We start from the raw sequence: 41,783 nt of genomic DNA on the forward strand, positions 1-41,783 counted from the left end.
CTTTAATTTCGTAATCCTTATATTTTTTAATATAAGAGTCTTTCTTAGAATTTTCTATAAGGAGTTTAGGGCTTGGAAAAAATTTTTCTTCATTAATTAGCCAGGCTTTCTTATCATTTAATTCTTCAAATAATATATCATCTTTTTTCTTTCCATACTTACGTTTTGCCTTTGCCTTTATTGGATATCTTTTTATCTTGTAAGATTCATTTTCTAAGGAGAAATTTTCACTGGCGAGCCCTAGCTTGCCATTAGCCGGCTCTCTTACATATTCTATGATTACATTATCTCCTATGGCATAAGACAGACTTGATTTCAAAAATAAATTTTCATTATCACTTATTTGTACGAAATATGAAGAGAGGCTATCAATTTTATTTACAACTTTTCCCCTATAGATATTATTAAGAAGAGAGTCATAGAAAATGACTTCCATAACTCTCTTATCTTCTTGTCTGATTATTATTTTTTCTTTTGGGTCTATATAAATATATTTCATTTTGCAAATATCATTTTTAGTTTTTCAAAAAATCCAAGACTTGGTATTTCTTCTTCTTTGTCTGCTATGAGATTATCTATAACAGTTTTGAAAAATTCATTTTCCTTTACAACTCCAAGAAATTTAGAATTCTTGCTATCAATTTTATTCTTATAATTTCTTATATCAAAGTCTTTTGAGGCCTTGTTTATAAAGAAATAATTAGAATTTAAGTCCTTATCTATATCTTTTTCTGATATTATGTCTATTTTTACTGCTCCTTTAATATCTAGGTCTAGATTATCGATAATTACTATATCACTATCTAATATATCTATTAAAGTATAAACATCTTCTACCTTAAAATCATATTTATCTTCTAAGAGTGGCGGGATTATAAAGCCTAGGTTAGAATTTTCATTTACTATGACCCTATCAAGACCGGCAAAGCCTAAGAAATAATCAGCTATATCATAGCTTATCATCCCATCTTTGCCAAAAAAGTCTTCCAAATTTTGCTTTTCATCTCTAAAAAATGATGTGAGTAGGACTTTTTCATTTTGGGCTAGTCTTTCAGAAAGATTTACAGCAAAATCTGTCTTTCCTATATTATTTTCCCCATTTATTAAATATATTTTCATAAAAACATCCTTTGTTAATTTTGACCATTTGCAGATTCACCGAGATTTCTAATATCATTTTCAGTTGGTTCTGCATTTATCATTTCTACGTTTAGGTCAAAGTACCTTGCTATTATATCTCTCATTATTGGTGATGCATTATAAGAAGTGTCACCTTGGGTTAGAACTATAGATATAGCTATCTCTGGATTATCATATGGAGCAAAGCCTACCATCCATGCATAGGTATCATAGTCTGTACCATCTGGGTTTTGACCTTCTACTTCTGCTGTACCTGTTTTTATACCAATATCTACCGGTAATTGGTTTAAAACAGCATTATTCTGACTTACTAGAAGTGTTCCGTATTTGATATCTTCTAAATATTTTGGATCTTTGATATCTATTTTATCACTATGAGGAACATTTTCAAAAAGCACTTCGCCTGAATCGTGGTTTTTAATCTTGTTAATTAGGGTAAGTTTATTTAGATAGCCCCCGTTTGTTATAGTTGCTATAGCCCTATTCATCTGGATTGGTGTGTAGGAGTTTTGTCCCTGGCCTATTACTATATTTAACATATCTGTTATATCCCAAACTGCTTGGTTTAAATAGGTATATTTTATAGTATCAGCAAGACCTGCTCTTTGGCCTTCTGGCATGATAAGCGGATCGTAGCCTCTTTCGTCGAAGAAATCTATTATGGCTTTTCTTGACCATTCTTTAGGATTGTCAGTAAATTTAACTATATCCTTTATATCTTGTTCATACTCATCTTTAGTCTTTTTAACTCCTTCTTTTATGAAAAGAGTTAGATTTTTATCAAGATAATCTTTAAGCATTAGCTTAGTTACTTCTACTTTTTTACCAATTGAAGGAACATTGCCCTTAGCTTCCTTAGGTATATTGATTTCAATACCTGTTTCCTTATCAAGTCCAAGCATTTCTGCAGCAAGTCTTATATCATTTAGCTCAAGTTTGGTTCCTAAGGAGTCTCCATCTTCTGGGTTTTCTCCTAAGGCTAGGGTGTAGAAATAGTAGTTACAAGAATCTCTTATAGCACCATAGAGATTTTCTTCTCCATGAGTTGTACCACTTTCTGTGTAGATTAGGCATGAAAATCTCCTATTTCCTATTTCCATGAAGCCGTGACAGTTATTAACTGCAAGTGGATCTAGACCCTTTTCTAGGGCTGCTAGGGCTGTTACTAGCTTAAAGGTTGAACCTGGCATCACTGCTGTTTGGGTTGCTATATTTAGCATTGGTCTTGGAGCAAGCGGCCCATCACTTTCTTCTACTTGGAGCCCTTCCCAGTCTGATTGAGATATACCTGTTGAAAATAGGTTTGGGTCATAGTTTGGATATGAAGCCATTGCTAAAACTTCACCAGTTTTAACATCAGATACTACTACAGCACCACTTTCTGCATGAGGAGCCATCTTAAACGGTCTAAATGAACCATATTCTGACTCATAAAATCCTGTTTCTCTCAATGCTTCTAGGACCCCTTTTAGAGAATCTTCGGCTTGTTTCTGAAGCTTGGCATCTATTGATAGGTAAACATCATCGCCTGGTTCAGACTTTGTTTGAGATATTAATTTGCGCCTGTTACCAGCTGAATCGACTGTTACAAGTGACCTACCGTTTTTACCCTTAAGGTTGTCTTGGTAAGATTCTTCAATACCAGTCTTACCAATTATCTCATCTCTAAGATAATTTCTCTCTTTTACATACTTATCTACTTCCTCAGGTGTGGCTATTGGTCCCATGTAACCTAGTATATGGCTTGCAAGATTCCTATTTGGGTAGGACCTTATTGGCATGGTTTCTACAACTATCCCTGAAGCAGAATCTATTTTTTCTTCTATTTTTAGAACTGTTGATTCATCTAGGTTGTAGACTATATTTATAGGTCTATAACCAAAGTTCCCTTGGCGGTTTAAGGTGTTATCAATTGTAAGTATTCCAACAGCCTCAACATCATTATAAGCTTCAAGATTTGTAACCTTTTTAAGGTATTTTAAGATTTGTTGGCCATTTTTTTCCTTCATAAGGATATCTACTGTTTCTTTAGTAGAATTAGTCTTATCCTTATTTGCATAGTAGGTATAGAAATCTTTTTTATCTGTAGTAAAGGTATAGGACCAATCTTCTGGATCATCTTCTGTGATATCTATGTTTGGATAAATATTATTTTTAGTATTGGCATTTTGTGCCATGTATTTCACATATTCTGACAATAGAAGCGGCTTTAACAAACCATTTTCATCAGCAAGTCTTGCAAGTTCGTCTACTGCAGAACCCGCTTGAGGATTCCTAAATCTCACGTCTACTGAATATTGGTTCTTATCATCTTTTGATTCAGTGATAACTTCTGTCTCAAAGTTCGCATATATCCCCTTATTTTCTAGCTGTTCAATTAGCATATTGGCTGGGATTACATAAGCTCCCTTATCATCTACCATGGCTGATGTTAAAACATCACTTATTGTAGCATTTTTAACTATTTCATAAAAGTCATTAGCTGGCGTTGACTTAAGATTTATCTTATCAAAGACCTTGTGCAATCTCGCTTTTTTCTCTATCAAGTCCTGATCAGCTTTTATGGCGTATTCATCCATGGTAAGCTTTCCTAATAAATTATTATCTTCTAGAAGCTTATATGCTAATAGCCTTGCATGAGAGTTTTGTAGTATTGATAAAAGAACTGATCTATCATTTCCTACTGATTCTAAGATTACATCTGTAGGCTCATCATCTTTTGTAAATCCTATAGAAGCAAGCTTTTTCTCATAATTTTTCTTATATTCTAGCTTAAGATTGCCATTTACCTGATTTGCATGGGCCGGTATATCTATCCCCCTCTTTTTAAGAGCAAGGATGGCTGTATTTGCTGTTTCATACTTCATTCCATCTTTTTCATAAAAGGAAAATAGAAAGTCAGATACTAAGTCATTATCTATAATTGTATCGACTACTTTTTCTATTGGCATTTCTTTTTGGCTAAAGTAATCTTTAAAGTCTTTATATTTGGAAGTATTTAATTTTATGTTGAAATCTTCTGTATAATTGACTCCATCTTCTTCAAGTATATCTACTAAATCTGATATGAGACTTTGCCTCTTATCAGCATCTACGGCCATTAGCTCATCTTTATATAGTTTTATGGTAAAAGATGGGATTGAGCTTGCTAGAAGCTTTCCATTTCTATCATAGATATTTCCCCTACTTGCTAATTCATCGACTTCCTTTACCTTCCTATTATCAGATAGGTCCCTATAATAGTCCCCCTTTGAGACCATTACATTAAAAAGCCTAACTCCAATTATTAACATTAGGAGAACAACTATTACTTGAATAAAAATAAGTCTATTCTCTTTTTTATCGCGCATATTATCCTCTAAATCCTATAAGTTGGTATATACATTATTTTCTTTATCAAATAATAATAAATCAGATACACTAAGGAGTTTAGGATTGCTTCTACAAGTATCTCAATTCCTAAATAATCTGTTATTGATAAGATTGACTTGCCAAAGATATAATATATACCATTTACAAGTAAGAAATTAAATAATGTTGCTATTAAGCAAATAATAAAGCCTTTAGTCTTATCCTTTGATACCTTTACTATATGTCCTCCTGCAAAAAGACCTATTAGGTAATAAGATAAGGCTCTTACACCTACTAACTGGGTAAATAGAAAATCTTCTATTATACCAACTACTAATCCTCCTGCTCGACCAGTCTTACCTGGCAAGACTTGGGATAGGGCTATTACTGCTGGGATTATAATATTTACATTTGCTCCTAATATATCAATTTTGGCAAATATAGATGTTTGCAAAATGAAGGTTATAAATAAAATCATAAAGCTTTTAAATTTATTCATGAATTTCTCCTTCCTTTTGCTTAGGTTGTTCACTTTTTGGCTTTTCATCTAAATTATAATTGTTTGAACTTTTTAGGACCAAAACCCTATAAAGATGTGAAAAATCAACTGGTGAATTTATTGTAATATTTTTTCTCAAAGAATCTTGTGTCATGGTAACTGTCGCTACCCTTCCTACATAGATTCCATAAGGATATATTCCACCTAAACCACTTGTTAGGAGTATATCTTTTTCTTCTATCTTGCTTTCTATATCTAACATATAGCCTTGAATGGTATTTTTATCAAACCTATCAATTACACCATAATCTCCCGAATTTGCATTTACAAAAGATACGTCATTTTGACTTGAGTTTATTGTTTCTACCCTGGCTGTTGTTTGATAAACTTCTGTTACCTTGCCTACAAGGCCTGTATAAAACTTGCTATCTCCTACAGCTTGGAGAATGATGTCATTTTTCTCAATCCCATCAACCTTGCCCTTATCTATAGTAAAGTGAGTGGTCATGGAATTTACATCTGTATTAATTAGCTTTGCTTTAATATACTTATTGTCTGTTCCCCTTGTGGCCGCTGCTTCATCTTTTAGGAATTCACTTCTATTTATGGCTGTTGCATATCTTGCATTTTCCATAACTAAAGCCCTATTTTCGGCTTCTAATCTTAGGACTTCTGCTCTAGTTTCTTTTGATCCAATTGTTCTTTCAAGCTGATCTATTATAGCAGATGAAATAGAATAAGTCACACTTTCTATTGGTTTTAGGAGAGTGTTAGCTATGTTTGAACCTGTTTTAGATAGCCCATCCACTTGACTTGAAATTAAAATCACTATTAATAAACTAACTATAGTTATTATAAAGGGTGTTTTTTCTTTTTTTACTCTTTTATATGCCATAAAAACCTACTTACGATATTTCAAATATTTTTCTGGATTTTCCAAAATCATACCTGCCCCTAGGATAGCATCTGTGCTTGGGTCTTCTGAGTGGTAAGATTTAAGTCCAATTTTCTTTTCAATGTATTCTGCCATACCTGATAGTTGTGATAGGGAACCTGATAAAGCAAAACCGTTTTTCTTTATGTCTGCCGAAATTTCTGGTGGTGTTTTTTCTAAAACTTCAAATACCATATCACATATCTCATCTGCAAATGGCAATATTGTTGAAACTAGCTCATTTGATTTAATAATCTCAGTTTTAGGCTTAGAATCTGTAAAATCTCTACCATCAACCGACATTTCCATATTGGCATCTTTTACCTTTAGGCTTGCTAGGGCTATTTTTACTTTTTCAGCTGTATTTTTACCTATTTCAAGATTTTTATTATCTCTAAAATATGAAACTATCTTTTCATCTAGGTAGTCTCCACCTTTATTTATGGTTTTTGATGTAACTATTCCATTTAGGGAAATTACAGCTACCTGGCTTGTACCAGCTCCCATATTTATCAGTAGAATCCCCTTAGATTCTTCAGGTGATAGGTTCATACCATACGCACAAGCTAAGGACTCATCTACAAGTATTATATCCCTACTACCTGCATGGAGAGCTGCATCTTCCACCGCTCTTTTTTGTATATCTGTAATGCCAGAAGGTACCACTATTACAACCTTTGGCTGTATAAAGCTAAAACCTTCATTTACTTTTCCAAAAAAGTAATTGAGCATAGCTTCTGTAAGGTTAAAATCTGTTATAACTCCATTTTTAATTGGCTTTACTACCTGTATATTTTTGTGGGTCTTGCCTAGCATATCCTTTGCTTCTTGGCCTACAGCTTCGACTTTTTGGTAGTTTTCGTCAAGCACTAAGCTTGATGGTTCGTTTATTATTAAACCCTCGCCTTTTTTATAAACTAAAATATTGCTAGTACCAAGGTCTATGGCAAAATCTGTAGCAATCAACTTTAATTTCATAATATTCTCCTATATATAATTATCTCTTTTTAAAGATACATAATCAGTATGACCAATTATAATGTGGTCAAGTACATTTATATCAAGTATTTCTCCAGCATCTATGAGTCTTCTAGTAACCATTATATCAGCCTTAGACGGGTCTGGATTACCTGATGGGTGGTTGTGAACTAATATTATTGACTTAGCACTCTTTTTGATTGCCTTCTTAAAAACTTCTCTAGGATTTACTATTGATGAATTTAAGTCACCTATAGATATTAATTCATTTGCTATAACCATATTTTTATTATTCAATAAAACTATGTAAAAATGTTCCCTATCTTCCATGGCAAGTTTATTTCTAAACATCTGGTAGACATCTTCATTAGATGTGATTTTGTCATATTTCTTGTTTAGATATTCTTCCTTAAGCCTCTTACCAAGCTGAAGGCTTGCTATTACCTTTGTAGCCTTAGCATCCTTTATCCCCTTAATCTTTCTAAGATCAGATACTCCTATTTCTAGAAGGTCTTCTGTTGAGAAGGAATCAAGGATTTCTCCAGCAAGTTCTATTGCGTTTTTCTCACTTGTTCCTGTTTGTAAAATTATGGCCAAAAGCTCTGTATTTGTCAGAGCTCCATAGCCATAGTTTATCAACTTCTCCCTGGGCCTATCAGATTCTTTCATCTGCTTTATAGTTTGTTTCACTTAAGCTTTTCTCCAATATCTAGTTTTTTCATATGCTTTATTACAAAATTGGATGAAAGGCCTACAAAAAATCCGGTAAAGGTACCAACAAATACAAGGAGTGGTAAATAATAAAACATCTTTATATTCTCCATAACTACAACAGATACTATTATCTGTCCAAGATTGTGGGCAAAGGCACCAATTTCACTTACACCAATAAAAGAAAATAGTTTATCATGAAATTTAAGGGCAAGAACCATGGCAATTGATGCTAGAATGGCCCCGGCAGCTGAATAAAAGAAAGCAGAAACTGCTCCTGTTATTAAAACCAGCATAAAGGATTTTAGTAAGGATATTGTAAGACTAGCCTTAAATCCATAAAAGTAAAGACTTACTAGTATTATTATATTAGAAAGTCCAAGTTTTGCACCCGGAATAGGAACTGGCATTGGGATTTGTAATTCAACAACTGATATCACTAGGGCAAGTGCTAAGAGAAGGGCCATATTTGTTAATTTTTTGGTATTCATTATCTTACCACCTTATCTATTTTTTCTTCCTTTTGGCTTTTTTTATCGCTTTCTTCTACCTCAAGAAAGAGCCTGTTAGGTAGACAAATTATTGTCTCGCCTTCTTTTGAGATTGCATGCATATGGGTACAAATTTGATCAAGACAATCAGCCTCAACAACCTTAGCCTTGCCATCTTTTATCTCAATCTTATTATAATGGCCACCATATCTGGCTACATACTCCCCATCCTTTTCTAAAGGAAGTCTTTCTATTATCTTTCCATCTTGTTCTACTACTAACATATCACCGTCATACTTTTGGCTTTCTTTATATATCAAAAAATTAAATCCTAAAGACAGGCACAGAAGTCCAACTATTACGATTATATCACCTTTTTTTATCTTCATCTATATATTCCCTCTATAAAAATTTTAATTGTACTCAATTATAATATTATATACTTTTTAGCCTATAAAACTAGGAATTTATATGTAAAATTTAAGATAAAAAAAGAAGCCCAGGGCTTCCGATCTTGATAAAGTATAAGAATGCTTTGTAGTTATATAAATTAATATTTTCCTATGTAGGAATTAACTTTATCAAAATAGTTGCCGCAGGCTTCGTTTTTATTCATTTATTGTTATACATTTATTTGGACATTTTTCACATGCTGTCTTTAATAGTTCCATATCAAAGTCATTACCGTGAACTTCTTTTGATAGGAAGTTATCCATTGCAAATGCTTCAGGGTAGGTTTTTGCACAAATTGTACAACCTATACATGAATTAGAGCAGTTTGCTCTTGCATCTTTGCCCTTGTCATGAGATGAACATAGGACTACTTGTTTTTGTGAAAATGGTATAAGCTCGATTATATTTTTTGGACATACGTCTACGCACTTGCCACAAGCTACACATTTTTCTCTATTAACTAAGGCTACTCCATCTACTATATGTATTGCATCAAATGGGCAGGTTTTTTCACAAGTGCCACATCCTATACATCCATAGTTACAAGCTTTTTTACCGCCAAATAAAGCAATTTGCGCCCTACAGTCCTCTAGACCTTGGTAAGCAAATTTATCCTTAGCAGCTTCTATAGTACCATTACATTTTACTATAGCTACCTTTCTATCGTCTGATGCTGTAGCTTCTACACCCATTGCAGCTGCTACTGCTGCTGTAGTGTTTGGTCCGCCTATAGCACAGGCATTTACTTCTGCTTCGCCTTTTGCTATGGCTGCTGCAAGTCCATCACAGCCAGGATAACCGCATGCACCACAGTTAGCACCTGGTAGGGCATCCCTAACTGCTGCTTCTTTGACTGATTTTTCTACGTGGAATTTATCTGAGATAAATCCTAAAGCTATCGCAAATACAAAGCCCATTACGGCTAGTATTGCCATTGGTAATAATAAATTCATCGCTTCCTCCTATGCTAAACCTGCAAAGCCCATGAAGGCTATAGCCATTAGACCTAGGGTTATTAAAGAGAGTGGGGCTCCCTTAAATGACTCAGGAACGTTGTTATATTCTGTCTTTTCTCTTAGGTAAGCTAGGATCATGATTGCTAGCATAAATCCTATTGATGATGCAAAGGCATATACTGTTGCTTCTACTAAGTTATAAGATAAGTCTATTGTTTTGATTGCTACACCAAGAACCACACAGTTGGTTGTGATTAGTGGTAGATAAACACCCAAAGCTCCATAAAGGGCAGGCATTGATTTTTTCATTACTGTTTCTACTGATTGAACTAGAGTTGCTATAACCAAGATAAATACTACTGTTTGTAGGTATTGTACATTAAAGGCCTCTAATATGTAATATTGGATAAACCAAGTTATAATTGTTGCAAGTACTATTACAAATATTACCGCAAAACCCATTCCTCTAGCAGTCTCAACCTTACTTGTAACACCTAGGGTTGGACAAATACCTAAGAATTGTCCAAGTACGTAGTTTGATACAAATATAGTTGCTATTATGATTTTAAATAATTCTACTAGCATGATAACTCCTATTTAGCTTTCTTTCTATTTGTAATCGCATGGAAGGCTGCGTAAATCATTCCAAGTACTATAAATGATGATGCTGGTTGAAGCATAAATCCTATAGTGTATTCTTCTGGTATGATTCCTATTCCAAAAAGTGTGCCTGCTCCTAGTAATTCTCTGAAGAAGGCAAGTATTGATATAGCTATAGTATAGCCTATACCTTGGCTGATACCATCTACTATTGATGCGATTGGGCCATTTTGTGATGCAAATCCTTCTGCACGAGCAAGGATGATACAGTTTACTACTATTAGTGGTATAAAGATACCCAAAGACTGATCAAGGGCTGGTGCATAGGCCTTTATTAGCATTTGAACAATAGTTACAAAGCCTGCTATAACTACGATGAAAGAAGGTATCCTTATTTCATCTGATATGAAGTTACGTAATAAGGATATAACTAAGTTACTCATTACAAGTACGAAGGTTACTGACACTCCCATACCTACAGCATTAGTTAAGGTTGAAGATATGGCTAGTACAGAACACATACCAACCATCTGTACAAGGACAGGGTTGTTTTTTATGATTCCATCGGTAAATATTTTACCAAAATTTACCTTTTCTTTTTTATTTTCTTTTGCCATGATAGCTCCTATTCTAATTTAGAGAGAACTTCTCTTGCATCGTTGATACCTCTTAGGATGGTGTTTGTTGAAATTGTAGCACCTGACATGCCAACTATTTCATTTTCCCCACCTGAGGCTGATGCCTTAACTTCACTGTCCATATTTACTCCAACCATTCCTTCTTTGAAGAAATCTTCTTCCATTTGTTTACCAAAGCCTGCTGACTCTGAATGGCTTAATGGAGCAAATCCTGTTATGTTGTGGTCACTATCAACACCTATTAAGAATTGTATATCGCCGCCGTATCCGCCTGGAGATTGGATTTGGAATACATATCCATCACCATCGGCTCCTTTTGCCTTGTATACTTCTTGGATTGTATCTGGCTTATCTGCAACTTCTACTGGCTCATAAGAATCTGCTTTATAAACTATAGCAAGGGATTCTTTTAGCTCTTCTTGTTTACGTGCTTCTATGATAGGAGCAGTCATATTATTTGTAAAAGCAAGGGCTAGGGCAGTTACTGATGTTATTAATAGTAATTTTATACCTAATTTAAAACTCTTATTCATTTTCCCCTCCTTTTTTTGCTTTAGCTTTACCAAAGATCCTATCTCTTGTGTGTTTTTCTATAACTGGTACTAAGAGGTTCATTAATAGGATTGAGTAAGATACACCTTCTGGATATCCACCCCATAGCCTTATAACAGCTGTTAAGAAACCACAACCAAAGGCAAATACTATTTGTCCCTTAGGAGTGATTGGGGCTGTAGTATAATCTGTTGCCATAAAGAAGGCACCAAGGATTAGACCACCTGATAAGATTTGACTTAGTAAATAATTAAGATCAAAACCCCTGCCAAATATTGCAAGTAGGACTGTTGTAGTCACTATATATGTAAGTGGGATTCTTATATGGATTACTTTTCTAAATAGTAAGTATCCTGCGCCAATTAATAAGGCTATAGCACTAATCTCACCAATACATCCTGGAATGTGTCCGATAAATAAATCCATTAGGCTGTAAGCTTTTGGATCTGATAATGGTGTTGCTTGAGAAACCATTGATACATCGCTTATAGTTTTTAGAGTTGCAACTCTTTCTGTTGGCACGAAGTTTGTCATTGTATCTGACCAAGAAGCCATTAGGAAGGCTCTTGCAGCAAGTGCTGGGTTTACAATGTTTTGACCAATTCCGCCGTAGAACATCTTTGCAACGATTATAGCAAACATTGAACCTATCACTATTTGCCAAACTGGTAAGGTAAATGGCACATTGTAGGCTAATAAAATACCTGTTACAACTGCTGATAAATCTTTGATTGTATTTTTTCTTTTTGTTAATTTATTAAAGGCTGCTTCTGATAGAACACAGGCTATTACTGATGCTAGTATTAAAACTAGGGCCCTGTAACCAAAGTAGTAAATTCCGACAGCTCCTGCAGGAATAAGTGCAATAATAACATCAAGCATGTCATTTGCTACTGTCCTTTTACTTCTAAGGTGTGGAGAAGCAGTTACTAATAATTGTTTATTATTTTCCATAATCCCCCCTATTTTCCTGCCTGTCTTATTTGTCTCTTAGCAAATTTGATAGCTTCTACTAAAGGTCTTCTTGCAGGACACACAAATGAGCATGAACCGCATTCTATACAATCAAGAGCGCCCTCTTGGTCTGCCTTTTCAAATCTACCGTCTAGAGCGTGTTTGTGGATGTAGTTTGGTAGCAAGAATACTGGACATACGCTTACACATCTTCCACATCTTATACAAGGATCTGCTTCTTCGATGAAGGCTTCCTTGCTATCTAAAACTAGGATACAGTTAGTAGCTTTTTCCACTGGTTTTGTGAGGTCTGGTTGAGCTATACCACACATTGGTCCACCATTTATAACCTTAGCTACATCATCTGAACCGCCAGCTTCTTCTAGAAGCTCACCAAAGCTTACACCAAGTCTTACCTTCATGTTTGTTGGGTTTTTGACTGATGAGCCTGTAACAGTTAGGATTCTTTCATATAGAGGTTTACCCATGAAAAGCGCTTCATAAATTGCATTTACAGTAGAAATATTTGATACAATTGCTCCTACATCCATTGGAAGTCCACCTGATGGTACTTCCCTATCTAGGATTGCATTTATAAGTCTTTTTTCATCACCTTGTGGATATTTGGTCTTAAGCTTTACTACTTCAATAGTGCCTTCGAATTTGTTAGATTTCGCAAATTCTTCTAGGGCCTTTGTCATTGTTTCGTAAGCCTTTGGTTTATTATCTTCTATGGCTATAAAACCTTTTTTGGCATCCACTGCCTTAAGTAGTTGAATTAAACCCTTTATTATATGTAGGGGATAATTTTTCATTATGTAGTCATCACAGGTGATAAAAGGTTCACACTCTGCACCATTTACAATTACGGTATCTACTGGTTTGTTTGGTGAATATTTAATGTGGGCAGGAAAGGCTGCTCCACCCATACCAACTATTCCAGCTTCCTTAATCTTTGCTACGATCTCTTCCTTGCTTAAGTTTACGTTTTCAGATTCAAGGTAAGTTTTTTCTTGATCGAAGCCTTCAGTGTCAATTATTACTGCCTTGGTATTTTTACCTGAGGCTGATTGTATGTCGACTATGTCTTTTACAATGCCTGCCACTGAGGAATGTATGTTTGCTGAGAAGTTACCAACTGCACTAGCAATCAAATCTCCTACAGCAACTTCATCTTTCTTATTGACAATGCACTTACTAGGTGCGCCTATGTGTTGAGTTAGTGGAATTGTTACAAGCTTTGGAATAGCAGCTGTTTTAAGGCTGCTATTTTCTGTTAGCTCTTTATATTCCGCCATCTGAACACCATGAGCAAATGTCATAGTATTAGTTGCCATCTTTCTCTCCTTTTATTATTTTTTCTCTACACTTCTATTATAGAATAAAATCGAAAATTTCTCAATATTTATCTTACATTTGAGATAATATCTTCTAAAAATGTCATAAAGTTATCAAAGGCTAGCTGTTTTAGATTTGCAAGTCTCTCCTTGCTAGGCAAGCCATTTTTGTAAAACTTCTTGTAGACATCATAGTTTGCATCTATTTTTGTTACATATTGCCTTGTTTCTTCAAATGGAATATCTAAAGGATTTGGATTTGTAGCATCAACAATTCCTTCATTAATCCACTTATCGACATTACCCACACCACCATTGTAGGCTGCTAGGGCTAAGTCTCTGTTGTTGTAATACCTATAAAGATAATCATAGTAGGCAAGACCTAGGTCAAGATTATACTCAACTTCTGAAAGCTTTTCTGGATGAAATTCCTTATTTGTAAGTTCAGCCGCATGGGATGCAGTTTGATCAAGAAGTTGCATCAAGCCCTTAGCATCTTGGTGACTTTGCGCATCCTTGTTAAAGTCTGATTCTACCTTTATGATTGATGCTGTTAGAAGTGGGTCTACATTGTATTTTTCTGAATATTCATAGATTTCATCTTGATAATTAATCCTTGTCCTAGATGTCTGATAGGCTATTATGCCATATATTATGACAAATAGAAGCAAGATTGCAAGTAGGATAAAACCTATAAATTTACCTATAGCTTTGAGTGCTTTCATAAAATATTTTCCGTCCTTAAAATTTCTATTATTTTTGCCCTGAGCTCCTCTATAGAACCATCATTGTCTATGATTATTTTACCATCATTCTTAGCATTGATAGATTTTTCTTGAGTGGCTATTTTGCTTTTGGCATAAAGTTCGTTTATCCCATCACGCTCAGTCAACCTTTTAATCTGGATTTCCTCACTTGCCCTTACAAATAAGATAAGGTCAGGGTCAAATTTAGCTTCCATTTGATAAAAAAGAGGTATTTCTACAAAGACATTTTTTTCATCAAGACTTCCTATCTGCCTTTCAATCTCTGCCATAATATTGGGATGGGTAAGCTTATTTAGTCTTGTCATAAGGTCTGGACTTGCAAAAATCATTTTAGCTAGCTTATTTTTATCAAGGTCCTCATTTTCAAAAGCCTTCCTAAAAAATGGATCTTTTTTGATGGCCTCATAATTTGCTTGACCTTTTTCTAATAGCTTTTTATTTACCTGGTCGCTGTCAATAACCACAAAGCCCAATTCCCTAATTATGGAGCTTAGAGCTGACTTTCCCGATCCAATTGTCCCTGTTATTACAATCTTATTTGGACTCATACATACTATCTCCAAAACCTATGTCTACCACAAGCTTTACCTTAAGCTCTGCCGCATCTTCCATGCACTTTTGTAGGATTTCCTTAGCCCTATCCTTATCTTCTAGAGAAGATTCTATAATTATTTCATCGTGGATTTGTAAAATTATCCTTGCATCGAGGCCTTCATCTAAGAGGGTCTGGTGAGTATTTATCATGGCAATTTTGATTATATCTGCCGCAGTGCCTTGGATTGGGGTATTTAGGGCAATCCTTTCACCAAAGCTTCTGACATTAAAGTTTCTTGACGAAATCTCTGGTATATAGCGTCTTCTGTGGAAGAGGGTTTCTATATAGCCTTGATCCTTGGCAAGTTTTACGACATTATCCATATAGGCCTTAATTTGAGGATATGAAGCCTTATATGAATCTATATAATCTTTGGCTTGTTTTCTAGGTATATTTAGGTTTTGAGATAGGCCATAATCGCTTATGCCATAGATTATTCCAAAATTTACTGCCTTTGCTTCAGACCTTTGAAGCTTGCTTACCTTATCAAGTGGTGTATTAAAGACTTCAGATGCGGTCTGGGTGTGGATGTCTATGTTGTGGTTGAAGGCATCTTGCATATTTTTATCATCTGCTAGGCTTGCCAAAATTCTTAGCTCAATTTGTGAATAGTCGGCATCTATTAGGATATTGCCCTCAGCTGCCTTAAAGGCCTTTCTAATGGCCCTACCTTCGTCAGTTTTTATTGGCAAGTTTTGTAGATTTGGCTCTTGGCTTGATAATCTACCGGTTGAAGCAATATTTTGTCTAAAGGTTGATCTGATTCTTCCATCTTCATCTATAGCATTTTCTAGGCCTTCGATGTAGGTTGAGCGAAGCTTGTAGGTTTCCCTGTATTTTTCAATCTTTTCAATGATTGGATGCTTATCTCTAAGTTTTTCTAGGACTGATTGGTCTGTCGAAAATCCAGTCTTGGTCTTCTTGATAACTGGCAAGTCCAAATCTTTAAAGAGAACTTCTCCAAGCTGCTTGGTGGAGTTTATATTAAACTCGCTTCCTGCGTAGTCATATATATCTTTGGTTAGGTCTTCTATTTGACTATCAAGTCCTTCTTTTAACTCTTCTAAGACTTCTCTATCTGTAGCAAAGCCAACTATTTCCATAGCTGCAAGGACTCCAGCAAGTTTCTTTTCTATATTGTCATATAGATCTAACATCTGGTATTCTTTGAGATTTTCTAAAAGCTTATCTTTAGAATATTCTATTGCATAGATTATAGATGCCAGGTAGGAATTGAGCTTATCAGACTCAATATCTTCATATTTTTTCTTCTTAGCACCCTTGCCCAAAAGAGCCTCTTCGTTATCAACCTCAAAATTCGCATAGGACTGGCTTAGTACCTTTAAATCATAAGAGGACCTTGATGGGTCAATTAGATAGTGCATAAGCATCAAATCATCGTAAGGAGCCTTAAGCTTTATGCCTATCTTATCGAGAAGAACTATTTCTTCCTTGATATCAAAACTAGTCTTTCTAATGGATTCATCTGCAAAAATTTCCTTGAAGTTTTTAGTAAATTCATCATCAGGCTTAATTATAAAGACCTTAGAGTCCTTAGTTTTAATAGCCAGCTTAAATATTTCTGAATGGATATAATTATCTCCATTATATAAGGATTTGAAGAAAAATTCCTTATCTTCCTTTATAGATTCAATTAAGTCCTTAAAATCATCTGTGATTTCATATTTAAATTCAAGTTTAGGGGAATTCTTGCCATCAGAATCAAGCTCATCTAAAAACTTATTGAAATTAAGTTTAGCAAACTTCTCCCTAAGGCTTTCCTTGTCAATCTCTCCAAGGGCTAGGTCATCATAGTCAAATTCTACAGGAGCATCTGTGACAATTGTCCCAATTTTCTTGGACAAGTAGGCCATAGCTTCGCCATTTTCGATATTTTCCTTAGTCTTCTTGCCTGTGATATCGTCAATATTTTCATATAGACCTTCTATAGACCCATATTTTTGTATATATTGGAGGGCACGCTTTTCGCCAATCCCATCCACCCCTGGGATATTATCAGACTTATCACCCATAAGACCTTTAACATCTATAAGCTGCTTAGGGCTAATGCCATATTCTTCCTTGATTTTTTCGACATTATATTCAACAGTATCTGAAACACCCTTCCTGGTCAAATAGACAATTATTCCATCATCTACTAGCTGGAGGTAGTCCCTATCTCCTGTTATAAGGACTGCTTCATCTCCAGCTTCCTTGGCCATTTTTGCATAGGTTCCAACTATATCATCAGCCTCAAAACCATCTAGGTCGGTATATTTGACTCCCATAGATTCAAGGACATCCTTAAGTATTCCAAACTGGTAGGAAAGCTCATTTGGAGTCTTATCCCTATTTGCCTTATAATCTTTAAATTCTTCATTTCTAAAAGTTCCACCCGACCTATCAAAGGCAACCAGGACATAGTCAGGCTTATATTTATCAAAGGCGTTCTTATACATGGTCAAAAATCCATAAACGCCATTTGTCATAACTCCGTCATTGTTGGTCAAATTTGGAAGAGCAAAAAAGGCCCTGTAGATCAAAGATGAACCATCAATTAACATTACAGTTTTTTTCATTATATCTCCTTAACAAAAAATATTTCTATTTTCTGCAACAAATCTTATCTCTACCTTATAGTATAACGTATTTTGGCAAATTTTTAAAGAAAAAAGGAAACATTCTCACAAATGCTTCCCATTTTAATTAAATCTCATTATATTTCTTTTTTAATTTATCCATATAGTCAAGGTCAATCCACTCCTCGCTATAGCCACATCTAGTGCAAATATACCTATCAACAGGAACTGCTGACTTAATTGTAAGACCTGTCATAATATTATTTCCAGTCCCATAAGCCCCAGCAGATCCCGGCACAAATAAAATATCACTTGCTCCACACTTTGGGCACTTTTTCGTATTTTTCATAAATTCTCCTTTTTACATAACAGGGTCAATATAACCAAGCTCCATTGCCTTGTTATAGGCTTCTATAGCATTATTTACTCCTAACTTATCATAAATATTAGCCAGGTGATTGTAAAGAGTTCTCTCGCTGATAAAAAGTTTTTGGGCAATTTTCTTTTTATCAGCACCTTTTACCAGCTCCTTTAAAACTTCTATTTCTCTTTGGGTAAGAGGCTCAATAATCAAAGTCTTCCTAGATGGGCTTTTGCCTTGGTGAACATTTTTAAGTCTTACTAGCATTTCCTCAATTTCGATAGACTTATTTATAAAATCCTTTACTCCCAAGTCAAAAGCCATATCCTTGTAATTGTCTAAGTCATAAGATGTTAAGACTATTATATTTTGTTTGGGATTTTCAGCTAGCAAATCTTTAATTAAATCAAGGCCTGTCTTATCATCTTTTAAATTTATGTCAATTAAGAAAATATCATAGGGATCTTTTTCTGTCATTTTTAAAAACTCTTGGACTTTTGATACATAAGTACATGAAATTTCTTCTTGCTCTTCTAAAAGCATCTTAAGAGACTGACCAAATAATTTATGGTCATCAAGCAAAATAATTTTCATTTCCTTCCACCTCCAAGAAAACTTTAGTTATAAGTATATCTTTATTTAAGCTATAAGAAATATTTCCTGCATTTGAATCTATCAAAAGTTTAAGAAGCAATACCCCTCTTTTGGATTCCTTAATTTTATTAAAATCAGAAAGGTTTGCACCATCACTTTCCATTTCTATATAAAGATAATTTTCTTTTTTATAAAGTTTGTAAGATAAATACTTGGCATCGGAATGCTTGTAAACATTATTTATAAGTTCCTTTGATATTATTGCAATCAACCTAATTAATCTTTTATCTTCTGTTAGATCCCTATCGATATATTTGCTAATTTCAATATTTTTATCTGGATATAGACTTCCTACATTATCAAATATAGCTAATAAAGATGTTTCCAAATTCGCTTTTTCAAATAAAGATGACTGATAGAATTTCATTATATTTCGTGCTTTTTTCTCAAGTTCTCTTAGAATGTTTTTAGTGTATTCTATATCAGGATTTTTTGAAGACAAATAATTTTTACTCGCAAATATATCTTGGATAATATCATCATGGATTATTCTTGCAAATTCATCTCTTTCACTAGCCATATAATCTGAAAGATAATAAAGTTTGAAAGTTTTATCATATGCTAATTCTTCTTCCTTTAAAAATAGAATAAAGAAAAATTCTGTAATAAGGAAAATTATCTGGATAAATATATTTATCATTACCGTTCCTATATCAAATAGGTAAATCACTGCAAAAATAAAAAATACAAGTCCAATAGTAAATATTTGGGTGGATTTTCTTGATATTGGCAAGATATTTATATATTTTATATTCTCCAAGACCAAATATTTTTTAATAAATAGGCTTGTTGAGATTATGCTTATGAGGGCGAATAGAAACTTATAAGGCAAATCATTTATTAAAATCAAACTTAAGGGTAATAATGATGTGAAAATTACCAAAATAGAAAATCTCTGAGGTATTTTTTTATTTGTAATTTCTGTATATATAAGTCCATACAAGGTGAAAAATAAAATAAGTGAAACTGCATTTAAAATCGGGCCCTCTTTTGCTAACAAATTGTTTTTAAAAAGAAGACCCCAAAATAAAATTATCATTAAATGGATGCTTACAATTTTTTCTAATTTCTTATACATATCTCAAAAGTAGCTGACTACAATCCTTTCTTTGTTGGTATTTATACCCAAAAATACGCTTATTGATCCTAAAATCAAAAGCTTAGTTATCAAGTAGCCAGGCAAGGAATTTGTAAAATTATATACTAGGATCGATGCAATCATGACTACTAAGGATAGTCCTATCAAACGAATTTGGAGAGAATTTACTTTATTCATGTTTCTAGTATCAAGTATTATCAAGACGATTATTAGAGTGTAAAGAAAACTTGATACAAGCAAATTTAAAATAATAATTAAGCTAATCTCAAATTTTAGTAAATTTAATATTAAGCTTGGAAGAACTATTATCAAAGTCCCCAAATATATACTAAACAAATATTTGCCTAGGATTTCTTTAATAGAAAGTCCATTTGCAAGTAAAAATTCAAGCTTTTTGCTATTCTTATCTGATACCAAGGTGTTTTCAGAAAGTTCCACTCCAAACATTAGGAAAAGTATTAAAATCCCATCAATTTTAACTATATTCATGACCTTATTTATCTCTTGGCTTCCTCCATCAGCAAAAAATAGAGCCATAAAGGAGCAGATTAGTGCCATAAGAGACATTAATAAGGCATTTTTATCTAAAAGCTTTTTTAAATCGTTAATGACTAAGATCATGACCATGATCCTTCTTTATTAATTACAGATTCATTGTTCATTTTAGACAAATCTTTCATAGAAAAAACCGCAAAGATTAATCCTAAGCTAATATTTATACCTAATATGATATAAATAAGGTTTAGGTTATATTTTTCTATTAATGATAGAATCTTTCCTGAAAATGTGCCTATCATGTAAATTAAAATTGTTGTTCCAAAGAAAACTATATTTTTGAAAAACTTAAAGTTTTTTTGGGATAAAGATATAAGGTTAAAAAATAGGATTTCAAAATAGGTCATTCCAATCATTGTCGCAAATATGCCCACAATCCACTTAAATTCGATTTTAAAGTCTACTAGGACATAAGTTAGGAAAAATAATAAAAATGGAACAATAGAAGATAGTCTCCACATTTCTAGCCCATAGGCTTTAATCACATCTTTTATATCAATTCCTGATGCTAGGATAAATTCAATACGTTTATTTAGTTTATCCTTGACTGTAAGATTTACAACCATAGAATTAGTCATAATCAGTGAAATGCCAAGCATTAGCACGTATAGCATCAATACAATATAATCATTCCCTCTAGAATCAAAGGTCCCCTTATATAGTAAAAAAATAAAGCCAAAGGAAATCAGAGTAAATAATAGTAAATTCAAAATAAAATCTTTATCTTTTCTTAAATAGTAGCGACAAGCTCTATTAATATTCATCTTATAATTCATTTCCTACCTTCCTCTATAAATAAATCTTCTAAGCTTTCTCCTTGAATTTCGTCTATATTCTTCGTAAAAAGCAGCTCTCCTGATTTTATCATAGATACTTTATCGGCTACTTTTTCAATTTCAGAAAGATCATGGCTTGTAAGAACTATAGTCTTGCCTTCATTCTTTAATAATTTTATGAGTTTTCTTATCTCGACCCTTGATATTGGATCAACCCCACTTGTTACCTCATCTAAAAATATTATCTCTCTATTCATCATTACAATAATTAATAAAGATAATTTCCTCTTCATACCCTTAGAATATGTCGAAACATTTCTACCCAGATCATTTGTAATTTCTAACAAGTCAGAATATTTTTGATAAGAATCTAAACCATAGCCGAAATATAAACCGTATAATTTAATGTTTTCAAGTCCTGTCTTATCTTCATATAAGTAGTCATTTTCGAGTAACATTGCATGACTTCCCTTAAGTCTAACTTGACCACCATCTTCTTCATAAAGACCAGTAAGTATCCTAAGTAGAGAAGTCTTACCAGATCCATTAGGACCAACTAGAGCATGGACCGTATTTTCTTCAATTTCTAAAGAAAAATTATTAAAAAGCTTCTTATTTTCGAAGTTCTTACTCATATTCTTCACTTCTATCATATTCATAAAATCACCTCTTTATTATATTCTAAATAATTAGAGTAAATATTACATGAGTAAAAACTGCAAAGTTTTTTTGGTAAAACCTTATTTATAGACAATAAAAAAATCTATTGAAACTTGTTAGTAACAATAGATTCCTAAATTAATATAAAGTTTATTATTTAAACAACTTATAAAACATAATGGTGCCGGTGGTGGGACTCGAACCCACACGCCCGGTTGGACAACAGATTTTGAGTCTATCTCGTCTGCCAGTTCCGACACACCGGCCTAAATGCTTACCAAATTATTATATCACATTTTAGGCCCAATGTAAATTATATTTTTCTTTTATTTGCTTATATTTTTGACTTTCATATATTTTTATGGCTAGGATTCCTATACCCATGCCTATTAGTGCTCCTGCTAGGACGTCTGTTGGGAAGTGGACGTATAGATAGAGTCTTGAGAAGGCTATTAGGACTGCTAGGATATTTGTGTAGGTTTTTAGGAGTCTTGACTTATTTAGAAGGCTTATTATTGTCGCAAAGGTGAAGGCGTAGGATGTGTGACCTGATGGGAAGGAATTGTCTGATAGCTTGTGGACTAAGAGATCACTAAAGCCTGTCACTTCGTAGGGTCTTGGCCTTGCTACGATATTTTTAACTAAGATATTAACTATTAAAAGATTTAGGATAAAGGCAAGGATCATTATCTTGCCTTGTTTTTTTAAATCCCTTGCTGCCAAAAATATTATTATAAAGCTTATCCAAATAAGTGATAAATTTCCCAAAGATGAGACGGTGACCATAAATTTATCTAAGAGACCACTTCTTAACCCTTGGATGGCATTTAATATTCCTATTTCAAAATTTTCCATCATTCTACTCCTGTGTTTGCCGTCTCTAGGGTCATGTCGTAGGCTTGTTTTATCCTTGCTCTTTGGTTCTCATTTACATAATCGTAGTATTTTCCACCATCTAAGAAGTCTTCTGCTAGGTAGGTTTGTACGTTTCTGCCAAAATCATCATAGGTCGTTCCTACCCAAAGTGGGTGGAAGCTTACATCTGAGATTTTTTTATCTCCGCTATTTAGGTCCTTTTGAAGTTCTATCTCTAAAGCTAGGGCTTGTTCTACCCTGATGTCTTTGTTATTTTCCAGGCTTTGGAAGGAAATGAAATTACCTAGGGCGTAGGCTATTAGGCCTTCTCTTCCATCTTCTGCCTTGTAAAGCTCAACTGGCTCTACTACGTGTGGGTGGTTGCCTATTACTAGGTCTGCTCCCCATTCTATCATGTTTCTGCCTAGCTTTATCTGAGTATCTACAGGATATGAATGATATTCCACTCCCCAGTGTGGATAGACTATTACAAAGTCGGCTCCCTGGGCCTTGGCCTTTTTGATATCTTCTTTTACCTGGGTCTCGTCTGTTAGGTAGTTTAAATTTTCTACTTCTTCCCTTGGTACTATAAGATTTTCCCTACCATTACAACCATAGGTGTAGGCAAGGATGGCAATTCTTATACCATTTATCTTCTTAGTTAGGATTTTTTCTGACTCATCCCTCATGCTTCCCACATAAGAAAGACCTGCATCTTCTACAGCATCCATGGTTGAAAATACTCCCTCAAGTTCTGTATCCATGGAATGATTATTGGCAGTTGTAACTACATCAAAGCCAGCATCTTTAATAGCTGTAAGGAAGGATTCTGGTGAATTAAATCTAGGAAAGCCTGCATAAGGCTGGTTCGGATTTGTTGTTGTCTCGTAATTTCCTATTGCTAGGTCTGAATCTTTAATAAAATCAGATACATATTCAAAAGACTTAGAAAAATCATAAGATCCACCACCTCTGTTATAGGCATATTGGATTTGGGCAAGGTGGGCCATTATGTCCCCAACGGCCTTGATTTTTACCTTTTTAATGTCCGACTTTTTTTCCTTTGAACTTGCTTCTTTTTCTTCGACAGATTTTTCAGCTCTTTTAGAAGCTTCTATTTCTTTTGGGGCAAGTTTTTTAGCCTCTTCTTCTATCTTTTGATTTTCTTCTGCCTTGTTCAAATTGTTTATTAGATCAGCCACATCGGTGTTTTTATTTTCATTCGCATCGTTTTTTGATCCACATCCTACAAAAACTACTAGACTTAATAATGTTAAAATAAATGATAAATATTTCTTCTTCATAAACTCTCCTTATATACACTATACTATTTACTAGTATTAATCACTTATTATTTGTTGATGAAAGTTATTCTAATTACAATATAATTATAGGGTAGAATAAAGGAGTTTTTATGAGTTTTAGTGATTATTTTGATATGGAGAAAAAAATTATAGATGAAAGTTGTCTTATTTTAAGAATTCCCTTCAAGGAGGATTACTTAAATAAGATAGGTGCAATCCATGGTGGAGTTATAATGACCCTTGCTGATAATGCATCAGGTGACCTTGCCAATTCTTTTGGAATGGTGGCCCCTACTCTTTCGATGACCACTCACTTTTTAAGGCCAATTATTGAAAGTAAATATATCTATGCTAAGGCAGAAATTCTTAAAAAGGGTAAAAGAATTATAACTGTAGATTGTACAGTTTATGGAGATGACGAGAAAATTGCAGCCACCACTAGGACTGAGTTTGCTGTAACTAAAAAAAGATAAAAAGGCTAGGCCCATGATAAGATTTTTATCAAAAGGCCTGGCCTTTAATTATATACTGCAATTTTTCCTTTTGCTGAATCTAAAACGCTTATGTCTGTATCAAATATTTCTGTTAAAACATCTGCTTTCATTATTTCATCAACGCTTCCAGATAAAACTAGCTTGCCATCTTTCATGGCTAGTATCCTATCTGAATAAGCTGCTGCAAAGTTTATATCGTGGATAACCAATAAAATTGTCCTGTTAAACTCATCGCAGGCTTTTCTTAGGTATTTCATCATCGATACACTTCTTGCAACATCCAGGTTATTTAAGGGTTCATCTAGTAAGACATACTTGGTATCTTGAGCTAAAACCATAGCTACGTAGGCCCTTTGCCTTTGACCGCCTGATAGCTCATCAAGATACCTGTGTTCTAGACCTTTTAGGTCCAGAAAATCTATATATTGATCGATTATCTCCATATCTTTAACGGTAAGCCTACCCTTTGAATATGGATACCTCCCAAAGGAGATTAGCTGACGTACGGTAAGTTTAGCTGTGAAGTGATTTTCTTGCCTTAGGATGGATAAAATCTTGGCAAGCTCGCCGCTATGACAAGTACAAACATCCATGCCACCTATATTTATACTCCCTAGGTCCATATCAAGGAGCCTTCCTATCATAAGCAGGGTTGTAGACTTACCTGCACCATTTGGACCTATTATAGAATTTAGGCCGCCTTCCTTAATCGTAAAATTAATAGGACCTATCTTAGTCTCACTTCCATATATTTTTTCTACATTTTTTACTTCAATCATTCGCTCCTCCTTCTAAAGATTACTAACAAGAAGAATAATCCACCTACTAGCTCTATAAGTATTGATACCACTCCATTTGCATTGAAAATATGATTCATTACAAAATATGCAAGAGTGATTATAAAATAGGCAAAGACCAGGGCCATAACTAACAAATATTTATGGTTATAGGACTTGCAAAACTCATAGGTTAAACTTACCACCAAAAAGCCAAAGAAATTCATTGGCCCAATTAGGGCTGTTGACACACTCATGAGGATTGATACTACTATCAAGGCTAGTATTGTTGACTTTTTATAATCAAGGCCTAAATTAGTTGAAACCGCCTCTCCTAGGCTTAAAACATCAAGCTTCTTAGCATTGGCAAAAATTATAAAAGCTACAATAAATACGATTATAGCTGAAACTAAAAAATATGATGAATCAGCATTATTTACGGAAGCAAAGAGCTTAGCTTGAAGAACATCAAACTCAGATGGACTTAAGAGCCTTCTCATAAAAGCTGAAATAGACCTTAGGCCTTGGCCTAAAATAATTCCTACTAGAAGAAGGAAGTCAATATTTCTATTTGAGCTTAAGATGCTTGAAAATAAAGCCACACTCACTATTACCATTATAAGTATCTGACTTATGTAGTAGGTCATACCTGTCATGGCTGTAAAAGCTGTAACTCCTAAAAAGTACATAGTGGAAGTATTTATTGTTGAGTAAATAGCCTCAAAGCCAAGAAGTGATGGAGTTATGATTTTATTATTGGTAACAGATTGAAAAATCAAGGTTGCTAGGGCTTGGCAAGTTGCTGCTATAAGCATAGCAATTATTGAATTTTGTCTTCTTTTTACAACTGGCAAAAATGATGGGGAATCAATTGGCACCGGGTTATTGTAGGTTAACAGTCCATAAATGTTTAAAAGTGTAAGGCAAATTAAAAAAGCTAAGATAAGGAAATATCTTGTTTTATCCTTGCTTTGTCTAAAAGATATTTGATTCATATTTAACTACCCACTTTCTTTCTAAACAAGAGGATTAAAAATGAAATAGATCCCAAACTTCCCAGAATAAGAGAAACTGGTACTTCAAAAGGCGCGATTATTGTCCTAGATATGAGGTCTGCTATGATTATAACAAGCATGGAAATCAGGGCAATATATGGCAAATTCTCCCTAAGATTATCTCCCCTATAGATTGATACCAAGTTTGGAATTATTATCCCAAGGAAGGGAACATTTCCAACTACACTTGCCACAAGACCTGTAGCTAGGGATATTAAAACATTTCCAACTAGGATTATCCTCTTATAATTAAGGCCTAGATTGGTTGATACTGCCTCTCCAAGGCCTGCTAGGGTTAGCTTGTCAGCATAAATGTAAATAATAACCGATATTATTATAATAAGGTATAAGTATTCATATCTTCCTTTTTGCATTGGTGCAAAAGATCCAGCAAACCATACTTCAAGAGATTGCATCATATCAAATTCTAGGGCTACAAAGGTAGAAATTGCAGATACAACCGCCCCCATCATAATGCCTATTATCGGAACGAACAATGACGATTTGAACTTAATATTTCTTAAAAGGAGAAAGAATACCATCGATCCTATAAAGGCAAATATGATTGAAAAGCTTGTTCTTATAAAAAGACTAGCTGAAGGGACTAAAATATAGGCAAGGATAAGACCAAGCCCAGCCCACTCTATGGTGCCTGTTGTAGTTGGCTCTACAAGCTTGTTTTGACTTATAAGCTGCATCACCACTCCTGCCATACTCATGGCAAGGCCTGTTAGCATGAGGCTAAGGGTCCTTGGTATCCTTGTTATAAATATCATCTTCCATCCTTCAGGGTTTTCCCTAATATTATAGGCCCCTGTAAAAATGGATAATATTGCCAGTCCAAAAACCAAAAGTAAGAGAAAAATTAAATTCTTATCTATTAATTTTTTATGACTAGTTTTTTGACTTTTCATACTTATTTAGAAAATAATTCCTTAAGGCCTTCAAATATTTTTATGAAAGTTTGAGGAGATTCGTTTGTGTAGGTATCAGCAGGTGCATAGTATACCTTAGAATTTTTAATAGCGTCTGTTGATTTTAAGGCTTCGCTTCCTTCTATAACATCCTTAGCAGGGGTTGATTCTTCACCTTCCTTAGTAACAGCAGCATCCCTATCAAGGACTAGGAGGTAAGCTGGATTAGACTGAGCTATGGCCTCTACAGATATGTCATCTCCCTTGTGGTCTGTTGATGAATTTTCTACTTCTATAGCAGGTTTTAGGCCGAGAATTTCATATAGTGGACCCCAAACCCTACCAAAACCTGGAGCAGAGTATCCGATTTCTCCACCACTTACTACTACAGACATTACAGTGCCTTCCTTGTAGGCTTCCTTAGCTTCTGATATAGATTTGTCTAGTTTTTCTATAAGGGCCTTTGCTTCATCTTCCTTATCAAATATTTTGCCAAGAGATTCTAGAGAATCTTTAAAACCATTAACTAAGTTTTCGCCAGGATTTGCCGCCTTATCACTCACATCCCAGTTTAAATCGATAACATCAGCATTTGGGCAAAGCTTTTTAAGCTCTTCTGTATATTTACCAAATCTTTGTCCAACTATAATTAAATCTGGGTCAGCTGCAGCAATTACTTCAAGGTTTGGCTCTTTGTGGTTTCCAATATCTTGGATTTCATCGTTTTTAACAAAGCCGCTTGTAGCTGGCATAATTGGTTTTGGAGCAGCTACTGGTGTAATTCCCCATTCTTCAAGTGTTTCAAATGTTCTATTGTCAAGAGCTACTACCTTTTTAGGGTTTTTCTTTACTTCGACTTCGCCAGTCAAATCTTTTATTTTAACTGTAGCAGAATCTGAAGCTGTATCTTTAGCTTCTTCTTTGTTCTCATCCTTAGCAGCTTCTTCTGGCTGAGCTTGTTGTTCAGTTTGAGCTGCTTCTTCCTTTGGAGCTTCTTTCTCAGCTCCATTTCCACATGCCGAAAGGCTAATTGATGCTAATAACATCGCAATAAGTAATTTGTTCTTCATTATATCTCCTTATGAAATTGATTATTGATATCATAATCTTAGCATAAGAAAATTTTAAAGTCAAATATATTTTGAAAATGATTCTTATTCGCATTATAAAATAGCTTTTATAATCTAAAATTATTAGTATAGTCATCTTAGGATTTATTATGAGAAAGATTTTATTTATTATTAACTCAAAGGCAGGTAAAACTGAATTTGACATAAAAAAAGAAGATATAGAAAATACCTTTAGGAGGGTCAAAAGGCTATCAGAAATTGAGGTTGTTAACACAAGATACAAGAACCACACCAAATATCTGATAGATGCCTTTGATAGCCTGGATTATGACGAGAAAGTTGTCATAATTTGCGGTGGGGATGGGTCTCTTAATGAGCTTGTCAATGTAGCCTATGGCAAGAATATGGCTATCGGCCTTATTCCAATGGGCACAGGCAATGATTTTGCCAAAAATTTTGATTATGATTCCTTTAAGCTTACTGACCTCTTAGATTTTAGGATTAAGCCTATAGATTTGATTAAAGTGAATGACTTTTATTCTATAAATGTAACAAGCATTGGCTTTGATACCCAGGTTTTGGAAAAAGCTTATGAATATTTGGACAAGAAGCCAAAACTAGGAAAGAAAGCCTACCTAAAAGCTACACTTGCAAGTCTTATAGATCTAAACTACGAGAACTTAAGCTTTAAATTAGAATTAAAAGACGGTTCACATTTTGAAATATCTGGTGAGTATTTAATTTCTGCCCTATGCAATGGATCCTATTATGGTTCAGGTTTTAACCCTGCTCCTGAGGCTAAAATAGATGATGGTTACTTAAACCTTATCTTAGCTGATAAAATACCACTTCCAAAGCTTCCTAGCATGATTTTAAAGTATAAAAAAGGTCGCCACCAAGCTAGTAAATATCTCAGGGAAATTGAGGTTACAAAGGGTAAAATCATTTCTCCTAAGGAATTTATTGCCAATGCCGATGGCGAAATTTTTAGGGCCAAGGAAATTGACTTTGAAGTCCTACCAAAGGCCATTAATTGGGTTTATTTTAATTAAAAAAGCTTATCATCTCAAATTGAGATTGATAAGCTTTTTATTATTTAGACTTTTTGCTTCTTAAAATATATATAAGTATAAGAATTATAAAGCCAAGACCTAAAAGCCAATACAAATTAGACTCAAAACTAGATTTTGTTTTGAAATCTTCTGGCAGTCTTGATTCTTTGAAAAGTATTGCCGTTCCCCCATTATCTCTTGAAGGAATTTTTAAGGTCACTTTATTGCCGCTTAGCTTAACTTTTTTCTGATTATACAGGTCATATAAGTCTTCATCAGATTTTAGGTCAAAGCTAATAGTTTTTTCCTCATCACTAGTATTTAGGCCGATAATTAACTCACTATCTCCTAGGCTCCTAGCAAAAACAGATACAGTATCATCCATATATAGGCTTTTCCTATCGCCTCTTGCAAAAATTTCTGGATATGTCTTCCTTATTGCAATTAATTTCTGATAGTGGTCTAGGATTGGGTTATTTTCTATCTTTGACCAGTCAAAGTCATACCTATTTTCGCTAAATACGCCCTTGTCAAAATTATCCTTTTTGCCTGATTGGCCAATTTCTTCACCATAATATATGACAGGTTGGCCCTTGGCTGTAAGTTGTAAGGATGAAGCTACTAAAAATTTGCCTACATCCCCACCTAGTCTTACTTTTAAAAACCCATCTTCATCGTGGGATGATAAGAATTGGCCCATTTGCCTATCTTGGCTTATCTCTGAATTTCTTTTTGCAAGTCTATTTTCTGTTTCAGAAATTTTGCCACGGACAAAATCTTTTGCTAGGTCTTTAAATTCAAAGTCTAAGAGGGAATCCATCATACTTGGGTCTAGATATCCTCCATCCTTTAAAATAGAAGCCCCAAAATTTTCCCCTATCATTTTTATATCTGGCTTAGCTTTACGAGCCTCAGCCTTGAAATCCTTCATAGCCTCGTAGTCTACATGCTTAACTGTATCGACCCTAAAATAGTCGATTCCATTTCCCTTTGCAGTCTTTATATTTTTTAGCCAATCAACTTGCCAGGCAATTATCTTATCTCTAACGCTCTTATCTTCTGTTTTAAAATCTGGCAGACCAGCAAGTTCTGTTTCTATATCACCAGCCCCGCTTTTTTCCCTGTGCATACCGGTAAATGGTCCTTGGTTTTTAGTTCCATAACCTGAATGATTGATTACTACATCTACCATTAGCTTTATGCCATTATCATGGAGGGCATCGATTAAGTTTTTAAAATCATCTTCACTACCCAAATGTGGGTCAAGCTTAGTAAAATCTTCTGCCCAATAGCCGTGGTAAGCAAATTGCTTGCCACCCCTATCTGCCATCATGTTTGAATCGATATTTTTTACAATCGGTGTGATCCACAAGGTCGTAATTCCAAGATCTCTTAGATAGGGAATTTTTTCTATTATTCCTTTAAAATCACCACCATGATAGGCTTCTAAGTGCTCTTTATCAAAGGACCCTTCTACATTAGCTGGATTGTTATTAGATTCATCTCCATCAAAAAACCTATCGGTCATTATCATATAGATAATTTCTTCTTCCCAGTCTGAATTTTTCTTATTTTCTTCTGCAAAAGACTTAGGTGCTAATATTAAAATTAAGGCTAAAAATATACTCGATAGCCTAAAAAATATTTTTTTCACTGCCCCTCCTAGAATGAAATATGATATCTTATTGCAATGAAGCATAGGATAATTGCAAGTGGAACATATAAAAATCTTCCAAGATTGTACCAAATATTTCCATATTTATTTGGATAATTTTTGTTTACTTCTGCCAAAAGTTCATCTTTTTTGATTACCCAAAACCATGTTATGGCCCCAATTATCCCGCTTATTGGCAGAATGTAGATTGTTATGACATCCATCCATGGACCCCATTTGCTTATTGGATGGAGGAAGATTCCTCCTAAGTAGATTATTACTATCAAAGCAATTAGGACTAGGTTTCTCTTTAATTTTGGAAAGGAGAAGACAATCGCCTCTGCCACTGTTTCTATCATTGACTGGATAGAAGAAATTCCTGCAAAGACTATAGCCACAAATAAAATTAAGGCAAAGACTCTGCCAAGAGGCATCTGTCTTAGGGCTTCAGGTAATACTATAAATAAAAGCTTTGGACCTGCTTCTGGTGAAAGTCCATAGGCAAAGGATGCTGGTATCATAACAAAAGCACTTAGCATAGCAGCTAGGGTATCAAAAGCTGATGTAGTTGTTGATGCTTTTACTACATCTTCCCTATCTGGAAGATATGATCCATAAACAACCATTACAGTTCCAACAAGGGATAGGGAAAAGAAAGCTTGACCCATTGCTGCTACCCAGGTTTTAACTTCAAAAAGCTTTGCCTTATCCAAAGTAAAGATAAACTTATAACCATCGCTTGCCCCATCTAGGAAGGCCACCCTAACTACCAAAACTAAAAATAAAACAAAGAATAATGGCATCATCAACTTATTAGTCTTCTCTATTCCCTTTGTCTCATAAGCTAGGGTGAAATAAACCATTATTAATAGAATCAAGTGGACACCTACAAGTCTAAAGTCACTTGTAGATATGCTTTCAAACCAAGCCTGGCTATCCATAGCGAAAAGATTACCGCTAATTGTATCTATAAGGGCCTTTAGGACATAGGTTATTACTACCGCATAACCTACTGCAAGGAGGGTTACACCAATCATAGGTAGCCATCTTATAATTTTGCCAAAGCCTTCCATATTTCTTTCCTTGAAGGCTTCTTTGTAAACAACCATTGGGCCTGACTTATATTTTCTTCCTATAGCATTTTCTGCTGCGAGGCCTACCCTGCCAAATAAAAATATGAATATCAAATAAGGTATTAAAAATGCTAGGCCACCATTTGCTCCAAGTTGATAGGGAAAGGCCCAAACATTGGCAAGGCCTACAGCAGAGCCCACGCAGGCCATGACAAAGCCCCAGGAATTTGTAAATTCGTTTCTTTTTTCCATAATTACTCCATAATTTTTAAAAAAAGTGCCGACAAAGCGGCACCTTTCATATTAATATATTTTTGCTCCAGCTGGTATTGATGGGTCAAGCATTATTAGATTTAATAATTCCTCGCCATCGTATTCACATATAGCTGATAAAAGCATACCACAAGACTCTTCACCCATCATTTTTCTAGGTGGAAGGTTTGTTATAGCAAGTAGGGTCTTGCCTACTAATTCTTCTGCGCTATAGTTATTTTTAATTCCTGATAGGATTACCCTATCTTCTCCTGTACCGTCATTTAGGGTGAATTTTAGAAGTTTTTTAGACTTTGGAACTTCTTCACAAGATTTAACCTTTACAACCCTAAAGTCTGATTTAGAAAATGTTTCAAAATCAACATCTTCTTCAAATAATGGCTCTACCTTTACCTTTGATAGGTCAAGTTTAATCTTAGGAGCTTCTTGGCTTGCTTTATTTTCTGTTTTTTCAAGACCAAGTGGCTTCATTGTTGGGAATAGTAGGACGTCTCTAATTGAGTGTTGGCCTGTTAAGATCATTATTAGTCTGTCGATACCAATTCCAAGTCCACCTGTTGGAGGAAGTCCTACTTCTAGGGCATTTACGAAGTCATAGTCCATCATTTGGGCTTCATCATCGCCAGCTTCTCTTTTTCTAACTTGGTCTAGGAATCTTTCCTTTTGGTCTTCAGCATCATTTAGCTCTGAGAATGCGTTGCCTATTTCTGCTCCAGAAATAAAGGCCTCAAACCTGTAAGTTAGGCTTCTGTCGTCATTTTTTCTCTTAGCTAGTGGTGAGATTTCTACTGGATAGTCGGTTATGAAAGTAGGTTGGATTAGGTTTTCTTCTACATAAGCATCGAAGAATTCTGCTATAATTTCTCCCCTTGTTTCCTTGACTTCTACACCCTTTTCCTTGGCGATAGCTATTGCTTCTTCGTCAGTTTTTATTTCGTTAAAGTCTACACCAGAATATTCTTTGACAGCTTCTATCATAGGAATTCTCTTCCATGGAGCCTTTAGCTCAATTTCGTGGCCATCAAATTCAACAACAGTTGTGCCCTTTACCTTTTTAGCAATGAATTCAACCATATTTTCGGTGATTTCCATCATGTCTTCATAGTCGCCGTAGGCTTGGTATAATTCCATAGCGGTATATTCAGGGTTATGGGTTGCATCCATTCCTTCGTTTCTAAACATCCTGCCTATTTCATATACCCTATCAAAGCCACCAACGATAAGTCTTTTTAGGTAAAGTTCGTTTGCTATTCTTAGGTACATATCTATATCTAGAGTGTTGTGGTGGGTGATAAATGGACGAGCTGTAGCTCCACCTGCAATTGTGTTTAAGATTGGAGTTTCAACCTCTAAGAAGCCCCTATTATCTAAGAATTCTCTGATTGCTGATATGATTTTTGACCTTTGCATGAATACATCCTTTACTTCAGGATTTACTATTAGGTCTACATATCTTTGTCTATATCTTAAATCTGGGTCCTTTAGGCCGTGCCATTTTTCTGGTAGCATTTGTAGGGCCTTGGTTAAAAGGTCGCTTTTTGCTACTTCTATTGATATTTCACCTTGGTTGGTTTTAAATACCTTTCCTTCAACACCGATTATATCACCGATATCGTATTTTTTGACATATTTGAAGTCATCGCCGATAACATTTTTTCTATTTACTACTTGAATTCTGCCAGATTCATCTTGCACATCCATAAAGCTCATGTTTCCGTGGCCTCTTTTGGCAAGAATTCTACCGGCTACTCTTACAGTTTGATCTTCATATTTATCAAAGTTATCCTTGATTTCTTTTGAGTCTGTTCTGTTTTTAAAATTTACTATTCTGTGTGGGTCTTTGCCCTCTTCTTTTAGATCATGGAGCTTTTCTCTTCTGATCTGAAGCATTTCATTTAAATCTTGTGTGTTATCAGCCATTTTCTCTCCTTATTTAATACCTTTAATTACAAAATACATTTTACCATTTGGAGTTTCAACTTCTACCCTATCGCCAACCTTATGGCCAATAATAGCTTCTCCAACTGGTGATTCGTTTGAAATATATCCTTCAAGAGGATTTGATTCAGCTGTTCCTACTATCTTGTATTCTACTTCTTCTTCAAATTCTTCATCAAAAAGCCTTACAGTATTTCCGACTCCAACTATATCAGAGTTTTCTACTACTTCGATAGTTTTGGCATTTCTGATCATATCCTCAATTTTCATTATCCTAGATTCTACTTCACCCTGTTCATTTTTTGCTTCATCGTAGTCAGCATTTTCTGAAAGGTCTCCAAAGCTTCTAGCAATCTTGATTTTTTCTGCCATTTCTGGACGCTTTTTGGTTTTTAAATACTCTAGTTCATCTTCTAATTTTTCTAATTTTTCTTTAGTTAATATTACTTCTTTTTTCTCTGTCATTATATTCACCTAATTTTTCTTTATATTCGTCAAGCAGGTCAAAAATTTCCTTGCTTGTACATATCTTATTTACCCTATCTCTGTATTCGCAAGACTCATATAGGCCTTTTATATACCAGCCAACATGCTTGCGCATTTGATTTATTACAAGTCTTTCATCCTTAAATCTTAGGGCAAGTTCGTAGTGGTCTTTTATCTGATTTATTATATCATCAAAACTTGCTTTTGTGTAAGAACCAGTTTTTATATAGTCTTTTATATAAGAAAATATAAACGGATTACCCATTGCACCTCTGGCAAGCATGACCCCATCAGCCTTTGTTGTATTAATAATTTCTATAAAATCTTCTACGCTGAAGCAGTCACCATTTGCAATTACCGGTATTTTTACAGCTTCTTTAAGCTTTCCAATAGCATGCCAGTCGGCCTTTCCTGAATACATGGCCTTCCTAGTCCTTCCATGAAGGATTAGATAGTCAGCTCCTGCCTCTTCCATGGCCTTACCATTTTCTAGATAATTTATATGGTCATCATCTACGCCAAGCCTATATTTGATATTTATCTTCTTATCAGTTGCTTCTTTAAGTGCCTTTGTAATCTGATAAACTTTTCTAGGATCTTTTAGAAGGGCTGACCCTTCGCCATTATTAAAAATCTTTGGAGCTGGGCAGCCCATATTAAAGGATATTTCCTCAATATTTTTAAGGGGATTTATTTTTTCCTCAACTACTTTTTTTATCTTGTCTATATCAGAACCAAATATTTGGATATTGGCCTTTTTTTCTAAATCTGATATATACATGATATCCTCTGTGGCCTTGTTGTCATAGACTAGGGCATTGACTGATACCATTTCAGTAAAGGTCTTATCTGCCCCATGCCTTTCACATATTATCCTAAAGGCTGTATCTGTGACTCCTGCCAGAGGAGCTAGCATTATTTTTTTATCTGTTAATATTTCTGTCATAGATTATTTTAAGCCCTTCAAGCATCAAATCTGGTTCTATGGTTTCTATATATTTACTTGATTGAGAAATTAATTCTGAAAATCCACCAGTAGCTATGACGTTGATATCTTCTCTTTTAATGCCAAGTCTTTCTATGATTTCATCTTCTATTGTCTCTATTAACTTATCAATCATTCCTATATAACCTATTACAATTCCTGCGTTGATGGCTTCTGATGTTGATTCTGTGATGGCTGTGGTTGGTTGTTTAAGCTCTATTTTGGGTAGCTTAGCTGTTTTTCCAAATAATCCATCTTGGGCAATCCTTATGCCAGGGGCAATTGATCCACCAAGATACTTACCATCACCTGTTATAACATCTAAGGTTATGGCTGTACCCATATCCACTACGATGGATGGACCGCCGTATTTTTCATAGGCTGCTACAGCATCTACTATCCTGTCAGCTCCAACTTCTGTTGGATTTTCGTAGGCTATGCTAATTCCTGTGTAGGTAGTATGATCTACTACCTTAGCTTCCTTATCAAATAGCTTCCTATTTGCAGATTGCCAATTGTAGAGCACATCTGGTACTACACATGATATGATTGTGTCGTTGATATTTTTTATATCAAAGCCATGAATCATAAACATATTAAATAAAGTAGCAACTAATTGATCGCTGGTGCTTTTCAAGTCAGTTGCCACTCTAAATCTAGCCTTTAAATTTTCATCATCATAGACACCTATTACAGTGTTTGTGTTGCCAATATCTATAACCAGTAACATATAATCCCCTTTTTACTTGTTTAACTCTTATATGATACGGTTTTTAGACGTTTTTTCAAGATTATTTGCCTAATTTATGCTTTCTTATTAGGTCGTTTATCTCTTCTATATCTTCTTTTCTTACCTTTGTGGATTCCCTATTTGTATTGCCATCTTTTTTGATAGCCATAACAAGGTCTCCTCTTTCTTGGTCAAAGCCCCATTTTTTAAGTTCTTTAAAGCTTACAAAGCCTGTATTTATGAGCATACCGTTATCTGCTATATAAAGCTTTGTGGTTGAATAAATTGCAAATACTAGAGCAAGAACTATCATTATGGATGCTACCATCATGGAGTTTTTGTTTGAAACCTTATAACCTTGATATAAATTAACAATAGCTGTTACAATTAGAATGGAAAATAAAATTGCTTCCATGCTTGATATTGGTCTTTTGAAGGACTTTATATCACTCCCAAGGTGTTTTTTATCTCTTTGTTGCTTAAAAATCCTATAGATAAAAAATACAGTTATTACCCCGTATAAAATTAGTATCATATTGTCAAAACTTCCCATATATTCTCCTTTCTTTCAAAATAAAATAGGCCAAGCGACCTATTTCATCTCTTCTATGTCTTCGTATACTGATCTTTTAACTACGCCTATATAAGGAAGATTCCTATATAATTGGTTATAGTCAAGACCAAAACCTACTACAAATTCATTTGGTATCTTAAAGCCAAACCAATCTGGTTTTAAATCCACCTCGCGTCTTTCAGGTTTGTCTAAAAGTGTTATAATCTTTAAATCCTTTGGACCTCTTTGAAGTAAGTTCTCCTTGACCTTCTTTAGGGTGTAGCCAGTATCTATTATATCTTCTATAATAAGTACTTCCTTATCCTTTATATCCATGTCTAAATCCATTAAGATTTTAACGTTGCCTGAAGAATAGGTATTGTCAGCATAGGATGAAACTGACATAAATTCCATCTTACATTCTACATTTAGATATTTAGCTAGCTCGCTTACAAACATCACTGATCCTTTGAGGATGCAAACTAAAATCAATTCGTCCTTGTCTGCGTAATGTTCATTTAGAGTATTAGCTAATTTTCTTATCTTTTTGTTCAAACTTTCTTCATCAATAAGTACTTTCTCTATAAGATCATTGCTGTCAATCTTCATCATATACCTCGATTTGTAGTATTTTGCTCGTAAGGTCTGTGACCCTAAATTCTCCGCTCATCCTTAGACCTGTTATCCATATAATCTTATCATCCGATAAAATTATTGGCAGCCTATCTCTTTTAGCCCTATCTATCTTTTGGTCGATAAAAAAGTCCTTAAGCTTCTTATTAGATTTACTTCCTAAGGGGATAAACTTATCGCCATTTCGCCTAGTTCTAACTTTTAGGGGAAATTTAAGCTTATCATAATCAAAGTAAGCCTTTGATCTATCCCTTGTGTAAGTCTTACTATTAATTATACTTGATTTTATGATTTTACCATCAAAGTCAATCTCATCTTCGGCGTATAAATCATAGACGCTTTCATTTTTAAAGTCCTTGGCATCTTCTAAAATATAATAGTCGTAAGACTTTCTAAACCTTAGATCATCCTTTATTATTTCCTTGCCATTGGCAAGAGTAATTAGAGATAAAAATTCATCTATATTATCTTTTGAAATATCCTTGATAGTCCCTTTTAACTTTTCAATCCCAAGTCTTATGAGCCTATTTTGGTAGGGCTTTCTAAAACTTTCAAAATCATTTTTTCTAAATTTTATTGCCCTAACTGACCTATCACATATTTTATCAAAAATCTCTCCTATAGTATCATCTATGATTGTAAGGTCATCCTTGGCAAGGTCACTTAGTCTTGCTGCTTGGTCAATAAATCTAGGATTTATCTCCTCTAGAAGAGGTATTACTTCTAGCCTTATCTTATTTCTAGTGTAGTCAGCTTCAAAATTGGTGTGGTCTATTGCGTAGGGGATGTTATTTTTACCTAAATAAGTTAAGATATCTTTCTTCTTAATATCTAGAATTGGTCTTATAATATTTCCAGACCTATAAGCCATGGCCTTTAAGCCATCTATGCCTGTTCCCCTTACTATCCTCATAAGGACAGTTTCTGCCTGGTCATCCTTATTATGGGCAACTGCAATCTTTGAATGCGGAAATTTTCCTGCTAAGCGGTTAAAAAAATCATATCTCAGCCTGCGACCTGCATCTTCTGATGAAATTTTCTCTTTCTTTGCTAAATCATCCATAGACCTTGCTTCTGAGAAAAATTTAAGGCCAAGATTTTTTGCTGTATTTCTTACAAGGTCTTCATCCTTTGCAGCCTCTTTCCTATGGAGGTGGTTAAGATGGGCAAGGACTATGTCAAAGTCAATTTCTTTTCTAAGTTTATCTAGCATATAGATTAAAAATTGACTATCTGGTCCACCGCTTGCTCCAACAATTATCGTGTCACCTTTTTCTATTAGCTGATGTTTTCTAATAGTTTCTAAAAACCTATCTTCCATTTTCATTTGTTTCTGTATTCTCTTTGGTTTCTGTATTTTCTTGGCTTTCTACTTCATTATTAGGATCTACGCCCTGTCCTTGGTCAGGATTTTCTACTTTTTCGTTATTTTCTTGACCTTCTTTATTATCATTTTGATCAATTTTATTGATTACGCCTGAATTTTCTTCCTTGACTTCAGATTTCTTGACCATACCTAGTTTTTCCTTGGCGACTTTTTCCTTAAATTGGTCAGTATTCCTATTTTCGTAGTCTTTATTTAGGCTATCGATTTCTTTTTTGACATTTTCAAGCTTTTTCTTACTAGAAACTATATCTTGGTCGAGTTTATTCATATCAGCATTTAAATTTGAATTTAAAAAATAAAAGCCAATTACAGAAAAAATCACAAGACCAAAGGCTGTTAGCAAAAACCTCTTATTCTTCTTGCCTCTTTGCTTAAGGTAGGAATTTTTCCTAGCCTTTCTCATATTATTCGCCATCTATTACCTCATACATGCTCTCAGCATTATTTTTCTTAGCCCCTTCTATCAGGCTTAGAACTTTTGCCTTTAAGACAGATTTACCGAAGGTTATTTCAATTATATCGCCTATTTCTACCTCGCTGCCTGGCTTTGCTATTTTATCGTTAATCTTTACTCTCTCGTTTTCACAAGCTTCTTTTGCTACTTGTCTTCTTTTAATTATTCTTGAATTCTTTAAAAATTTATCTACTCTCATAACATAACTGTACTTTTTCTTATATCTTATTCAATAATAGGTATTTAGCCAAAAATTAGTATAGTATAGGTATGAAGTACATATTTCACATCGACTGCGATGCTTTTTACGCATCCTGCGAGGAGCTTAGAAATCCAAAACTTAAAAATATTCCTATGGCTGTGGGTGGCCTTACAAATAAGTCTATTATTACGACTGCCAATTACATGGCAAGGAAATATGGCATCCACTCTGCTATGCCTGTTTTTATTACAAGGGACCTCTGTCCTGACCTTAAGATTGTTCCTGTTGACCATGATTATTACAGGGAAAAGTCCAGAGAAGTCTTTGGCATAATTAGGTCCTATTCTAGAATCTACGAGCAAGTTTCAATAGACGAGGCCTATATACAAATTTATTTGGATGACCCAATTTCCTTTGCCAAGGACTTACAAAAGGAAATCATAGATAAGACTGGCATTCCAATTTCCATCGGTATTTCCTATAATAAGTTTCTTGCCAAGCTCGGTTCTGATTGGAATAAACCTTTTGGAATAAAGTATATTGATAAAGAAGAAGCTGATAGGATTTTACCAGACCTTGCTGTTGGAAAGGTCCACGGCATTGGTAAGAAAGCAGCTTCCAAGCTTAATCAAATTGGGATTTATAAGGTTTGTGACCTTCTAAAACTTGATAGGATCTTTTTAGAAGACCTTTTTGGCAAGGGTGGGGATTATATTTATCATGTAATTAGAGGTATTGATGACAGACCAATTGAAGTTTCAAGACTTAGAAAGTCAATTGGTAAGGAGAGGACCCTAAGTAAGAATACCAATGATAAGGCCCTCCTTAAATCCTATCTAGAAAGGATTGCAAGGCTCATTGAAAAAGAGATGGATGATAAGAAAATCCAAGCAAAGACAGTTTCTATCAAACTTAAGGATGAGTATTTTAAAAATAGAACCAGGTCTTATACACTTCAGGAGCCCATTTATAAGGCAAGTGATATTTACAATGAAGCGATAAGTCTTTTTGATGAGGTTTTTGAAGGTGAATACCTAAGGCTTATCGGTATTTCCCTTTCAAATTTATCGGATAGGGATATTGACCAACTTACCTTTTTATAAAAAAACCAAGTCTAATCCATCTTGTGGATGACTTGGCTTTTTCTTTTATTCTTTATCTTCAAGTAATGATTCTTGTTTATCTTCTTCGGCTTCTTCTGATGAGTCTTCAGCTTTTGCGTCCTTTTTGAATGCCGCTCTTACCTTAGCATCGATTTCTTTGGCAAATTCTGGATCATCTTCTAGCATTTTCTTTACATTTTCCCTACCTTGTCCAAGTTTTTGGTCACCGTAGGAGAACCATGATCCTGCCTTGTCAATTATATCTAAATCTACCGCAGTATCTAGGAGTACTCCTTCTTTGGAGATTCCCTTACCATACATTATATCAAATTCTACTACCTTAAATGGTGGTGCTACCTTGTTTTTAACAATTTTTACCCTTGTACGAGAACCAATTGAATTATCTCCCTCAGTGATTGTTTTTATCCTTCTTATATCAAGTCTTACTGAAGAATAGAATTTAAGGGCACGACCACCTGTTGTTGTCTCAGGACTTCCAAACATTACACCAATTTTTTCTCTTAATTGGTTAATAAAGATAACTGTAGTGTTTGATTTAGCAATAATACCTGTTAGTCTTCTTAGGGCCTGGCTCATAAGTCTAGCTTGTAGACCCATATGGCTATCTCCCATTTCTCCTTCGATTTCTGCCTTTGGTACTAGAGCTGCTACAGAGTCTATTACAATTAGGCCAACCGCCCCACTTCTTACAAGACTTTCAGCTATATCAAGTCCTGCCTCACCTGTATCTGGCTGACTCATGATAAGATTGTCTATATCTACACCAAGATTTGCGGCATATTCCGCATCTAGAGCATGTTCAGCATCGACAAAGGCACAAGTATCACCAAGCTTTTGAGCTTCAGCTATTACGTGAAGGGCTAGGGTTGTCTTACCAGATGATTCTGGTCCATAGATTTCTATTACCCTACCACGTGGAAGACCACCTATGCCAAGACCTATATCAAGGTTGATAGCTCCAGTTGGTATTGCTTCAATTTCAATCTTAGGAGCATCTCCCATCTTCATTACAGAACCTTTTCCGTATTTTTTCTCTATTTGCTTAAAAGCTTGGTCCAGGGCTTTTTGTTTTTCTTTATCCATATTTTCTCCTTATACATTAAATGTCTAATCGTTAGTACTATTATATAC

General features: G+C 34.6%; 44 protein-coding genes, 1 tRNA gene and 1 pseudogene. 3 read left to right on the plus strand and 43 right to left on the minus strand.

Annotation, left to right across the window (positions count from 1 at the left end; all coding sequences use genetic code 11):
• From NH288_RS06085 to NH288_RS06215, 27 genes and pseudogenes are all read right to left on the minus strand, one after another.
• Positions 1–499: pseudogene (locus NH288_RS06085) on the minus strand (ribonuclease G); the annotation flags it as partial.
• Positions 496–1,119 (minus strand): hypothetical protein, encoded by a 624-nt coding sequence (locus NH288_RS06090; RefSeq protein ID WP_265213919.1) that lies wholly within the window; start codon positions 1,117–1,119, stop codon positions 496–498. The pseudogene NH288_RS06085 and the gene NH288_RS06090, both read right to left, overlap by 4 nt.
• Positions 1,120–1,133: 14 nt before the next feature.
• Complete coding sequence (locus NH288_RS06095) at positions 1,134–4,490, minus strand: penicillin-binding transpeptidase domain-containing protein (protein WP_265213921.1); 3,357 nt, start codon at positions 4,488–4,490, stop codon at positions 1,134–1,136.
• Positions 4,491–4,498: 8 nt separating this feature from the next.
• A complete protein-coding gene (gene mreD / locus NH288_RS06100) occupies positions 4,499–4,990 on the minus strand; it encodes a rod shape-determining protein MreD (RefSeq protein WP_265213922.1) in 492 nt (163 codons plus the stop codon).
• Positions 4,983–5,885, minus strand: coding sequence for a rod shape-determining protein MreC (mreC, locus tag NH288_RS06105; protein ID WP_106460039.1), 903 nt, complete (start codon positions 5,883–5,885; stop codon positions 4,983–4,985). The genes mreD and mreC overlap by 8 nt, the downstream gene beginning before the upstream one ends.
• Positions 5,886–5,891: 6 nt before the next feature.
• Positions 5,892–6,902, minus strand: a complete 1,011-nt coding sequence (locus NH288_RS06110) for a rod shape-determining protein (RefSeq protein WP_106460038.1) — start codon at positions 6,900–6,902, stop codon at positions 5,892–5,894.
• A gap of 9 nt (positions 6,903–6,911) precedes the next feature.
• Positions 6,912–7,592 carry a RadC family protein gene (gene radC, locus NH288_RS06115; protein WP_106460037.1) on the minus strand — a complete coding sequence of 227 codons (681 nt, stop codon included), beginning with the start codon at positions 7,590–7,592 and terminating at the stop codon, positions 6,912–6,914.
• The gene (locus NH288_RS06120; RefSeq protein ID WP_106460036.1) at positions 7,589–8,104 is read right to left on the minus strand and encodes a Gx transporter family protein; all 516 of its coding nucleotides are present in this window, start codon (positions 8,102–8,104) and stop codon (positions 7,589–7,591) included. The genes radC and NH288_RS06120 overlap by 4 nt, the downstream gene beginning before the upstream one ends.
• Positions 8,104–8,493, minus strand: a complete 390-nt coding sequence (locus tag NH288_RS06125) for a NusG domain II-containing protein (RefSeq protein WP_106460035.1) — start codon at positions 8,491–8,493, stop codon at positions 8,104–8,106. Before NH288_RS06125 ends, NH288_RS06120 begins: the two co-directional genes overlap by 1 nt.
• A gap of 219 nt (positions 8,494–8,712) precedes the next feature.
• Entirely contained in the window at positions 8,713–9,510 is a 798-nt protein-coding gene (locus tag NH288_RS06130; protein WP_106460034.1) for an RnfABCDGE type electron transport complex subunit B, read from the minus strand.
• A 9-nt stretch (positions 9,511–9,519) separates the two neighbouring features.
• A complete protein-coding gene (locus NH288_RS06135; RefSeq protein WP_106460033.1) occupies positions 9,520–10,098 on the minus strand; it encodes an electron transport complex protein RnfA in 579 nt (192 codons plus the stop codon).
• Positions 10,099–10,106: 8 nt separating this feature from the next.
• Positions 10,107–10,730, minus strand: coding sequence for an electron transport complex subunit RsxE (rsxE, locus tag NH288_RS06140; protein WP_265213930.1), 624 nt, complete (start codon positions 10,728–10,730; stop codon positions 10,107–10,109).
• A gap of 8 nt (positions 10,731–10,738) precedes the next feature.
• Positions 10,739–11,284 (minus strand): FMN-binding protein, encoded by a 546-nt coding sequence (locus NH288_RS06145; protein ID WP_265213932.1) that lies wholly within the window; start codon positions 11,282–11,284, stop codon positions 10,739–10,741.
• Positions 11,277–12,257: an RnfABCDGE type electron transport complex subunit D gene (locus NH288_RS06150; RefSeq protein WP_265213934.1), complete on the minus strand. Its 981-nt coding sequence runs from the start codon at positions 12,255–12,257 to the stop codon at positions 11,277–11,279. Before NH288_RS06150 ends, NH288_RS06145 begins: the two co-directional genes overlap by 8 nt.
• An 8-nt stretch (positions 12,258–12,265) precedes the next feature.
• Positions 12,266–13,594, minus strand: coding sequence for an electron transport complex subunit RsxC (gene rsxC / locus NH288_RS06155; protein WP_265213936.1), 1,329 nt, complete (start codon positions 13,592–13,594; stop codon positions 12,266–12,268).
• Positions 13,595–13,662: 68 nt separating this feature from the next.
• The gene (locus NH288_RS06160) at positions 13,663–14,319 is read right to left on the minus strand and encodes a lytic transglycosylase domain-containing protein (RefSeq protein WP_106460028.1); all 657 of its coding nucleotides are present in this window, start codon (positions 14,317–14,319) and stop codon (positions 13,663–13,665) included.
• A complete protein-coding gene (gene coaE, locus NH288_RS06165; RefSeq protein ID WP_265213939.1) occupies positions 14,316–14,909 on the minus strand; it encodes a dephospho-CoA kinase in 594 nt (197 codons plus the stop codon). The genes NH288_RS06160 and coaE overlap by 4 nt, the downstream gene beginning before the upstream one ends.
• A complete protein-coding gene (gene polA / locus NH288_RS06170; protein ID WP_265213941.1) occupies positions 14,896–17,535 on the minus strand; it encodes a DNA polymerase I in 2,640 nt (879 codons plus the stop codon). Before polA ends, coaE begins: the two co-directional genes overlap by 14 nt.
• Positions 17,536–17,662: 127 nt before the next feature.
• Positions 17,663–17,884 carry a hypothetical protein gene (locus tag NH288_RS06175; RefSeq protein ID WP_265213943.1) on the minus strand — a complete coding sequence of 74 codons (222 nt, stop codon included), beginning with the start codon at positions 17,882–17,884 and terminating at the stop codon, positions 17,663–17,665.
• Between the two features lie 12 nt (positions 17,885–17,896).
• Entirely contained in the window at positions 17,897–18,490 is a 594-nt protein-coding gene (locus NH288_RS06180) for a response regulator (RefSeq protein ID WP_265213944.1), read from the minus strand.
• Complete coding sequence (locus tag NH288_RS06185) at positions 18,471–19,628, minus strand: histidine kinase (protein ID WP_265213946.1); 1,158 nt, start codon at positions 19,626–19,628, stop codon at positions 18,471–18,473. Before NH288_RS06185 ends, NH288_RS06180 begins: the two co-directional genes overlap by 20 nt.
• A 3-nt stretch (positions 19,629–19,631) precedes the next feature.
• Positions 19,632–20,270, minus strand: a complete 639-nt coding sequence (locus tag NH288_RS06190) for a hypothetical protein (RefSeq protein WP_265213948.1) — start codon at positions 20,268–20,270, stop codon at positions 19,632–19,634.
• Positions 20,267–20,980, minus strand: a complete 714-nt coding sequence (locus tag NH288_RS06195) for a beta-carotene 15,15'-monooxygenase (protein ID WP_265213950.1) — start codon at positions 20,978–20,980, stop codon at positions 20,267–20,269. Before NH288_RS06195 ends, NH288_RS06190 begins: the two co-directional genes overlap by 4 nt.
• Entirely contained in the window at positions 20,977–21,639 is a 663-nt protein-coding gene (locus tag NH288_RS06200) for an ABC transporter ATP-binding protein (RefSeq protein WP_265213952.1), read from the minus strand. The genes NH288_RS06195 and NH288_RS06200 overlap by 4 nt, the downstream gene beginning before the upstream one ends.
• Positions 21,640–21,819: 180 nt before the next feature.
• Positions 21,820–21,906: transfer RNA gene (locus tag NH288_RS06205), tRNA-Leu, on the minus strand.
• 31 nt (positions 21,907–21,937) lie between these two features.
• Entirely contained in the window at positions 21,938–22,495 is a 558-nt protein-coding gene (locus tag NH288_RS06210; RefSeq protein ID WP_265213954.1) for a phosphatase PAP2 family protein, read from the minus strand.
• Complete coding sequence (locus NH288_RS06215; protein ID WP_265213956.1) at positions 22,495–23,799, minus strand: CapA family protein; 1,305 nt, start codon at positions 23,797–23,799, stop codon at positions 22,495–22,497. Before NH288_RS06215 ends, NH288_RS06210 begins: the two co-directional genes overlap by 1 nt.
• A gap of 110 nt (positions 23,800–23,909) precedes the next feature.
• Here NH288_RS06215 and NH288_RS06220 point away from each other — a divergent pair, with 110 nt between their 5' ends.
• On the plus strand, positions 23,910–24,272 hold the full coding sequence (locus NH288_RS06220; protein ID WP_265213958.1) for a PaaI family thioesterase: 363 nt from the start codon (positions 23,910–23,912) through the stop codon (positions 24,270–24,272).
• 44 nt (positions 24,273–24,316) lie between these two features.
• Here the strand turns inward: NH288_RS06220 and NH288_RS06225 are convergent, their stop codons facing one another.
• The 4 genes from NH288_RS06225 to NH288_RS06240 are packed head-to-tail and all read right to left on the minus strand — an operon-like array spanning position 24,317 to position 28,108.
• Complete coding sequence (locus tag NH288_RS06225) at positions 24,317–25,072, minus strand: ABC transporter ATP-binding protein (RefSeq protein ID WP_106460012.1); 756 nt, start codon at positions 25,070–25,072, stop codon at positions 24,317–24,319.
• Positions 25,069–26,064, minus strand: a complete 996-nt coding sequence (locus tag NH288_RS06230; RefSeq protein ID WP_106460011.1) for an iron chelate uptake ABC transporter family permease subunit — start codon at positions 26,062–26,064, stop codon at positions 25,069–25,071. Before NH288_RS06230 ends, NH288_RS06225 begins: the two co-directional genes overlap by 4 nt.
• Positions 26,065–26,066: 2 nt before the next feature.
• Positions 26,067–27,038, minus strand: coding sequence for an ABC transporter permease (locus tag NH288_RS06235; protein WP_106460010.1), 972 nt, complete (start codon positions 27,036–27,038; stop codon positions 26,067–26,069).
• 2 nt (positions 27,039–27,040) lie between these two features.
• Positions 27,041–28,108 (minus strand): siderophore ABC transporter substrate-binding protein, encoded by a 1,068-nt coding sequence (locus NH288_RS06240; RefSeq protein WP_265213962.1) that lies wholly within the window; start codon positions 28,106–28,108, stop codon positions 27,041–27,043.
• 149 nt (positions 28,109–28,257) lie between these two features.
• Between NH288_RS06240 and NH288_RS06245 the strand changes: the two genes are divergently transcribed.
• Complete coding sequence (locus NH288_RS06245; RefSeq protein ID WP_265213963.1) at positions 28,258–29,160, plus strand: diacylglycerol/lipid kinase family protein; 903 nt, start codon at positions 28,258–28,260, stop codon at positions 29,158–29,160.
• 40 nt (positions 29,161–29,200) lie between these two features.
• Here the strand turns inward: NH288_RS06245 and NH288_RS06250 are convergent, their stop codons facing one another.
• From NH288_RS06250 to NH288_RS06300, 11 genes are all read right to left on the minus strand, one after another.
• Positions 29,201–30,814: an alpha-amylase family glycosyl hydrolase gene (locus tag NH288_RS06250; protein WP_265213965.1), complete on the minus strand. Its 1,614-nt coding sequence runs from the start codon at positions 30,812–30,814 to the stop codon at positions 29,201–29,203.
• Between the two features lie 8 nt (positions 30,815–30,822).
• A complete protein-coding gene (locus NH288_RS06255; protein WP_265213968.1) occupies positions 30,823–32,139 on the minus strand; it encodes a sodium-dependent transporter in 1,317 nt (438 codons plus the stop codon).
• A 51-nt stretch (positions 32,140–32,190) separates the two neighbouring features.
• A complete protein-coding gene (gene lysS / locus NH288_RS06260; RefSeq protein WP_265213970.1) occupies positions 32,191–34,080 on the minus strand; it encodes a lysine--tRNA ligase in 1,890 nt (629 codons plus the stop codon).
• A 9-nt stretch (positions 34,081–34,089) separates the two neighbouring features.
• Complete coding sequence (gene greA / locus NH288_RS06265) at positions 34,090–34,563, minus strand: transcription elongation factor GreA (RefSeq protein ID WP_106459970.1); 474 nt, start codon at positions 34,561–34,563, stop codon at positions 34,090–34,092.
• Positions 34,532–35,530: a tRNA dihydrouridine synthase DusB gene (gene dusB / locus NH288_RS06270; protein ID WP_265213973.1), complete on the minus strand. Its 999-nt coding sequence runs from the start codon at positions 35,528–35,530 to the stop codon at positions 34,532–34,534. Before dusB ends, greA begins: the two co-directional genes overlap by 32 nt.
• Complete coding sequence (locus tag NH288_RS06275; RefSeq protein WP_106459968.1) at positions 35,508–36,299, minus strand: type III pantothenate kinase; 792 nt, start codon at positions 36,297–36,299, stop codon at positions 35,508–35,510. Before NH288_RS06275 ends, dusB begins: the two co-directional genes overlap by 23 nt.
• A gap of 61 nt (positions 36,300–36,360) precedes the next feature.
• Positions 36,361–36,852 (minus strand): DUF986 family protein, encoded by a 492-nt coding sequence (locus NH288_RS06280; RefSeq protein ID WP_106459967.1) that lies wholly within the window; start codon positions 36,850–36,852, stop codon positions 36,361–36,363.
• 39 nt (positions 36,853–36,891) lie between these two features.
• Positions 36,892–37,461, minus strand: a complete 570-nt coding sequence (hpt, locus tag NH288_RS06285) for a hypoxanthine phosphoribosyltransferase (RefSeq protein WP_265213976.1) — start codon at positions 37,459–37,461, stop codon at positions 36,892–36,894.
• Positions 37,451–38,812 (minus strand): tRNA lysidine(34) synthetase TilS, encoded by a 1,362-nt coding sequence (gene tilS / locus NH288_RS06290; RefSeq protein ID WP_265213978.1) that lies wholly within the window; start codon positions 38,810–38,812, stop codon positions 37,451–37,453. Before tilS ends, hpt begins: the two co-directional genes overlap by 11 nt.
• Positions 38,796–39,287 carry an FtsB family cell division protein gene (locus NH288_RS06295; RefSeq protein WP_265213980.1) on the minus strand — a complete coding sequence of 164 codons (492 nt, stop codon included), beginning with the start codon at positions 39,285–39,287 and terminating at the stop codon, positions 38,796–38,798. Before NH288_RS06295 ends, tilS begins: the two co-directional genes overlap by 17 nt.
• Positions 39,277–39,525: an RNA-binding S4 domain-containing protein gene (locus NH288_RS06300; RefSeq protein WP_106459963.1), complete on the minus strand. Its 249-nt coding sequence runs from the start codon at positions 39,523–39,525 to the stop codon at positions 39,277–39,279. Before NH288_RS06300 ends, NH288_RS06295 begins: the two co-directional genes overlap by 11 nt.
• A 71-nt stretch (positions 39,526–39,596) precedes the next feature.
• Here NH288_RS06300 and NH288_RS06305 point away from each other — a divergent pair, with 71 nt between their 5' ends.
• Positions 39,597–40,631: a DNA polymerase IV gene (locus NH288_RS06305; RefSeq protein WP_265213981.1), complete on the plus strand. Its 1,035-nt coding sequence runs from the start codon at positions 39,597–39,599 to the stop codon at positions 40,629–40,631.
• A gap of 45 nt (positions 40,632–40,676) precedes the next feature.
• Here the strand turns inward: NH288_RS06305 and recA are convergent, their stop codons facing one another.
• The gene (gene recA, locus NH288_RS06310; RefSeq protein ID WP_106459961.1) at positions 40,677–41,735 is read right to left on the minus strand and encodes a recombinase RecA; all 1,059 of its coding nucleotides are present in this window, start codon (positions 41,733–41,735) and stop codon (positions 40,677–40,679) included.
• Between the last annotated feature and the right edge of the window lie 48 nt (positions 41,736–41,783).

Source organism: Anaerococcus sp. NML200537 (genome assembly GCF_026131715.1).
In the GTDB taxonomy this organism is placed as follows: domain Bacteria; phylum Bacillota; class Clostridia; order Tissierellales; family Peptoniphilaceae; genus Anaerococcus; species Anaerococcus kampingae.

Bases quoted from the DNA above. Each gene is read 5' to 3' on its own strand.
- NH288_RS06090 (WP_265213919.1), bottom strand. From the start codon at position 1,119: ATGAAAATATATTTAATAAATGGGGAAAATAATATAGGAAAGACAGAT.
- NH288_RS06095 (WP_265213921.1), bottom strand. From the start codon at position 4,490: ATGCGCGATAAAAAAGAGAATAGACTTATTTTTATTCAAGTAATAGTT.
- mreD (WP_265213922.1), bottom strand. From the start codon at position 4,990: ATGAATAAATTTAAAAGCTTTATGATTTTATTTATAACCTTCATTTTG.
- mreC (WP_106460039.1), bottom strand. From the start codon at position 5,885: ATGGCATATAAAAGAGTAAAAAAAGAAAAAACACCCTTTATAATAACT.
- NH288_RS06110 (WP_106460038.1), bottom strand. From the start codon at position 6,902: ATGAAATTAAAGTTGATTGCTACAGATTTTGCCATAGACCTTGGTACT.
- NH288_RS06120 (WP_106460036.1), bottom strand. From the start codon at position 8,104: ATGAATACCAAAAAATTAACAAATATGGCCCTTCTCTTAGCACTTGCC.
- NH288_RS06125 (WP_106460035.1), bottom strand. From the start codon at position 8,493: ATGAAGATAAAAAAAGGTGATATAATCGTAATAGTTGGACTTCTGTGC.
- NH288_RS06130 (WP_106460034.1), bottom strand. From the start codon at position 9,510: ATGAATTTATTATTACCAATGGCAATACTAGCCGTAATGGGCTTTGTA.
- NH288_RS06135 (WP_106460033.1), bottom strand. From the start codon at position 10,098: ATGCTAGTAGAATTATTTAAAATCATAATAGCAACTATATTTGTATCA.
- rsxE (WP_265213930.1), bottom strand. From the start codon at position 10,730: ATGGCAAAAGAAAATAAAAAAGAAAAGGTAAATTTTGGTAAAATATTT.
- NH288_RS06145 (WP_265213932.1), bottom strand. From the start codon at position 11,284: ATGAATAAGAGTTTTAAATTAGGTATAAAATTACTATTAATAACATCA.
- NH288_RS06150 (WP_265213934.1), bottom strand. From the start codon at position 12,257: ATGGAAAATAATAAACAATTATTAGTAACTGCTTCTCCACACCTTAGA.
- rsxC (WP_265213936.1), bottom strand. From the start codon at position 13,594: ATGGCAACTAATACTATGACATTTGCTCATGGTGTTCAGATGGCGGAA.
- NH288_RS06160 (WP_106460028.1), bottom strand. From the start codon at position 14,319: ATGAAAGCACTCAAAGCTATAGGTAAATTTATAGGTTTTATCCTACTT.
- coaE (WP_265213939.1), bottom strand. From the start codon at position 14,909: ATGAGTCCAAATAAGATTGTAATAACAGGGACAATTGGATCGGGAAAG.
- polA (WP_265213941.1), bottom strand. From the start codon at position 17,535: ATGAAAAAAACTGTAATGTTAATTGATGGTTCATCTTTGATCTACAGG.
- NH288_RS06175 (WP_265213943.1), bottom strand. From the start codon at position 17,884: ATGAAAAATACGAAAAAGTGCCCAAAGTGTGGAGCAAGTGATATTTTA.
- NH288_RS06180 (WP_265213944.1), bottom strand. From the start codon at position 18,490: ATGAAAATTATTTTGCTTGATGACCATAAATTATTTGGTCAGTCTCTT.
- NH288_RS06185 (WP_265213946.1), bottom strand. From the start codon at position 19,628: ATGTATAAGAAATTAGAAAAAATTGTAAGCATCCATTTAATGATAATT.
- NH288_RS06190 (WP_265213948.1), bottom strand. From the start codon at position 20,270: ATGATCTTAGTCATTAACGATTTAAAAAAGCTTTTAGATAAAAATGCC.
- NH288_RS06195 (WP_265213950.1), bottom strand. From the start codon at position 20,980: ATGAATTATAAGATGAATATTAATAGAGCTTGTCGCTACTATTTAAGA.
- NH288_RS06200 (WP_265213952.1), bottom strand. From the start codon at position 21,639: ATGAATATGATAGAAGTGAAGAATATGAGTAAGAACTTCGAAAATAAG.
- NH288_RS06210 (WP_265213954.1), bottom strand. From the start codon at position 22,495: ATGGAAAATTTTGAAATAGGAATATTAAATGCCATCCAAGGGTTAAGA.
- NH288_RS06215 (WP_265213956.1), bottom strand. From the start codon at position 23,799: ATGAAGAAGAAATATTTATCATTTATTTTAACATTATTAAGTCTAGTA.
- NH288_RS06220 (WP_265213958.1), top strand. From the start codon at position 23,910: ATGAGTTTTAGTGATTATTTTGATATGGAGAAAAAAATTATAGATGAA.
- NH288_RS06225 (WP_106460012.1), bottom strand. From the start codon at position 25,072: ATGATTGAAGTAAAAAATGTAGAAAAAATATATGGAAGTGAGACTAAG.
- NH288_RS06230 (WP_106460011.1), bottom strand. From the start codon at position 26,064: ATGAATCAAATATCTTTTAGACAAAGCAAGGATAAAACAAGATATTTC.
- NH288_RS06235 (WP_106460010.1), bottom strand. From the start codon at position 27,038: ATGAAAAGTCAAAAAACTAGTCATAAAAAATTAATAGATAAGAATTTA.
- NH288_RS06240 (WP_265213962.1), bottom strand. From the start codon at position 28,108: ATGAAGAACAAATTACTTATTGCGATGTTATTAGCATCAATTAGCCTT.
- NH288_RS06245 (WP_265213963.1), top strand. From the start codon at position 28,258: ATGAGAAAGATTTTATTTATTATTAACTCAAAGGCAGGTAAAACTGAA.
- NH288_RS06255 (WP_265213968.1), bottom strand. From the start codon at position 32,139: ATGGAAAAAAGAAACGAATTTACAAATTCCTGGGGCTTTGTCATGGCC.
- lysS (WP_265213970.1), bottom strand. From the start codon at position 34,080: ATGGCTGATAACACACAAGATTTAAATGAAATGCTTCAGATCAGAAGA.
- greA (WP_106459970.1), bottom strand. From the start codon at position 34,563: ATGACAGAGAAAAAAGAAGTAATATTAACTAAAGAAAAATTAGAAAAA.
- dusB (WP_265213973.1), bottom strand. From the start codon at position 35,530: ATGACAGAAATATTAACAGATAAAAAAATAATGCTAGCTCCTCTGGCA.
- NH288_RS06275 (WP_106459968.1), bottom strand. From the start codon at position 36,299: ATGTTACTGGTTATAGATATTGGCAACACAAACACTGTAATAGGTGTC.
- NH288_RS06280 (WP_106459967.1), bottom strand. From the start codon at position 36,852: ATGGGAAGTTTTGACAATATGATACTAATTTTATACGGGGTAATAACT.
- hpt (WP_265213976.1), bottom strand. From the start codon at position 37,461: ATGAAGATTGACAGCAATGATCTTATAGAGAAAGTACTTATTGATGAA.
- tilS (WP_265213978.1), bottom strand. From the start codon at position 38,812: ATGAAAATGGAAGATAGGTTTTTAGAAACTATTAGAAAACATCAGCTA.
- NH288_RS06295 (WP_265213980.1), bottom strand. From the start codon at position 39,287: ATGGCGAATAATATGAGAAAGGCTAGGAAAAATTCCTACCTTAAGCAA.
- NH288_RS06300 (WP_106459963.1), bottom strand. From the start codon at position 39,525: ATGAGAGTAGATAAATTTTTAAAGAATTCAAGAATAATTAAAAGAAGA.
- NH288_RS06305 (WP_265213981.1), top strand. From the start codon at position 39,597: ATGAAGTACATATTTCACATCGACTGCGATGCTTTTTACGCATCCTGC.
- recA (WP_106459961.1), bottom strand. From the start codon at position 41,735: ATGGATAAAGAAAAACAAAAAGCCCTGGACCAAGCTTTTAAGCAAATA.